Here is a 57,671-nt window from a genome sequence, read left to right as displayed (position 1 = left end):
TCATTGCCCGCTCGGGGCTCCACCAGAAACCGTTGTAGATCAGCTCGGCATATTTGGGCATCAGGCTGTCTTTCAGGTGGGCAACTTCACGGTCCAGGCAGATGGACTCGATGGCGCGGTGGCCCTTGAGCATGATGGTGCCGCCGGGAGTCTCATAGCAGCCACGGGACTTCATGCCGACAAAGCGGTTTTCGACGATGTCCAGACGGCCGATGCCGTTCTCGCCACCAATGCGGTTGAGCTCGGCCAATACGGTGGCCGGAGACATTTCCTTGCCGTCGATCGCGCTGATGTCGCCGTTGCGATAGGTCAGCTCGATATAGGTGGGCGTGTCCGGCGCATTCTCGGGGGACTTGGTCCAGCGCCACATCTCCTCTTCGTGCTCGGTCCAGGTGTCTTCCAGCACGCCGCCTTCGTAGGAAATGTGCAGCAGGTTGGCGTCCATCGAATAAGGCGACTTCTTCTTGCCGTGGCGTTCGATCGGAATGTCGTGCTTGGCCGCGTAATCCATCAGCTTTTCGCGCGACAGCAGGTCCCATTCGCGCCAGGGAGCAATCACCTTGACGCCAGGCTTGAGCGCATAGGCGCCCAGTTCGAAACGCACCTGGTCGTTACCCTTGCCAGTCGCCCCGTGGGAAATCGCGTCGGCGCCGGTCTCATTGGCAATTTCGATCAGACGCTTGGCGATCAGCGGGCGGGCGATGGAAGTGCCCAGCAGATATTCACCTTCGTAGACGGTATTGGCGCGGAACATCGGAAACACGAAATCACGCACAAATTCTTCGCGCAGATCGTCGATGTAGATCTCCTTCACGCCCATAGCCTTGGCCTTGGCACGCGCCGGCTCGACCTCTTCGCCCTGCCCCAGGTCAGCGGTGAAGGTCACGACTTCACAGTCATGGGTATCTTGCAGCCACTTCAGAATCACTGAGGTATCCAGACCACCGGAGTAGGCCAGGACGACTTTTTTCACATCAGACATTACGCGCTCCCTTGAAAATTGATCAACGCCACGCACGGGGCGACGGGCAAAGTCGCTATTCTAGCGCCCAGCCGGGAGGAATCACAGGGGAGATGGTTCAGCTCTTTTCCAGCTTCAGGGTCACACGGCGGTTCTTGGCTCGCCCTGCTTCGCTGCGGTTGCTCGCAACCGGATAGCGATCGCCGTGAAAACGCATGTTGAACATCTCCTCCTCGACACCGCGCTCCATCAGATAATTGCGCACTGTCAGGGCGCGCTGGCGTGCCAGCTCGCGGTTGTCCAACCGGTTACCAACGTTATCGGAATGTCCTTCAAGCACAATTTCGCTGATATCGTCATCCGCCTCGATGTATTCCAGCGCGGTGTCGAGCAGCTGTTTTGCGTCACCCGTGAGCCGGGTGCCGCCACTGGCAAAACTGACGACACTGTTGGAAACCTGGTCGAAGTTCATCGGCAGCAGTCCCGCGCTGCACTTCTGAAAATCCGCCCAGGCCTGACGGTAACCAATACTGGAGACCACCACCCGCACCGGTTCGACGGCGTTGGCCCACGCAGCGCGCTGGATCGTCGGATGCAGGCCGTCCGCGAGCCCGGCGAGCATCTGACCTGCCTGCTGCTGCGGAACTCGAATAACCACCTGATCATCAGAAACGGCGGTGTAGCCCAGCAAACGGGCCCGGGCATTGGGTTGCCACATGGGCGCATCGTTGTAGAGCTGCGCCTGGCCAGGCCGCATGAGATTGTTCCATGCCTTGAGCTCGAACACCGGACGCTCGCCGGCGCGACGCACGAAAACGGCATCCCCATAGCCGCTGACCGGCTGGGTGAGACGACATTCAAACTTGTCACCCTCCACCGACCATTCCACTTCTTCCATACGCGTCTGGAACGTTAGCGCATGGGCAGGCAGGGCCAGGGTCAGCAGCAATGCAATACAGGCTCGAGCCACAGGATTCTCCGCAGAATAAGACTTTCTCCAAGGTCTACATCGGCGCCTGCCGAGAAAACTTTACCCTGCCGGGTGTGTAAAAAACGGGGCACTTCCGGTAGCATTAAGCCATTCAAACTCTCTGGAAAACCCGCTGATGACCGACCGCATCACCCTGATCAGGCCGGACGACTGGCACATACATCTGCGTGACAATGACGTCTTGCCAAATACAGTAGCCGACGCTTCGCGCACTTTCGCCCGGGCGATCGTGATGCCAAATCTGGTCCCGCCGGTGCGTGACGGCCGGCAGGCCGACGAGTACAAGAAGCGCATCCTGGCGGCTCGGCCAGATGGCTCCGATTTCAACCCGCTGATGGTGCTTTATCTCACTGACCAGACCAGCCCACGGATCATTCGCGATGCATGGAATGCCGGTCAGGCTGTGGCTGCCAAGCTTTATCCGGCCGGGGCGACGACCAATTCCGATTCGGGTGTGACCGCGCTGGAGAATATTTTCCCGGCGTTAGAGGCCATGGCCGACGTCGGTATGCCCCTGCTGGTGCATGGTGAGGTGACGCACGCGGAGGTCGATATCTTCGACCGCGAGAAGGTCTTCATCGATCAGCAACTGGTAGTCGTGGTCGATCGCTTTCCGACTCTCAAGGTGGTCTTCGAGCACATTACCACGGCCGATGCGGTGGACTTTGTACGCAGCGCGCCGGACCGGGTTGCCGCCACCATCACTGCGCATCATCTGCAATACAACCGCAACCATATGCTGGTCGGCGGTATTCGCCCGCACTTTTTCTGCCTGCCGATACTCAAGCGCCAGCGTCATCAGCAGGCCCTGTGCGATGCAGTCGCCTCAGGCTCAAGCAAGTTTTTCCTAGGCACCGATTCTGCGCCGCATGCCCGCCATGCCAAGGAAGCAGCGTGCGGCTGCGCGGGCTGCTATACCGCCTACGCCGCAATCGAGATGTACGCCGAAACCTTCGACAACCTGGGCGTTCTCGACAAGCTTGAGGGTTTTGCCAGTCTGCACGGCCCGGACTTTTACGGCATGCCGCGCAATACCGATCACATCACACTGGTACGCGAGTCCTGGACCGCACCTGCTACGCTGCCACTGGGCGATCAGTTGATCGTGCCGCTGCGCGCCGGCGAGACATTGCAATGGCGCGTCGCCTGACCGCCAGCCAACACTAAGGATCGCCCGTGAGCGAGTTTGAGTTCGACACCGAAGACCAGCAACCCGCCAGCAAAGGCCCCAAGCCACCAATGGCGTACCGCTTTCGCGGCTTTCTGCCAGTAGTAATAGATGTTGAAACCGGTGGCTTCAACTGCGCTACCGACGCATTGCTGGAAATCGCTGCAACCATCATCGAGATGGATGAAGAAGGCATGATCTACCCCGCAGAGACGCATTTCTTTCGCGTCGAGCCCTTTGTCGGTGCCAACGTGGAGGCTGCTGCCCTGGAGTTCACCGGAATCAAGCTCGATCATCCGCTACGGATGGCCGTAACCGAGGAGCATGCGCTGCTCGAGATCTTCAAGCACGTGCGCAAGGCCGTCAAATCCGCCGGTTGCAATCGCGCTGTTCTGGTCGGGCACAACGCCTTCTTCGATCTGGGCTTTCTCAACGCCGCGGTCGAGCGCATCCAGATCAAACGTAACCCCTTCCATCCGTTCTCCTGCTTCGATACCGCCACCCTCGGCGGCCTGGCATTTGGCCAGACAGTGCTGGCCAAGGCATGCGCCGCTGCCGACATCGAATTTGACGGCCGCGAGGCACACTCTGCGCGCTACGACACCGAGAAAACTGCCGACCTGTTCTGCAGCATCGTCAACCGCTGGCGTGAGATGGGTGGCTGGCCACTCGAGTGATTCACAACTCCATACATCTATCCGAATCAATAGCTTGCTCGCCGTCGGTGTGAGCGCTATTTTCAGATGAATGCGCAGCAGTCCGCTACACTTCAGACACTGACCCCGGATCACGCTTTTGGCCTGGCTATCTGGCCAGACAGCCATGTGACATCGGCAACGTGACATTGGCAACGCGTTTGGCGGCTGCCAACGGTAAAATCTAAAGAAGGAGCTACCCTCTTATGAAGCGTCAATCACTCACTCTATTATTTTCAGCGGCCCTGAGTCTGGCTGCCGTGTCAGCCACTCCGGCGTTCGCCCAGGAAAAATTCCTCACTATCGGCACCGGCGGCCAGACCGGCGTGTATTACGTCGTCGGCCAGTCCGTTTGTCGCCTGATCAACCGTAATGCCAATGAACACGGCATACGCTGCAATGCACCGTCGAGCGGCGGCTCGGTTGCCAACGTCAACGCCATACGCAATGACGACATCCAGATGGGCGTGGTGCAGTCGGACATCCAGTACAAGGCCTATAACGGAGTCCAGAACTTCGAGGACGCCGGGAAGTTCGAGGACATGCGCGCGATGTTTGCGCTCCACGGCGAGCCCCTCACCGTGGTTGCCCGCAAAGATGCGAACATCGAGAATATCAAGGATCTGAAAGGCAAGCGGGTCAACCTGGGTAATCCCGGATCCGGCCAGCGCGATACCATGGAAGTCGTCATGGAAGCGCTGGACTGGACCCGTGATGATTTTGCCCTGGTATCGGAGCTGGATGCAGCCGAGCAGGCTGCCGCGCTGGGCGACAACAATATCGATGCAATGGTGTATGTAGCAGGCCATCCCAACGGTTCGATTCAGGAAGCAACCACCACGGTCGATTCGGTAATAGTGTCGGTGACTGGCGCGGAAATCGACGAGCTGATCAAAGATCGTCCCTACTATGCCAAGGCTACCATTCCCGGCGGTATCTACCGCGGCAACGAAGAAGACGTGCAGACCTTCGGCGTGCGCGCCACCCTGGTGACCTCAAGCGATGTGGCGGATGACGTGGTCTATCACACCGTCAAGGCGGTATTCGAGAACTTTGATCGCTTCAAGCGCCTGCACCCTGCCTTCGCCACCCTGAAGGAGGAGGAAATGATCAAGGAAGGCCTGTCGGTTCCGCTGCATGACGGAGCCGTCCGTTACTATAAGGAACGCGGCTGGATGTAATGATGCGCTGACCGCCGGGTATCACCCCGGCGGTTAGGCCTGTTCCTTTGACAAGAAATAAAACGAACAGCAGGGACGATCATGAGCGAGAAAACAACCAAGCGCGACAACCTCAGCACCGAGCTGGAGGAACTCGTCGCTACAAGTGATACCGGCGCACGCAAGCCGGAGGGGTTTCCCGGCAAACTGATTGTCTCAGTAGCCGCAGCCTGGTCCCTTTTCCAACTCTGGATTGCCTCACCATTGCCATTCATGGTCGGCTTCGGCGTATTCAACAGTACAGAGGCCCGGTCGATTCACCTGGCCTTTGCCGTATTCCTCGGATTTCTCTCGTTCCCGGCGCTTAAGCGTTCGCCCCGGGATCGCGTGCCGGTTCCCGACTGGGTACTGGCCTTCGCCGCCTCCTTCTGCGCGGCCTACATCTATATTTTCTATACCCAGCTCTCCTCCCGACCGGGTAATCCCAACACAATTGACGTGATAGTGGCGATCACCGGCCTGATATTGCTGCTGGAAGCCACCCGACGGGCACTCGGTCCGCCGCTGATGATCGTGGCGCTGGTATTCATCGTCTACTCGGTTGGCGGCCCCTACATGCCGGGCATTCTCGCCCATCGCGGTGTCAGCATCGACGCGCTGGCCAACCATCAGTGGCTGACCACCCAGGGCGTGTTCGGTATTGCTCTGGGGGTGTCGACCAGCTTCGTCTTCCTTTTTGTGCTGTTCGGCGCGCTCCTGGACAAGGCCGGTGCCGGTAACTATTTCATCAAGGTAGCCTTCTCGCTGCTTGGGCACTATAAGGGCGGGCCGGCCAAGGCAGCGGTAGTAGCGTCGGCAATGACCGGCTTGATCTCCGGATCGTCGATTGCCAATGTGGTTACCACCGGCACCTTTACCATCCCGATGATGAAACGCGTCGGGTTTTCCTCGGAAAAGGCCGGCGCGGTTGAAGTCGCCTCCTCGGTCAATGGCCAGATAATGCCGCCAGTGATGGGCGCGGCCGCTTTCCTGATGGTCGAATACGTCGGCATTTCCTATGTCGAGGTCATCAAGCATGCGTTCCTGCCGGCACTTATCTCCTATATTGCGCTGGTCTATATCGTCCATCTGGAAGCCATGAAAGCCGGCATGCAGGGTCTGCAGAGCAGTAATCCGCCACGTCCACTGGTGCGCAAGATGATCGGCTTCCTGACCGGGCTTATCCTGCTCATGGCCCTTTCCTTTGCGGTCTATTACGGGCTCGGCTGGCTCAAACCGCTGCTGGGTGAAAGTGCCGGGTGGGTCATAGGTGCCGCGCTGCTGGCGGTATACGTCGGCCTATTGAAAGTGGGCGCGCAATACCCGGAACTCGAGCTGGACGATCCCAACTCCCCCGTCGTTACCCTGCCTCAGACCAAGCCCACGGTCATGTCCGGCCTGCACTTCATCCTCCCGGTAATCGTGCTGGTCTGGTGCCTGATGGTCGAACGCCTGTCTCCCGGGCTGTCGGCCTTCTGGGCAACGGTACTGATGATTGTGATCATCCTGACCCAGCGACCGCTGATCGCTGTGTTCCGCGGTCAGAGCAAGCTGGCCAACGATCTCCATCAGGGCCTGGACGACCTCTGGCAGGGCCTGGTATCCGGCGCACGCAATATGATCGGTATCGGTATTGCCACTGCCACGGCGGGCATCATTGTCGGCGCTGTGGCGCAGACCGGCGTCGGCCTGGTGCTGGCGGACCTGGTCGAGATAATGTCGATGGGTAACCTGATGCTCATGCTGTTGCTCACTGCGGTGCTCAGCCTGATCCTCGGCATGGGCCTGCCGACCACAGCCAACTACATCGTGGTGTCCGCCCTGCTGGCACCGGTAATCGTCACCCTCGGCCAGCAGAATGGTCTGATCGTGCCGCTGATTGCAGTCCACCTGTTCGTGTTCTATTTCGGCATAATGGCCGACGTCACCCCACCGGTCGGGCTGGCATCGTTTGCCGCAGCAGCGGTATCCAACGGCGACCCGATCCGCACCGGCTTCCAGGCGTTCTATTACAGTCTGCGTACAGCAGCCCTGCCCTTCCTGTTCATCTTCAATACCGACCTGTTGCTGATTGACGTCGGCTTCTTGAAGGGCTTGCTGATTTTCGTAGTGGCCACCGTGGCAATGCTGATTTTCGCGGCGGGCACCCAGGGTTTCATGATCGTACGCAACCGTTGGTACGAGAATATCCTGTTGCTGCTGGTGGCCTTTACTCTGTTCCGCCCGGGCTTCTGGATGGACATCGTGCATGATCCCTACCAGTCAATCCCCCCTGCGGAGATTGTCCAGGCTCTGGACCGGGTCGATGAGGGAAGCAATCTGCGCATGCAGATCGAAGGTCTGGACGATATTGGCACGCCCCGTCAGTTCTATCTGCTGGTGCCGGTACCCGACGGGGAAACCGGCCAGGAGCGGCTCGACGAACTGGGTCTGACCCTGATGCAGGAAGACGGCCGCACGCTGGTCGACATGGTCACCTATGGCAGTCTCGCTGCGGATCTGGGATTCGATTTCGACCAGGAAATTATCGAAATCCTGGCGCCCGTCGACCGTATGTCCAAGGAATGGATGTGGATCCCTGGATTGTTATTGTTCCTGCTGGTCGCCGGGCTGCAATGGCGCCGCCGGCAACCTGATCAACCGGCCAGTGCCTGAGGAGACGAGTCATGTACAAGAAGATTCTGTTGCCGATCGACCTCAATCATGAGGCTTCATGGACAAAGGCGCTGCCCACTGCGCTGCAGCTGTGCCGTGACTACGGCGCTTCGTTGCATATCGTGACGGTCATACCGGACTTTGGTCTCCCGCTGGTCAGCGGGTTCTTTCCGCCTGAATACACCGAGAAAGCCAAGGAGGCGGTGACCCAGCGGCTCAAGGATTTTGTCCTGGAGAACGTACCCGAAGAGATCCCGGTACAGCGGATCGTTACCGACGGCAAAGCCTACGAGGCAATCTTGCGGGTCGCCAAGCAACTCAAGGTGGACCTGATAGTCATGGCGTCGCACAAGCGGAAACGCGCCGAGGACTATATTCTCGGCACCAATGCGATGCGCGTGGTCCAGCAGTGCAAACGCTCGGTCATGGTGGTGCGTTAGAACACAGCCTCTGGCACAAACCTTGCTCCAGTTCTGCTTGACGGTGACCCCTGCCGGTTACCTGCAAGCGACAACGGCGTCGTGAAACCTGATCAGATCCACCGATCCGGGTTCACGGCGTTTTTGTTTGTCCCGGGTTTGCTCTGGAGAACCGCAATGCAAAATGACAACAGTCCGCGCAGCGACGCCCTGGCATGGGTGGCCGGCAGCGATGGGCCGGAAAAGAGCCTGCTCAATATCGGCTATCTTCCGCTGACCGATTCGGCTTCGCTGATCGTCGCCGCCACCCAGGGCTTTGCCCAGCCATACGGTCTGACACTGACGTTGCGCCGACAAGCGTCCTGGTCAGTATTGCGCGACCGGCTGCTTAGCGGCGAGCTGGATGCCGCGCAGGGGTTGTATGGGTTGATATACGGTATTCATCTGGGTCTGGGCTCCCAGCGCACGCCGATGGCAGTACTGATGGGTTTGAGTCAGAACGGTCAGAGCATCAATCTGTCTGCAGATATGCAACAGGCAGGCGTGACCGATGCCGGAGCACTCCTGACGCGAGCGCACCAGAACAGTGCGAAACTGCGTTTGGCCCAGACGTTTCCCACCGGCACCCACGCGATGTGGCTGTACTACTGGCTGGCAGCCAAGGGCATTCATCCGCTGCGCGATGTCGATTCGGTCGTCGTTCCCCCATCCCTGATGGTGCAACATCTGCAGGCTGGCCGTATCGACGGCTTTTGCGCCGGCGAACCCTGGGGTGCCTGCGCTATCGAGCAAGACCAGGGATTCATGCTTGCCAGCAGCCAGTCGATCTGGCCAGACCATCCGGAAAAGGTGCTGAGTACTACTGCTGCCTTCGTTGAAGAATACCCGAACACGGCGCGCGCGCTGATCATGGCGGTTCTGGACGCAAGCCGCTTCATTGATCAGAGCGATGAAAACAGGCGCAGCACGGCACAACTGATCAGCAGCCCGGATTATGTCGATACACCGGTGGGCACACTGCTGCCAAGGATGCTCGGCGAATATGATGACGGCAATGGGCGGGTCTGGCACGATAGCCACCCGCTGCGCTTCCACGGAGAAGGCGCGGTCAACATGCCGTATCTTTCGGATGGCATGTGGTTCATGACTCAGTTCCGCCGCTGGGGCCTGCTGCGCGACGACCCGGATTATCTGGCGCTGGCATCCCAGATCCAGCAACTGGATATCTACCGCGACGCTGCCAGTGCGCTGGGCATCGAAGTGCCAGGCCCGATGCGTTCCAGCGTGCTTACCGACGGCGTGACCTGGAACGGTTCCGACCCAGCAAGCTACGCCTCGAGTTTCGCGCTGAACGCGTATGATCCGTCGAGCTTGAACAGGAAAGCATGATGCGTATTCTGCTTATCGACGATACCGCCAGAAAACTTGGCCGGCTGCGCGACTCGCTTCGCGAATCCGGTTTCGAGGTGCTTGATGAATCCGGCCTGTCGGTTGATCTGCCCGCACGGGTCCAGGACTGCAAACCCGATGTGGTATTGATCGACAGCGACTCACCCAGCCGCGATGTGATGGAGCAGGTATGCCTGGTTACCCGCGACCTTCCCCGCCCCATCGTCATGTTCACTGACGAGCACGACCCCGGCATCATGCGCAAGGCGATTCAGTCTGGCGTCAGCGCCTATATCGTCGAGGGTATCCAGAGCGGCCGTATGCAGGCCATCCTCGACGTGGCGATGGCCCGCTTCGAAACGGACCAGAAGCTGCGGGCAGAGCTGCAGGAGCGTGAACAGCAGCTCAATGAACGCAAGCGGATCGAAAAGGCCAAGGGCCTACTGATGAAAATGAAAAACTGCGACGAGGCCGAAGCGCATACGCTGATGCGGCGCCAGGCCATGAGCCGCCAGCAGAAACTCAGTCAGGTCGCTGAGCAGATTATTTCCATGAGCGAAATGCTCGGCGACTGACTTCCGTCACCCTGGCATGCATCCTGCTTTGTTTACGGCAGGTAGCCAACGGCGGTTGCTGAAAAGACAACGACGTCATCTCCGGTCAGGACCCAGGTCCTGCCACGGGGATGGCGTTTTTTTTTGCGTTGCATATCACAGGCAAACGCCCGAATAAGCACTCATAGAGGGATATCCGATGAACAAGAGTTTCTGGAAAGCTGGCCACACACCCACGTTGTTCGCCGCCTTTCTCTACTTCGACCTGAGCTTCATGGTCTGGTATCTGCTTGGCCCCCTCGCGGTGCAGATTGCCACCGACCTGAGCCTGACTGCACAGGAAAGGGGCATGATGGTTGCAACGCCCATTCTCGCCGGTGCGCTGCTGCGCCTGCTGATGGGCTTTCTCGCCGACCGGATATCGCCCAAGGGTGCAGGCATTATCGGGCAGGTGGTGGTCATCACAAGTCTCAGCGCAGCTTGGCTGATCGGTGTCGACAGTTACAACGACACCCTGCTGCTCGGCCTTGGGCTGGGTTTCGCCGGCGCCGCGTTCGCCGTGGCGTTGCCACTCGCCTCCCAGTGGTATCCGCCGGAGCACCAGGGCAAGGCGATGGGCATCGCCGGCGCCGGCAATTCCGGTACCGTGCTCGCTGCGCTCTTCGCTCCGGGTCTGGCGTATCTCTTTGGCTGGCAGAACGTATTCGGCCTGGCGCTGATACCACTGGTGGCCACCCTGATCATCTTTACTCTGGTGGCAAAAAACTCGCCCAACCGTCCCAAGCCGAAGGCCGCAAGGGACTACCTGATCGCCCTGAACGACAAGGACAGCTGGTGGTTCATGTTTTTCTATAGCGTTACCTTTGGCGGCTTCATCGGTCTGGCCAGCGCCTTGCCCGGGTATTTCAGTGACCAATACGGCCTCAACCCGGTGGTTGCCGGCTATTACACTGCCGCCTGCGTGATGGCGGGCAGCCTGATGCGCCCGCTGGGCGGTGCGCTGGCAGACCGGATAGGCGGTATCCGCTCACTGTTGTGCATGTATGGCTCGGCTTCGCTGTGTATCGCGCTGGTCGGTTTCAACCTGTCGAGCTCGATTGCCGCGCTTGCGCTGTTCGTCGCCGCAATGCTCGGCCTGGGTGCGGGCAACGGCGCGGTATTTCAGTTGGTGCCACAACGGTTCCATCGCGAGATTGGCGTTATGACCGGTCTTATCGGCATGGCCGGCGGCGTTGGTGGCTTCGTGTTGGCCGCGGGCCTGGGTACGATCAAACAATATACCGGCGACTATCAGTTGGGGTTGTGGATGTTTGCCGCACTGGGGTTACTGGCCCTCCTTGGTCTGGTCGGCGTGAAGCGTCGCTGGCGCACCACATGGGGATCCTCGGCGATGACCACGGCAAGGGTGTAAGCGATGACCCTGCGATTGCGCGTCGCCGAATCCAGCGTAACCGGCCCCCGCGCGGAGAATCAGGATGCGATCCGCGTGGTCACCCCGGCGCCACGCCTTGCTGCCAGCAAGGGTCATCTGATGGCCGTTGCCGACGGCGTAAGCCAGTGCCACGACGGTGGCCTGGCTGCACGCGCCACGTTGCAGGCGCTGGCTCTGGATTACTATTCCACACCGGAAACCTGGTCGGTAACCCAGGCACTGGAGCGACTGCTCAGTGCGCATAATCGCTGGTTGCGGGCCAACGGTGGTGGTCAGCCGCTGCTCACTACGCTGACAGCCCTGGTGCTGCGCGGCCAGCGGTACACCATCGCGCACATCGGCGATTGTCGGGCCTATCTGCTGCGTGATGGGCAATTACGCCGCCTGACCAGCGAGCACGTATGGGAGCAGCCGGGCATGCAGCACGTGCTCAAGCGGGCGCTTGGCCTGGACGAGCACCTGGTCATGGATTACCTCGAAGGCGAGTTGCACACCGGTGACCGTCTGCTGGTTGTCAGCGATGGCGTCTGGACGACGGCTGATGATGAAAGCATCGGACGATGCCTCAAGACTATCGAAGAACCCGCCGAAGCCTGTGCCCAGTTGACGCAAAAGGCGCATCAGGCCGGCAGCCAGGACAACGCGAGCGCGCTGCTGGTATGTATTGACGCACTGCCGCAAACCAGTTTGAGCGATGCTCTGGTTCCTCTGGATGAGCGGGCCCTGCCACCCCGCTTGAAATCCTCTCAGCAGTTCGAAGGCTGGCATATAGAAGGTGTGCTGGCCGAGTCACGCCAGTCGCTGCTGTACCGGGTAAAGGATCCGCAACAGCAAAGCTGGCTGCTGAAAACCCTGCCACCGCAATATCAGGATGATCGCACAGCCCTGCAGAACCTGGTTCTGGAGGAATGGTTCATGCGCCGCAGCGCCGGCCAGCAGGTGCCGGAGCTCCATCCGTTGCCCGCTCGCCGTCACCTGTACTATGTGATGCGCGATTACCCTGGCACCACACTGGAACAGCGCAAGCGCGAACAGGGTCTGCTGAGTCTGGCACGGATCCAGACACTGGCGCCGGAATTGATCCGCGCCGTGGGTTTGATGCACCGGCGCAATCTTCTGCACCTGGACATCAAGCCGGAGAATCTGCACCTGGGCGAAGACGGTGTGCTGCGCGTGCTGGATTTTGGTATGGCGTACTGCCCAGGGCTCTCCGTCTGGGAACCCGGACACCGGCCGGCAGGGACACCCAGCTATATCGCGCCAGAATCATTCGCCGGGGCCGAGCCGAGTCCGCAGCAGGATATCTACGCCACGGGTGTCACGCTGTATTACCTGATCACTGGACACTACCCCTACGGCGAGATCGAAGCCTTCCAGCACCCGCGTTTCAACCGGCCGGTTTCACCGAGTCGCTATCGACCGGATCTGCCGGCGTGGCTCGACGCCTGTCTGCTCAAGGCGCTCGAACCCGACCCGCACAAACGCTATGAAACCGCGGAAGAATGGCTGCTGGCACTGGAACAGGGCGACCGCCGGAGTCTGCAGACAGAACACCGCCCCTTGCTGGAACGCGAACCCCTGGCCGTCTGGCAGGCAATCGCCTTGAGTGCCCTGCTGATGAATCTGGCGCTCCTGGCAGTGATTCTGTACTGAGGCGCACCAGGCCGGTGCGCAGCGCCACAATCAGGTGCGCAAAAAGCTGCGAAAAAACCTTTGAAAGCAGCGCAAGCTTTTGATTTTACAATACACAGCAGCTGGCACAGCCTGTGCATAATTGGATATAGAGTTGCCTGTCCAGTACAGGCACACATCACATACGGCAGCTGTCAACGGCGACAGCCTGCTACCCGACTCATCGGGAACCGGACAAAGGCGTCCTACCGCATAGCGCGGTGGGATGCCTTTTTTATTTTGCGCTCACGAAAGGGAGCAGATGATGCCCAAGCTCAAACTGGTAATGGTAGGTAACGGCATGGCCGGAGTGCGTACCCTCGAGGAACTACTCAAGCTGGCACCAGACATGTATGAAATAACCGTCTTTGGTGCCGAGCCGCATCCGAACTACAACCGCATCATGCTCTCCCCCGTTCTGGCCGGTGAACAGACTTTCGAGGACATCATTCTCAATGACCTGGCCTGGTACCGCGACAACGGAGTAACCCTGCATACCGGAAAACGGGTGGTAAGCATCGATCGACGTCATTGCCGGGTCACGGCCGATGATGGCACGCAGGCCGAATACGACCGCCTGCTGCTCGCCACCGGGTCCAATCCGTTCGTTCTACCGATACCCGGTAACGATCTGCAAGGGGTGATTGGCTACCGCGACATCGCCGACACCGAGCTGATGATGGAAACCGCCAGAACCCATTCCCATGCCGTTGTCATCGGCGGCGGCCTGCTCGGCTTGGAAGCGGCCAATGGTCTGAAGAGCCGGGGCATGGACGTGACAGTGGTTCATATCGGCAAGGGCCTGCTGGACCGACAGCTGGATTCGACTGCCGCGCAGCTACTGCAGAACAACCTGGAAGCTCGTGGCATCCGGTTTCTGCTACCGCAATTCACCAGCGAACTGCTTGGCGACAGCGATGGAAAAGTCCAGGCTGTGCGCTTTAAGGATGGCAGTGAGATACCTGCCGACCTGGTGGTAATGGCCGCGGGGGTGCGGCCGCGTACCGAGCTTGCGGAGAGCGCCGGCCTGGCGTGCGAACGCGGGATTCTGGTCAGCGATACCCTGCAGACCTACGACCCGAAGATCTATGCCATTGGCGAATGCGCCAACCATCGCGGCATCGCCTATGGCCTGGTTGCCCCGCTTTTCGAACAGGCCAGGGTATGTGCCAACCACCTTGCAATGCTCGGTTATGGACGCTATGTGGGTTCAATAACCTCCACCAAACTCAAAGTCACGGGTATCGATCTGTTTTCCGCCGGCGATTTCAAGGGCGATGACGACAGCGAGATTATCACCCTGTCCGACCCGGTGACCGGCATTTACAAGAAACTGGTCATTCGCGATGACCTGCTGGTTGGAGCCTGCCTGTACGGTGATACCGCTAACGGCGCCTGGTACATGCGCCTGCTTGGCGACAGCCAGAACATCAGCGCAATACGCAACCACCTGATGTTCGGTCAGGCCGTCTGCGCCAGCGAATCTGCTGCAACTGACAAAGCGACAATCGCCGTAGAGGAAGCCGCCTGATGCTGCACACCACAGCGTCCACCTGCTGTTATTGTGGCGTCGGTTGCGGCGTGCTTATCGAACATGATGGCCAGACCATTCAGGGCGTCAGCGGCGATCCTGCGCACCCAGCCAACTACGGACGGCTATGCAGCAAGGGTTCCACCCTGCACAAGACAGGGGATCCCGCCGCGCGGGCGATGTATCCGGAATTGCGGCTGGGCAAGGGCATGGCCCGAAGCCGTACCGACTGGGATACGGCGATGCAGCACGCGGCCCAGGTTTTCGGCCAGACGATAGCCGAGCATGGCCCCGACAGCGTTGCCTTCTATATCTCCGGGCAGTTGCTCACCGAGGACTACTACGCGTTCAACAAGCTGGCCCGCGGGCTGATAGGCACAAACAATATCGACAGCAATTCACGCCTGTGCATGTCCAGCGCAGTAGTGGGCTACAAACGCAGCCTGGGCGCCGACTCCCCACCCTGCTCCTACGAAGATATTGAACAGAGCGATTGCCTGCTGATCATCGGCAGCAACATGGCCTACGCCCATCCTGTTCTGTTCCGCCGTCTGGAACAGGCGAAGGCCGAGCACCCGGAAAAACGCATCATTGTCGTCGATCCCCGACGCACCGCCACCTGCGAAATCGCCGATATGCATCTCGCCGTGCAACCGGGGACAGACGTCGCCCTGCTGCATGGCATCATGCATATTCTTATGTGGGAAGGCTGGACAGATCAGACGTTCATCGCAGCGCATACCTCAGGTATCGAGGACTTACAGACGCTGGTGCGCGATTACACACCGGAATTCGTCGCACGCACCTGTGGCATCAGTCAGGCCGACTTGCAGACCGTTGCCCGGATGATCGGCAGCACGCCCAGCTTCCTTTCCCTGTGGTGCATGGGCATGAACCAGTCCAGCGCCGGTAGCGCGAAGAACAGCGCGCTGATCAATCTGCACCTGGCTACCGGTCAGATTGGCAAGCCAGGCAGCGGGCCGTTTTCTCTCACCGGCCAGCCCAATGCCATGGGCGGGCGCGAGACCGGCAGCCTGTCCAACCTGTTACCCGGCCACCGCGACGCCGCCAATGCCTTACACCGCGGCGAAGTTGCCGACTACTGGGGGATCGATGCTCTGCCGGACGCTCCCGGCCTGAGCGCAGTCGAGCTGTTCGAGGCAGTGCGCCAGGGCAGAATCAAGGCACTGTGGATCGCCTGTACCAATCCTGCGCAATCGATGCCCGATCAGACGCTGGTGCGCCAGGCACTCAGCGCGTGCCCCTTCGTGGTGGTGCAGGAAGCCTTTGCCACCACTGAAACCTGCCAGTTTGCCGACCTTCTTCTGCCCGCAGCCAGTTGGGGCGAGAAATCCGGCAGCGTAACCAACTCCGAGCGGCGCATAAGCCGCGTACGTCCGGCAATTGCGGCGCCGGGCGAAGCACGTGCGGACTGGGCCATCGTTTGCGATCTGGCCCGCCGACTGGAAGAGCAGTTAAGGCCAGCCCAGCCCAGCCTGTTCAACTTCGCCAATCCCCAAGCCCTGTTCGATGAATTCCGCGTCCTGACCCGGGGCCGGGACCTGGACTACAGCGGCCTAAGCTATGAGCTCATCGACTCCCTGGGACCGCAGCAATGGCCTTTCCCGGATGGTGCAGCAGAAGGTACCGCACGGCTGTATCGCGACGGCAGATTCCCCACCAGCGATGGCCATGCCCGTTTCGTCGCCGACGCCTATGTTGCGGCGAAGGAACAGGCGCAGATGGATTTTCCGCTGATACTCAATACCGGCCGGCTGCGCGATCAATGGCACGGCATGAGCCGCACAGGCACCGCCGCACAGCTATTCGGTCATGTCGACCAGGCCCAGATCAGTGTGCATCCAGAGCAGCTGCGCCGCCATGCACTGACCGATGGCCAACTGGTGCGGGTCACCAGCCGCCGTGGCGAACTGGTGCTACCGGTGCTTGCGGATGATCAGTTACAGCCTGGCCAAGCCTGGATCCCGATGCATTGGGGCGATCGGTTTCTGCTCGGCGGCGGGGTCAATGTACTGACCCAGCCCGCCTTCGACCCATTGTCCCGACAGCCCGAACTCAAGCAGGCCGCGATCAGGATCGAGCCTGCAACACTACCATGGGACGTGTTCATTCTGGTGGAGGGCGATATCCAGCGCCGCTTCAGCGCCTTGCGGACCCTGTGCGAACATTTGTCGTATGCAAGTTTCAGCTTGCGTGGTCGAGAACGGGCGGCACTGCTGGTCCGTGCCGCCCATCATCAGCCAGCTGATGCTGCCTGGCTGGCACAGGTGGATGCGGTGCTCGGTCTGGATCAGGACTCGCTGCTGGCCTATGACGATCCGTGCAGGGCAATCAGCAAGCGGATCGCACTCGAAGGCGATCACATCAGGACAGTGCGACTGTGTGGTGAAACCAATGCCCGTGACTGGCTGATCAGTCTGTGGGAGGGCGGGCCGACGCCGGTGCACCTGCGGCCCTGGCTGCTGGCACCCCTGAGCGCACCGCCAGGCGAGGCCACCGGCAAGGTGGAAAAAATTATCTGCAACTGCATGAACGTCAGTCAGAGCCGGATTCAGACCGGCATTAACGAAGGCCTGGACCTGGACGGTCTAAAGAGCGCTCTTGGCTGCGGCACGGAATGTGGCTCCTGCCTGCCGGAGATCCGCCGGCTGATACATCGATCCAGCGAACTCGCATGAGGCGGGCGAACCCTTTTTCAGATCATCTGTTTTCCGAGGAAATAGCACCGTGACTACTCAAATGCACTGCGCAAGCCCGCTAGTCCACCTGGTAGGCGCAGGCCCCGGCGATCCGGAGCTGCTGACGCTAAAAGCAGCCAGGGTGTTGTCGCAGGCCGAGGTCGTGATGGTCGATGACCTGGTCAATCCGGCGATACTCGAACATTGTCCTCAGGCCAGAATAATCCGCGTCGGCAAGCGTGGCGGCTGCCGCTCGACACCGCAGGAATTCATCAACCGACTGATGCTGCGCTATGCGCGTCAGGGCAGACGGCTGGTGCGGCTCAAAGGAGGTGACCCGTGTGTTTTCGGACGGGCTGGTGAAGAAGCGCAATGGCTGGCAGCGCGTGGTATCGCATCGGAGACGGTCAACGGCATTACCGCGGGCCTGGCCGGCGCCACCCAGTGTGGCATCCCGCTGACACTGCGTGGCCTGAGCCGTGGTGTGACGCTTGTGACTGCGCATACCCGGGACGACAGTGAGCTTAACTGGCAGGGTCTGGCGCAGGGCGGCACGACCCTGGTGGTCTATATGGGCGTGGCCCGGCTGGAGCAGATTCAGCAGGGATTGCTCGCCGGTGGCATGCCGGCCTCCACTCCGGTGGCGATGATCGAGCGGGCCAGCCTGCCGGATCAGCGCCATCACGCCTGCACACTGGCCCAGCTGTGTGTCGAGGCCGGTCACTTCGAGCTGGAAAGTCCGGCAGTTCTGGTGATTGGTGAGGTGGTTGCTGCATCGGCAATGCTCGCCGGGATTGCACCGCTATCCTCGGCTGTTGTTTCCACGGCTACGCCAATGCAACCAGCGAGCATCTGAAACGCCGCCGGCGCTTCAGCCGATGCGCCGGGCGCTTGCGCGGGAAAAGGCGCTAAGCCTGACCCCGCGGTCTCATGTCCCACTGATCGATCCAGTCAATCAGTTCAGCGTAGGGCATTGGCCGGGCAAACAGGTAACCCTGTATCTGATCGCACTCGTGCTGCGCGAGGAAAATCCGCTGCTCGTCAGTCTCGACCCCCTCCGCAACTACCGTAAGCTGCAGGTTATGCGCAAGCGTGATGATGGACTGGACGATCGCCGCATCCCGACCGTCATCGTTGAGATCGTCGATGAACGCCTTGTCTATCTTCACCTTGTCGATTGGCAAGCGCTTGAGATAGTTGAGACTGGAGAAGCCGGTACCGAAATCGTCAATCGCGATCTTGATACCCTTGTCCTTCAGCTCCTGCAGGGTGCCAATGGCCTCCTCAATGTTATTCAACAGAAGGCCTTCAGTCACTTCCAGCTCCAGACACCGGGGATCCAGTCCACTGTCATCGAGCATACGCTGGATAAAAGCTACGAAGCTGCTGCGCTGGAAGTGTAGGGGCGAGACGTTGATCGCCACGGCCGCATCCCTGGAGAGTTTGTGGCATAACAGCACAGCGTCCTGGCAGGCACGCTGCGCCACCCACTCGCTCAGCGGGACGATCTGGCCCGTTGCCTCGGCCATGGGAATAAACACGTCCGGCGGAATCATGCCGCGCTCGGGATGCTTCCAGCGCAACAACGCCTCGCATCCGCATACACGTCCATCCTTTACCGCGATCTGCGGCTGGTAGTACAGCTCGAACTGGCCAAGCTCTATCGCCTGCTGCAAATCGGCGCGCAGGGTCAGACGCTCGTGCACCCGCTGCGTCAGATCGTCGGTATACCACTGATAATCATTGCGGCCATGCTGCTTGGCCTTGTACATCGCCAGGTCTGCCTGCTGGATAAGCTGCAGCGGGTCGCCTTTGCCATGCTCGTCAGATAAGGTTATGCCGATACTGCAGGTTAATTGCAGGGAGACGCCCTCAACATCGAACTGCCTGGCGATCTGATCCATGATGCGATCGGCAACGATGATCACGTCCTCCTCATGGGCAAGATCAGGTAGCAGAACAATGAACTCGTCACCGCCCATGCGCGCGACGGTGTCTCCTGGTCGCACCGCCGCCTCTAGGCGCCGTGCCACTTGAATCAGCACCTGGTCACCCATGCTATGGCCAAGCGAATCGTTTATCGGCTTGAAGCTATCCAGGTCGACGAACAACACTGCCATTCTGCGATTGTAGCGCTGACCTATTTCTCCTCCCTGGCGCAGCCGGTCTTCCAGGATCTGCCGACTGACCAGCCCGGTCAGACGGTCATGACTGGCGCTATGCGCCAACTCATCTTCGTATTTCTTTTGTTCCGTAAGGTCGTTCTGCACCCCTATGAAGTGCGTGACAATACCCTCCTCATTGGGCACTGGCGCTACGTAGAGCTCATTCCAGAACATGCTGCCGTCCTTGCGATAGTTACGCAGTACAATCTGGACATCACGTTGCGCAGCGATGGCCGAACGCAATTCGTTAATCGCAGGCTGCTCGCGATCCTCGCCCTGCAGGAAACGGCAATTGCGTCCGAGGATCTCTGCCTCCGAATAGCCGGTCAACTTGCTGAAAGCAGTGTTGGCATACATGATCGGCATGTCATCCTGCATCGCATCGACGATAATCACACCATCGATGCTTGCTTCCAGCCCCCGCTGTAGCAGGCGCAACTGGGCATCCTGTAGCTTGCGCCGGGTAATGTCCCGCAACGACAACAACTCCATCGCCTGCCCGTCCCACTCGGTGGATGAGCGTTGCACTTCCAGCTCTATCCTTTCACCATTCTCGATGGTCAGATGACTGTCGAAGCGCGCGGGCCCGCTACCCTCCGGCAGGGTTACCGGTGAACGTCCGGGGCGTCCGTGGAACAGTTCCTCGGCAGACTTGTTGGCGTAATGCACAACCCCATCGGTATCCACCACCAGCAAGGCATCGCGCGAGTCCTCAAGGAGCTGATGGAACGCCAGTTGTTTCTGTTCCAGCGCGGTCTCAGCGCGATGTTTGGCCGAAATATCCAGTACCAATGCCAGATAGGCTGACTGACCCATGTATTCAAATGGGTGTGCATGCACTTCGGCGTGAAGCAGGGAGCCATCCTTACGCAGATAGCTCCAGACCCCCATTCGACCAGACAGTTCACCATCACGCAGCCGTGGGTAAAGCTCGGTAAAACGGGCCTGCTCTTCCTCAGATCGCAGATCCAATGTAGACATGCCGATCAGCTCGGCTCGGCTGTAACCGAGCATTTTCACCGTTGCCTCGTTGACCGTGAGAATCCGCTGCTCGTCCCCGCTGAACACCCACATCGGCTCCGGATTGGACTCAAACAACACCCGATAGCGCGCTTCACTGTCGACCAGCTTGTTATTGATCTGCGCCCGATCACGCGCATAGCGGATACTGCGTGCAAGCATGGGTCCAGTGAACTCGCCCTTGACCAGATAGTCCGAAGCACCCAGCTCTATCGCACGGGTATCCAGCTCGCTGTCGGCAAGACCGGTGAGCAATATCATCGGCACCTGAAGGTCCTGCGCATTCAGTTCGCTGATCAACGTCAGGCCGGAATCGGCGCCCAGCCGATAGTCCACCAGTAACACGTCGTGCTGGTGCATCAGCGCATGCTCGCGCCCGGCATCATAGGTGGAGACCCACTCCAGTCGGAACTGCTGTTCCGGAACATCCTCAAGGAGTTCGCGGAGGATCACAAAGTCGTCCTCGTCGTCCTCGATCAGCAACAATCGAAGGGTCTCGCCCTGGTGCATCAAACCTCCCTAACCGGCGGCGGCAGCGAAACAAGCTCCAGCCAGTAATCGCCGAGCATTCTAACCAGCCGGCAGAGCTCACTGAAGCTGGACGGCTTGGTGATGAACGAGTTGGCCCCGTCATCATAACTCTGCGCCACATCTTCACATGCCGACGAAGTTGTCAGAACGATAACCGGCAGACGCCTGAGCTGTGAGTGACACTTGATCGCACATAGCGCCTCGCGCCCATCCATACGCGGCATATTCAGATCCAGCAGGATCAGGTCAGGCATCGGATAGCGCACCCTGTCCTCGTACGGCGTTTTGCGCAGCAGATAATCCATTAACTGCTCACCGTCGTGCACGAAACCGAGAGTGCTTTCCGGCCTGCTTTCTGCGAATGCTTCGCGTACCAGCATGCAATCATCCTCATCGTCGTCGACAACGAGAATGTGCCGCAGCGCTCCAGCTGAATTTCTCGTGCTCATGCGATTGGCAAGCCCCATGATTCATTGAACTTTGTTTTAGTGTAGCTGGTCATAAGCCTCTTCCGTACTTCCGGCTTTGATCGCTGCGTTGCAAATGTCATAAGGGTGTACCCGAGCCAGTTGAGCTGTTTGTGCTTGCTCGCACTACTGTTGTCTCGCGGAAGGTCACACTGAAAACGCTGCCTACCCCGGGTTCACTACGCGCGCTCAACCCGGCCTGATGGCGCTCGGCAATCTTGCGCACGATGGCCAGGCCGATACCGGTACCAGTGAACTGCTGGCGCTCATGCAGACGCTGGAATGGATTGAAGATACGGTCCAAATATTTCTCGTCGAAACCGATGCCGTTGTCGGCAACACTCAGGGTCCAGTTGCCGTCTTCACCGTTTTCACCGTACACCCGGATAACCGGAGATTCATCCTGACGATGAAATTTCAGTGCGTTGCTAAGCAGATTCTGCAACAGCTGGCCGAGTTGACGGACGTCTCCCTGGACGTTCGCCAATGGTTGCCTCTGGATTGTACCGCCGGCGTTTTCGATGGTCGTTTCCATGTCTGCCAGGACTCCGTCTAGAACCCGATCCAGAGACACGACCTCCAGCGCTCCCCCGCGCGTGGTCACCCGCGAATAGCTCAGCAAATCCTGAATCAGATTCTGCATTCGCCCCGACGCCTGGCGCATGCGATTGAGATAGTCCCGGCCTGTCTCGTCGAGCTGGTCCGCGCGCCTCTCCAGCCGTTCGCCAAATGCCTGCACCTTGCGCAGCGGTTCCTGCAGATCATGGGAAGCAATGAAGGCAAAATCCTGCAGCTCACGATTACTGCGCTCAAGTTCTGCCATGGCCATATGCAGTCTCTGCTCACTTTCCTTGCGCTCACTGATGTCGCGAAAGTACACGGACAGACCGTCCTCGAAGGGGTAGGCGCTGATATCAAGCCAGCGCTGCAGGCCCTGGTAATAGACTTCAAAATGCTGGCTCTGCCCCGAAGCCATCGCCTGGTAATAGCGCGGGTAAATCTCGCTAGAGCGCGCCTCGGGAAACATCTCCCACAAATTATGCCCGAGCAGCTCAGCGGCTTCACGCTCAAGCAGATCCTCGGCGCGCTGGTTGATGTAGGTGAAGTGCCAGCCGGCGTCCACCGAGAAAAACGCATCAGTAATGCTGTCGAGGGTATTTTGCATGCGTGATGCCATCCGCTGCAGCTCATTCTCGGTGCGCACCACATCGCTGATGTCCTGCACTGCGCCCTGAATACCGGTAATCTCGCCATCATCGGCGCGCAATGCCTTGCCCATAAGATGCACCCATATCCGCTCGCCAGCCGCATTGAGCGCCTGGCATCGTAGCTCGTAGGGCTCACCATGCGCCATGCAGGATTTCAGTTTCGAGCGCAGTTCCCGGTGGCACTCTGGCACGTAGAGGTCTACTACACGCTCCATCTCGATAACACTACCCGGAGGTATTTGATGAATCGCACAGACTTCATCCGAGAGTATGACCTTGTTGTTTTGCAGGTCGATAATCCAGCCACCGATACGCGCGATGCTACCCGCAATCTCAAACAGGGTCCGATGTTGCTCGAAGACTTTCTCCATATCCCGTTGCGCGGTCACCTCCCGGGCAACCACGTATATGATCCGGTCGTCCCCCAGGGCCGAGTTGAGTTCAAGGGTCTTGACCACGCCGGCAGCACTGCGCACCCGCAGATCAAGACGCTCGACGATCTGACCTCGCGCAAGCTGGTTCATCGCCGCCTCGGCTTTCGGGCGGTCGGCCGCCACGAGGAAGTTGAGATAGGGCTGACCTATCAGCTCTCCAGGCCCGTAACCCAGAGCCTCGATCATTGCGGGGTTTAGCTGTACGAACAAGCCCTTGAGACTGATCATGCAGAACAGGTCCCGAGACAAGCTGAAAAACTGGTCGCGCTCGGCCAGCGCACGCCCCGCCTCTACTTCGGCAGTACGGTCACGCAGGGTGATCAGCCATCCGTCGCCGTTCCCAACAACATGTAAAGGTGCGACGCGATAGGCAATGTGCCGGATTTCCTTCCCCTCTTTCCGGCCTAGCTCGAACTCGCCGGACAGGCCGGTATCTGGAAGATTCAGCCACTCGGCCGGATCTAGCGGCGCCCATTGGCCAAGGTACGACTCGGCATGGGTAATCCGCTGTCCTAGCATCTCACTGGCAGCCGGATTGGCGAAGCCGATCATTCCCTGGGCATTAATGGCAACCAACCCCTCCTGCAGACTGTCAGTGACTGCCTGGGTAAACTCCAGCTGACGCTCCAGATCCCGCTTGGCAGCCTTTATTGCGCGCAGATCCTTGGCAATACCGAATATGCCAACGACCTCGCCATCGATCACCACCGGCAAATTGGAAACGTCCAATTCCAGCAGCGTCCCATCGGCATCCCGGATACTGGTCTCGTAGCGCAGCGGCTCGCCAGCCATGCTGCGATCGAAATTCTCAAGGGTCGCGGTTAACTTTGCAGGATCGACGATCGCCGCGAAATGAGTACCCAATAGGCTTTCCGGAGTCATGCCGGTCAGCGCGTAACCCGATGCATTCATGCTGGTGAACGCGCCGGTGCGGTCGAAGGAAAACACCGCATCGGGGTTGTGCGTGAAAAGCGAGCGGTAGCGCTGTTCGCTGGCAGAGAGCTGTGCCTGGTCTTCCGCACGCTCGAAGGCCAGTGCGGCCATCTGTGTGCAAGTCAGCATCACCTGAGCATCGATACCCGGCAGGCCTTTTTCTGCACAATAGAGTGAGAGCGTGCCCAGGACCGCATTGTTCTTGCTCATCATCGGCATGCACCAGCAGGACAGAAGCTTTGCAGCCAGAGCGACCTCACGATAGTTGGCCCACAGGTCAGACTCGGCAACGTCATCGACCCTGATGGCCTCTCCCCGGTACGCCGCCGTGGCGCAACAACTGGCCCCCTCGGCAAGCACGAGGCCATCGACGATAGCGCAGTATTCAGCAGGCAGGATCGGCGCACTGAGCACTTTGAGCGTGCCGGAGTCCGAGTCAACCATGGTAATGGAAGCGCGGCTACCGGGCAGACGCCGCTCGACCATCGCGCAAATGTTATCCAGTATCTCCGGCAAGGGTTGCATCGCCGAGATCATGCCAAGCACATCTTTCTGGTCCCGTGCAAAACGCTCATCGACCACCAGTATGCTGATATTCCGTCCGACGCAGAAGAGCATGTCGGATTCCGGATCCCAAGCGGCAGACCACATCATATCTACCTGATGGCCGTCGCGATGCCAGTACCTGTTGCGAAAATCACGGATCACCTCGCCACGATGCAGCCCGCTGATCATTTTCATGGTCGCATCGCCGTCGTCGGCAACAATAAATTCCAGAACAGACCTGCCCTGCATGTCCTCCGGCAGATAGCCGAAGATGCTGAGTGACGACTGGCTTACACGCAGGACCCTGCCTTCGGAATCGAGGGCACAAAGAAGGTCCAGCGAATGACGCATGATCTGCTCATTGAACGAATGCAATTCCGCCTGGCGCTGCATATTACTTCGCAATGTGCCGGTCAACCGGCGCAATAAACGGTTGCGGTATATTGCCAGGCTGGTCATGCGTTGAGTAATCATCATCAGCATACCGACCAGCAACAGGAAACCGAACTCGCTCGCAGCCAGGCCACCCCCCCCTCCCGGTGCGTACTCGCGGGCTACCAGCGTCTGTAACTTCCAGGGCTCGCCGTGTTCGAGTTCGAAGCTGCGGGTTTGCACAGGCAGAAATGCGGCTTCGACGGGCAACTCGTTAATTGCCTGACCAGCGTGCTCCACCCGCAGCACCAAAGCCTGCGCCGGGCTGCTCGGGGCATCTGCCAATAGCCCGCGCAGATCCACGCCAGCGGTCAGCAACCAAAACTGACCCTGGAGTCGCAGCGGCATAGCGAGCAGTCCGTAATGGTCCACTCGGCCCTCGAGAAACACCCGGCCCTGCTCTGCACTGATGTGTGACTGGTGCCACAACGTCGCTGGTTCGGTCCTGGCAAGCAATTGTCCGACCGTTGGCGTAACCATCCCTGCCGTCTCCCTGAGAAGCGCCGGATGCAGCTCCGTGTCCAGCATGGCGACAAAGCGCAAATCGTCGTAATCGCGAAGGTAACTGCCAGACTCCTGAAGCCATACGCTGTCTGCGGGCAGCTTATCAACTGTCTCCCAGCGCTCCCCCATGCGTTGCAACAGCCGTTTGCGCGCGTCCAGCTCCCGCACGATATACTGCTCGGCGGTATCGAGCAGAAGGTCGCTGCTTGCTTGCAGGTGACGGATATTGCTTTGCGACAACTGGTGCCAGGTCAGTGCCGCAGCGAAAGCGGTGGCAATACCGAGCACCAGACTGGTACGTGAAAGCCCGAGGGAGCTGGAGGATGGCAAAAAACTCCACGCGAGCATGGCGACACCGGTCAGCCCGGTTACCAGTGCAGCCATGAGGTTAGCGGAAAACTTGAAGCCCAGCCAGAAAGGCAGCGTTAGTATGCCTAGCATGGCCAGGGCCTGGAGCAGACACACCGCCAGCAGCACCACTGCAGCCAGTCGCGCTGCCAGACGGCCGCTCGTACCGCTTGCAAGCAGCGCAAGGGCGGGCAATAGCATCACCGCTGCCAGGCCATCGCGAATACGAAGAAAGCCGCTGAGCAGCGAAACACCCTGGTCGTGACCGCCTGCCAACCATGAATGCACCAGGCTGTAAATGCACAACCCGACAACGCAGATCGCCGGCAGCAGGCGCCACCAGGCAGACCTGCTCAGACAGCCCAAAAGCATCGCGCCCAATAGCATGGCCAGCAACGCGCTGTCCGGCAGCAACATCACGGTGGCTAGAGCGGGCTCGTGCTGCAGCAGAAAGTCACCGCCGGCAAAGAGGCCAAACATCACCAACCCGCAGCCGAGCATGAATAGATAGGTCTGAATCATGATGACGCGCGTGATCACAGAACTTTCCGGACGAGCATGACTCGATGGCCAGGTACGTGGCGGAACAAGGGCTGCAGAGCCCGGGCGGAAGATGTTCTCATTCTTGGACTCCGCGGTCTTGATTGCATGGATCGATGGCACAACACGAACACATGACTAGATTATGACGCCATGTTTCCGTCAATATAGCAAATTGCTATCAGCTCGCGCCATGACTGATTTAGAGTCCAGCCACTAAATGGGCAACAACAGGCTGCCTGCGACATCAGCACCCTGCCTTGAACGCCTCAAGCATCTTTCCCATAGCAGCATGTATCGCGTTGACGGCCTTGAGCGGCCTGACCATGACCTTGAAATCAATTATCTGGCCGGCGTCATTCCACTCGATCATATCTACACCGTTGATCGTAACGCCGTCAATTTCAGTCTGAAACTCCAGCACTGCATGCCTGCCCTGGACGACTTCGCGCAGGTACACGAAATGCCCTGGCTCGTTAAGCACCTTCATCGCTGCCATCAGGTACAGGCGAGTGATCTTTTTCCCGGTCTGGGGCGTGTGCACCACCGGCGAATGAAATACCACGTCATCGGCAAGCAGACTATCCAGCCCCGCCGCGTCCTGATTGCGTACAATCTCGTGCCACTGCTCAATCACCTTGCTCATGGTTCTCTCCTGCTGAAATATTGCTAAAGGCCACCCACTCTCAGAGTCCGGCCGTGTTGTTGTCGGCCGATTCACGCTGCTGGTCAGCCCAGAGCCGGGCGTAGGCTCCCTGCGCCGCCAGCAACTCGGCATGACTCCCCTGTTCCACTACCTGCCCCTGATCGAGCACCAGTATGCGCTCGGCATGCACGATGGTAGAAAGCCGGTGGGCAATTGCCAGCGTGGTGCGCTTGCGCGAAACCAGATTGAGGGCATCAAGAATCAGCCGTTCTGCGTGGGTGTCCAGGGACGACGTCGCCTCGTCCAGTACCAGAATGGGCGGGTCTTTCAACAGCACCCGTGCAATCGCAATCCGCTGCTTTTCTCCACCGGAAAGCTTCAGGCCACGCTCCCCTACCTGGGTGTTGAGCCCATCGGGCAGGCGCCGCACAAAATCTTCAAGCTGCGCCATTTTCAACGCCTGCCAGATCTCCTCCGCGCTTGCACCGGGCCGACCGTAGGCAATGTTGTAGCCAATGGTGTCGTTGAACAGCACCGTATCCTGCGGCACCACCCCGATAGCCTGCCGCAGGCTGTGCTGGGTGACATCACGAATATCCTGGCCATCAATGCGGATGGCACCGCCAGATACGTCGTAAAAGCGGAACAATAATCGCGCCAGCGTGGATTTTCCGGCGCCGCTGGGACCGACGATGGCCAGGGTGTGACCGGCAGGCACCTGGAGACTGACGCCGCGCAGAATCGGCCGCTCGGCGTGATAGGCATGCTCGACGGCGTCGAATTCGACCGCGCCGCCCGTTACCCTCAGCTCCCGCGCGTCTGGCGCATCAGCCACTTTCACCGGGGCTTCCAGCAAACCGAACAAGCGCTCGATATTGGTCAATGCCTCGCGAATCTCTCGGTAGATAAAACCCAGAAAGCCCAGCGGAATAAACAACTGGAGCATATAGGCGTTGATCATCACCAGTTCCCCCAGCGTCATGTCTCCGGCTGCCACCTGATTGGCCGCCATTACCATCATCAGCGTCACTGAGCCGGCAATGATCAGTGCCTGCCCCGAATTCAGCGCAGCCAGCGATAAGCGATTCTTCATCCGCGCGGCTTCCCAGCCCTCCAGATGATGGTCGTATTCCTGGGCCTCGAAACGTTCATTGCCAAAATATTTGACCGTTTCGTAGTTCAGCAGGCTGTCCACCGCTCGCGTATTGGAACTATTGTCCAGTTTGTTGCTCTCGCGCACGAAGCGGTTGCGCCATTCCGTGCACCAGATCGAGAAAGCCCCATAGAACAATACCGAACCGAGCACGGTCAGCGCATACATCGGACTGAAATTGAGCAACAGGATGACCGCGATCAACCCGATTTCAAGCAGGGTGGGGAGAATATTGAACACCATGAAGCGCAGCAAAAAGCTGATACCACTTGTCCCCCGCTCGATATCGCGCGCCAGGCCGCCGGTGCGGCGTGACAGGTGAAAGCCAAGATCCAGCCGGTGCAGGTGCTCGAACACGCGAAGCGATACCCGGCGCATTGCCCGCTCTGCCACACGGGCAAATACCGCATCACGCAGTTCGGAAAAGAACACCGAACCAAAGCGCAGCAAGCCGTAGGCCGCCAGCAGGGCTACAGGCACAAGCACCAGGGCGTCGGAGGTGTCTTCGAAATGCTCGACAATCAGTTTGAGCGCCCATGGCACTGCGACACCAGCCAGCTTGGCCAGCAGCAGAAACCCCATCGCCAGGGCAACCCGACCGCGAAACTCAGTGAGATAGGGAATCAGACTGGTAATGATGCGCCAGTTGACCGGGCCACCGGCATATTGACTGTCTGAATTGGGGCGCACAGGGTTTCCTTGGAAAAAGCGGCTAGCGGCCTTAGTGTGATGCCGCCCTTGGGGATATCAAGGTGACCTGAGCCAGGTCACCCCAAAACCTCCCGTACCTCGAGGTTCAGGCTTGTAGACTGCCGCCTGCAAATGGCTGCTTTCCACTTGCCTCCAGGCAGGCTCTCCGAGCCTTCAGTCCTCGTGCGGAATCGGATCACGGTTGACGTCCCAGCCGACCAGCAGAATGGTGGCCAACACGCCGAACAGCAGACCTATCCAGGGTTCGAAGAACGCCAGTGCGGCGCCAATCAGCACCACGGTGCCGCGGGAAGTGTTGTTCTGCGGAATGGCCATGGCCACATAGGCACAGGCAAAACCGGTCAGCACCAGCGTCAGGGAGAGGGCGATGCCCAGCAGCGGTTGCAGTCCGGTCAGCAAGGGCAACAAAAAGAACATGATCGGCAGGCCCATCAGATAATAGGACGCCAGCCCGCTGTGCAGACTGTTCATGTTCTCCTTGCCCAGCTTCCAGCGCTGGACGATGATCACCTGTACACCTGTCCACATGGCACCCTGCGTGGGAAAGAAAGGTGCGGTCACACCCATCACCGCGTTGCGGATTGCTACCGAAAGGTGGGTGCGGGTCGGGTTGATGTCGACATGCTCATCATGCCTTGCAGTCAGGCCATCGCGAATCACTTCGTTACCGGTAACCATGTCGCCGAACAGAATGACATAAGTGATGATCGCCAGCGGCATGCCCTCCAGGAACATCTGCAGACTCGGCCAGCCAATCGCAAACGGCGACATCTGGGCCCAGGCATCTGCCACCGGCGGAAGCAGTATGCCCCACTGGATATCGTAGGAGACCTCACCGACCATCGGACCGACAATAGCCGCGATCAGAAAGCCCGGCAGTAGGCCCAGCGCCCCAATAATCGCAAACAACTTGTATTTGGCCTTGAGCTTCTGCATCGGTAGCGAGAAGGCAAAGATCAGGCACACGGCACAGGCCAGCGTGATCGCAATCGGCTGCTGCAGTAGAAAACGTTCGGCATCATCAATGAAAACCCGCTTGAGGGCGGCGATTGCGGCGCCAAGAATGATGCCGGCCTTCAGAGTATCCGGTAACCAGAGAACGAACTTCTTGCCCAGGCCGGACACCCCGAGAATGAACAGCAGGCCGGCAAAGTTGAGCGACAGCGCAGTCATCGCCTGCCAGCGCGACGCCGGATCATCGTAGCCACCCAGCACATAGGCCAGCACCAATGGCAATGCCGGAGTGATCCAGCCAGGTGCATAGGGTTCACCGAACACGATAATGGCCGACGCAATGATCGCAGAATGAATCATCGAGACCGCTACTGCTTCCTCAAATCCGAGACCGAAAAACTCCATCATCAAAGGCACCAGAGCCAGACCCGTTGCAGCGGCTACAAAGAGCCCCTGCATGGCTTCCTGCCAATAGAACCGGGTGTGATAGAAAGGGACGCGGAAGGTAAACGGACCCCAGTGCCAACCTGGCTGTTCGGGTTTTGACATTACAGACTCCATGCGTTCGGAATTTCTTGTTGTAAAACAGCCCCAAAAGGAGTGGGCCGTCGGTGTGCGGACCATTATGCCGCTACAGCCTGCAAATGGGCATAGCTGCTACATTCGGCAACAAACGCGACTAGTTGCGACCGAGCGTGGAAAAGCAGGTTACAGCAACGTCGGCAACGCCCGTTCCACGGCGGCTACAGCGTAGCCGCGCGCTCGCAAAGCGAGGCGAAAGCTCTGCGCTAGAGCCTGTTCAGCCATCATCACGGACATGAATAATCGCTATTAATGCTCAGGCATTGCCGCATTTGCTATTCGCCTCCGACTCTTCCTTTTCCAGCCTTTGACGTACCGCGTCCGGCGAGCTGGTACCGCGGGCAAGCAAACTGTATAGCAAAGGAATCACGAACAGGGTCAGTACAGTCGAGACGCTTACCCCCGACACAACAACAATACCGATAACCGAGCGCGTTTCCGCTCCCGCTCCAAACGCGATCACCAGGGGCACCGCACCGGCCACAGTCGTAGCGCCGGTCATCAGGATAGGACGCAAACGCAACGTGCTCGCTTCCAACAGCGCATCATCGAAAGATTTGCCGGCATCACGCAACTGATTGGCAAACTCGACGATCAGGATGCCATTTTTCGCGGCGAGACCAATCAGCATGACCAGGCCTATCTGGCTGTACAGGTTGAGACTGTTCTCGGTAATCCACAGGCCGAACAGTGCACCACCGATCGCTACCGGCACACCCAACATGATGATCAGTGGATGCACGAAGCTTTCGAACTGCGCCGCCAGCACCAGAAACACCACCAGTAGCCCGAGCATGAAGACGAACAGCAGCGAACCGCCGGCCTTGCGCAGATCCAGCGACTGTCCCTTGTAGTCGATCACCAGTGTTTCCGGCAGGTATTCGCGGGCCAGTTGCTCGACATGGTCCAGCGCGTCGCCAAGCGCGACACCATCCTCCAGCGAAGCCTCGATTGTGATGGCCCTGTTGCGGTTGTAGCGATTGAGGGTGGTCGAGCCCGCGTACTCCTTGATACTGACCAGATTGGACAGGGGTATCAGCTCACCGGTGGTATCCGATCTTACGTAGATATTGCGTAGCGAGCTGACGCTGCGCTGCTCCGACCGTTCACCCTCCAGGATCACATCGTATTCTTCGCCATCATCGATGTAGGTGGTGACCCGACGTGAACCGAGCATGGTCTCCAGGGTACGACCAATATTGCTGATATTGACGCCCATATCGGCGGCGCTGTCGTAATCGATGGCAATTTCCAGCTGCGGCTGCGTTTCCTTGTAGTCGGAATCGATATTTACCAGTCCCGGGTTGTCCTCCTTGACCTTGTCCAGCACCGTGTCACGCCATTCGGCTAGCTGCTGGTAATCGCCGGCACCGCCAATCACCAGCTGGAAAGGTTGCGACTGGCCCCCGGCAAAACCCTGACGCATGACCGGGAAAGCACGAACGCCGGTCAGGTCGGCCAGATCCTTTTGTACATTGCCCATGATCTCCCAGCCGCCCCGGCGTTCGGCCCAGTCCTCAAGCACGACAATCACGATCCCGGTATTAAATGTGGTTACCGTTCCGAAAGAGCGTGGCGCACGCACCAGCAAACGGGTCACCTCGCCCTTCTCGACGTACTTCATCATCCGCGACTCTATTTCGTCCATGTAGTCGGTCATGTACTCGTAGGTCGAACCTTCGGGGCCGTTGACGATTATGAAAAACGCGCCGCGATCCTCTCGCGGGGTGTACTCCGAGGGCAACTGGGTGAAGAGCCAGCCGCTGAAGCCGAACAGCGCAACCACGGCAAGAAGCGAGACCCATTTCCAGCGCAGCACGACGATCAGCATGCGCGCATAGATACGTCTACTGGTTACCAGCGTGTTGTCGACCCAGCGGCTCAGGCGATTCTCATCGCCGCGGGATTTGAGCAGCTTCGATGCCAGCATAGGTGACAGCGTCAGGGCCACGAAACTGGAAAAGGCAACCGCAGCCGCCATGGTCAATGCGAACTCCGAAAACAGCCGGCCGATATCGCCCTGCAGAAACGCGATGGGCACAAAGACGGCGATCAATACCAGCGTGGTGGATACCACCGCAAAGGCTACCTGGCGGGAACCCCGGTAGGAGGCTACCAGCGGTGTCTCGCCCTCCTCGTCAATACGTCGCCGGACGTTTTCCAGCACGATGATCGCATCATCCACCACCAGCCCGATGGCGAGCACCAGTGCCAGCAATGTCAGCAGATTCACCGTGAAACCGAACAGCAGCAAGGCGATGAAGGTCGCCGTCATTGATACGGGAACGGTGACCGCCGGAATAAGGATCGCCCGCGGGCTGCCGAGAAACAGGAAGATCGCCAGCACCACCAGCACCAGTGCGATACCCAGTGTGGTGTAGACCTCCTTCACCGCACCCTCGATAAATACCGAGCTGTCAAAACTGGGCAGGATCTGCATACCTTCAGGCAGGGTCGTGTTCAGGTCCGCTACCAGCGCCGAGGACACACGGGATACTTCGAGCGTATTGGCTGTCGACTGGCGCTCCAGCCCGATACCGACCATGGGTACAGTGTTACCGCGGAACAGGTTGCGATCTTCTTCGGTACCGCGCTCCACCCGAGCCACATCGCCCAGGCGCACTAGATAGTTATCCGGACCGCGGGCGATTACCAACCGGGCAAAATCATCCGCGGTCTCGAACGAGCGGGCCACCCGTGCGGTGAACTGGCGGGTGCGCGATTCGATCGAGCCGGCGGGCAATTCGACGTTCCCGGCGCGCAACGCGGCTTCCACATCCGCAGCAGTCAGGTCGCGCGCGGCCAGAGCCTGCCGGTCGAGCCATACCCGCATCGCATAGCGCTGCGAGCCACCAACCCGCACACGCGCGACGCCATCCAGCGTTGAAAAGCGGTCCACCAGGTAGCGTTCCGCATAGTCCGTGAGCTCCGGCAAGGTGAGCCGCTCACTGGTCAGGTTCCACCAGATGATGACTTCCTGATTGGCATCGAGCTTCTGTACTTCCGGCGGATCGGCTTCGGCGGGCAAGTCGTCGAGAATGCCTGACACCCGGTCACGAATGTCGTTTGCTGCTTCATTGACGTCCTTGCTGATCGCAAACCGCACTGTTATCTGCGAACGCCCATCCTGGCTCTGGGACTCGATGTACTCGACACCCTCCACGCCAGCGATACGCTCCTCGACGATCTGGGTGATCTGCGAGTCCACCACGCTGGCCGCAGCGCCGCGGTAGTTTGTTTCCACGGTGACTACAGGCGGGTCGATATCGGGATATTCGCGCAGCGGCAGCATGCTGAATGCCACCAGCCCGAAGATCACCAACAGCAGGGCCAGAACACTGGCGAATACTGGCCTTTTGACCGACGTATCGGAAAGAATCATTTCGATTGCTCCGGGGGGATCAGGGAGTGGCCGAAATCACGGCCCGGGGAGACTCACCGGGCTCGAGCTCGGCCTTGATGCTGATCACCTGACCGGGTTGCAGGCGGAAGTTGCCGTGGGTAACAACGCGCTCTCCGGCTTCCAGGCCTTCGGTTACCTCGACCAGTCCGGGCTCGCGCAGGCCGGTCTGCACCTGCTGCCGGCGGGCCAGATAACCCTCACCCTGCGGTTCGACAACCATTACGAACTGATCACGCCCCAGCGGCAGTAGTGCCTCCTCGGGAATCACCACTGCCTGGCGCGCGTCACTACGCAGATCGACTGTCATCAGCATACCCGGCTTGAGCCGCGCATCGGCATTATCGATCAGGGCACGCACGCGGATGGAGCGGGTAATCGGATCCACTTCGTTATCCAGACTGGCGATTTCTCCCTTGAACAATTCATCGCCGTAGGCACGACTGGTTGCGACCAGCTCCTGACCAGGGGTGATCTGCGCCATCAGGGTTTCGGGAATACTGAAGTCGAGTTTCATCACAGAGTCGTCGTGCAGTGTCGCAACCGGCATTCCAGGCACGACCAGCGTTCCAACGCTAACCTGGCGCAGGCCGACCACACTATCAAATGGAGCACGTATCAACCTGTCCGCAAGACGCGCCTGGACCGCCTGCAACTGGGCGCGCGCTATGTCCACCGCGCGAACACGGTCATCCAGCTCCTGGCGCGACAGTACACGGCTCTCGACCAGTTGCCTGGCCCTGGCCAGCTGGCGCTCGGCATCGGCCAGGCTGACCTCGGCCTCCCGCAACTGGGCGAGCTGTTCGCGGTTGGTGAGTTCGACCAGCACATCCCCCTGCTTGACCCGCTGGCCGTCGTCGAAGCGGATGCGTGAGATGGTTGCGGTGATGTTGGCGCTCAACACCGCAGTCTCGTTTGCGTTGAGCGTACCCAGCGCCTCGATGGGGTTGGCTATCTGCCGGCTCTCGGCCGCGACGGCAATCACCGGCAATGGCGGCTGTTGGGCAAACACTGCCAGGGACCAGACGCTGGTGAGGGTTGCCAGCACCGCCTGTCTGAAATTCAACATCCTCTGTTTCCTGTCTCTGTTGGTTTGCCAAAAAAATTACCCGGCCGGACTACCCGACCCCACCAGTCTACTCGGCCATGCTGTCAGCAAGAAAACTATGCATCGCAGCAAAGGCGCGCTCGGCAACGACCGGATTATACTCGGCCTTGCCGGGCATATTCGCGGTCGGATCGGTAAAGGAATGCACCGCGCCGCCATAGGTGTTCAACTGCCAGTCAACATCGGCGCTGCGCATTTCTGCCTTGAATGCCTGCACCTGCTCCTCGGGCACGTAGGGATCGTCGGCACCGTGCAGCACCAGTACCGGCGTACGAATCTGCTCGGCATCTGCGAGGTTGGGTGTGTCCAGATTGCCGTGGAATGACACCACGCCCTGCAACTGGGTGCCGGAGCGCGCCAGCTCCAGCACTGTACCGCCACCAAAACAGAAACCGATCGCTGCGATATGGTCGACATCCAGCGCAACCTCGCCGGCCTGGGCCTTGAACACATCCAGCGCGGCATTGACCCGCTTGCGCATTATTGTCCGGTCACTGCGCACAGCACTGGCAGCCTTGCCGGCTTCCTCGGCGTTCTGCGGCCGGATGTCTTTCCCATACATGTCGGCAACAAAAACCACATACTCGCTGCCGGCGACCCGCTGAGCCTTTTTCGCCGCGTTTTCGGTCACGCCCATCCAGTTGGGCACCATCAGGAGCCCTGGCCGCTTGTCCTTGACCGAGTCGTCATAGACCAGCATTCCCTCGTAGGCCTGGCCTTCGATCTCGTAGGCAACCGCAGTAGCGATCATTTCGGCCTGGGCAATACCCGCCATGCTGGCGGCGGTGGCCATCATCAGGGTGGAAAGTGTCTTTTTCATCTGTCAGATCCTTGGACATACCGTTTCGGTGGAAAGAGGATAGCCTCTGGGGCGCCGCGCAGGGGCGTTTTCACATATTGTCGAAAACTATTCCGTCGATACGCAGCAAAAAGCCCCGCTTGACGTGGTCAGGCGGGGCTTTTCTCGAGCTTGCGGATTTACTTGCTCAATTCAACCAGCAAGGCATTCAGACGACGCACATAGGCGCCGGGGTCCTGCAGGCTTTCGCCGGCCGCCAGGGCTGCCTGGTCAAACAGGATGTGGCTGAGATCACCAAAGCGTCCCTCGTCCTGCTCCTGATCCAGCTTCTCCAGCAGTGGGTGAGCAGGATTGATCTCCATGATCGGCTTGCTCTCCGGCGCCTTCTGACCGGTCGCCTCGAGGATCTTGCGCATCTGCAGACCCATGCCATCTTCGGTGACTACCAGCACTGCGGGAGAGTCGGTCAGGCGATGCGAGACCTTGACGTCATCGACGCTGTCGGCGAGCACATCCTTGATGCGCTGTACCAGATCAGCCTTGGCCTTGGCCGCCTCTTCCTGTGCCTGCTTGTCTTCCTCGGCATCCAGCTTGCCCAGATCCAGATCGCCGCGGGCAATGTCGACAAACTCCTTGCCCTTGTACTCGTTGAGATGGCTCATCAGCCACTCGTCGATACGGTCGGTCAGCAGCAGTACTTCAATGCCTTTTTTGCGGAAGATTTCCAGGTGCGGACTGTTCTTCACCTGATTGTAGCGCTCACCGGTCAGGTAATAGATCTTGTCCTGACCTTCCTGCATGCGCCCGATGTACTCATCCAGGCTGACCACTTCCGAATCATCGTTCTGCTGGGTAGAGGCGAAGCGCAATAAGCCAGCGATCTTCTCGCGATTGGCATAATCTTCAGCCGGGCCTTCCTTCATTACGCTGCCAAAATTCTTCCAGAAGGTTGCGTATTTCTCCGGTTCCTTCTTCGCCAGCTTCTCCAGCATGTCGAGTACGCGCTTGGTCAGCGCCGACTTCATGCTGTCGATCGCCGGATCCTTCTGCAGGATTTCACGCGAAACGTTCAGCGACAGGTCGTTGGAGTCGACCACACCCTTGATGAAACGCAGATACAGCGGCAGGAACTGCTCGGCTTCATCCATGATGAACACGCGCTGCACGTAAAGCTTCAGTCCGCGGGGTGCCTCGCGCTGGTACAGATCGAAAGGTGCGCGTCCGGGGGCGTACAGCAGGCTGGTGTACTCCAGCTTGCCTTCAACCTTGTTGTGACTCCAGCTCAGCGGGTTCTCGAAGTCATGCGACACATGCTTGTAGAACTCCTGGTACTCCTCGTCGCTGATCTCGCTGCGCGGACGGGTCCAGAGGGCGCTGGCACGGTTGACGGTCTCCCACTCGAGTTCGCCGGGCTGCTCTTCATCGCCCTGCTTCTGCTTGGGTAATTCGATCGGTAATGAGATGTGGTCGGAATATTTCTTGACCACATTACGCAGCCGCCAGCCATCGGCGAACTCGGACTCGGCCGCTTTCAGGTGCAGCACGATGCGGGTGCCGCGCTCAGCCTTTTCCACAGTCTCGATGGTGAATTCGCCCTCACCTGCCGATTCCCAGCGCACGCCCTGGGTCTTGTCCGTACCGGCACGACGGGTGAAGACTTCCACCTTGTCAGCGACGATGAAGGCGCTGTAGAAACCCACACCAAACTGACCGATCAGACTGGCGTCCTTCTTCTGGTCGCCGCTAAGCTGCTGCATGAACGCTGCGGTACCTGACTTGGCAATGGTGCCCAGGTTCTCGATAACCTCATCACGGGACATGCCGATACCGTTGTCTTCGATCGTCAGGGTATTGGCTGTTTCATCGGAACTGATGCGAATAACGGTATCAGGCTGATCCTCAAGCAGCTCCGGCCTGGCAATCGCTTCGAAGCGTAGCTTGTCGGATGCATCGGATGCGTTGGAAATCAGCTCGCGGAGAAATATCTCCTTGTTCGAGTACATCGAGTGAATCATCAGATGCAGTAGCTGCTTGACCTCGGTCTGAAATCCGAGCGTTTCCTTCTGGGCTTCCACGGTCATCTTCGGTTGTCTCCCTATGGTTCGGTTAGAAGCATCGTTTAAAAGGCTTCAGGCAAAAGGCGCGGTAGCACAGCCGCGCTGATGTGCCTTTAATGGGGACAACGGGAAGAATTTCAAGGCTGCGCGATGACCGCGATTATCTATAGAGCACCTGCAGCTTGAGCACATCGGCGGGGCGAAAATGATAATCCACCTGGTTAGCGCCACTGCTCTGTGCCAACACGATCCGGCGATCCGCGCTGATGGTTTTCAGGCGCCCTTCATAGGTCCGCCCCGCGTGGGTGGTCAGACGTACCTGTTGGCCAGTAAAGAACTGCGACTCATCAAGCACCGCAAGGATACTCACATCCTGCCATTGGGACCTGGCAGGTACCTCGGACGACTGTTTGTTGGCAGGCGGCTTTATCACTGGTGCTGCAGGAGTCGCAACCGACTCCTGCAGCCCGACCAGCCAGGCGGGACTGCTTGCCAGTGTGGCTTCACCGCTGAGCAGCGTGGCTGGGGTGGTCGGCAGATGCAGGCGCAGCTGCACGCGGGTCGACTGGCCCGGCAGCGGGACAAAATCCAGACTCAGGGTGTAATCATCCGTCACTCGCAGAAGACCCGGCTCGCTCAACGCCCCGGTATGCCACTGCAGCAGTAACTCTGGCCAGGGCCCGGTATCACCTGGCAACCGCTCGATAGTGCGTGAGACGAGCAGCTCATTCGCCGCGGCAAAGCGTATGGCCAGGGCGCGGCGTATGCGCTCAGGTGGACCTTCCTCGAACACCAGTTCGTTGCTGCGCCAGAGCACGCGGTCTGGCCTGAAGGGCTGGCCCATCAACACTCCGTCGATGCCAATACCGCTATTGGCAGGCGTAGCCCACTCACCAGCCAGCAGCTGGTGGAACCGGTCCGGCTGCTCGCGCTGCAGCAGCGCAACACCTGCCAGGATCAGTATCAGTCCCACCAGGATCAGCAGACGCGGCAGCCGGGCATAACCGCGCCGCCGCACGATCAATGTGACAGGGGCTGCAAGCAGAGCCAGGAGAAAACGTGCAATAGGCAGCTTACGGGCAGCCAAAGCCACCCACAGCCAACCGAGCACTAGCAGAAAAAAACCGCAGACAATCAACAAGGCAGGCATGAATAAATGATGCTCCGGACCAGATATACGAGGACCAGCAACCTGCTCAACCCAGCTTGAAATGCGCCCTTGCAGTCGCTATGGGCTCACTTGAACGGGTTTGCCAGGCAGTTATAGCCACATTACCCACTCGCCGCCCCTGACGCCATACCTGACAAGTGGCGTAGGTGTCCTTGTATAGGCCAGCGCGCAGGTAATCGATAGAGAAATCGATGATCTTGGGAAAGTCAGAGCTGTCCATTGCAATCATCAGGTGCAACATTGCCGACTGCTCCATGAATCCGGCAATGACCCCACCATGCAGGGCGGGCAAAACCGGATTGCCGATATTGTCCTTGCTGATGGGTAGATGGAATATCACTTCCTCACCCAGGTGCTTGAGTTCCAGGCCGATCATCCGCGCGTAGGGAATGGCTTCAATCAATGGCGCATAGTCGCGGGAGTCGTGCCCCTGGCGCATCAATTGCTCGATGTGAGTAGGCTGCTCGCTCATGCCTCACCTCCATGAATACTGTGCGCAAGGGTGCCATCCGATGCAGGCTTGCCCATCCGCATGAAGGTGCCCACCACGTGAGCGATCGGTTCGTTGCGGTCGTCCTGATAGGCAATCCCGCGGGTGAAGATCACCGTCGGGCTGAGCCGGTAACACTCGGCAAAACCGAAGATGTCCTTACCCGGCTCCGCCGGATGCATGTAATCGATGCGCAGATCTAGCGTCGGACAGATCTCGAACTCGGGCAGGAAGCAAACTGTCGAGATTCCGCAGCAGGTATCCATCAGGGTAGTGATAGCACCGCCATGAACCACGCCGGAGACAGGGTTGCCAATTATCGCCTCGCTATAAGGCAGCTTGAGCACCAGACCCTTTTCATCGGCATGCTCGACACTCATGCCCAGCACTTGGCAGTGCCGCAGCACCGACAGGAAATTACGACAACGCTTCTCGATATCACTCATCCGGATTCTCAATCAGTGCACAGGGAATGGGCGGCATAGTACCCATAACGCCGGACAGACTCCAGCGACATACGGTACCCGCGCCAGCCTGACTCTAAACGGGAACTAAGATCGATTTAGTCTGACCAAAATAGAGGACCAACCGGGAGATTGAGATGATAAGAGCATTTTTTACCCTGACCCTGATCACCAGTCTTGGCATGCTGGCCGCCTGCGGCCAGGACAATGAAGTACCCAAACCCGAGGAGCGCCCGCCAGCCACCACAAGCGGCACGGGGGCAGCAACCGGAACCGGTACCGCAACTGCCACCACCGGCGGCACCGGCACAGCAACAAGCCAGGCGGCAGGCACCGGATACCAAACCGCCACTGGCGCCGGCGTGGAGGCCGACGCCAGCGCCGAATAATCAAACAGGAGGCCAGAATGACCATTTGGCAAAGAATACTTGGCGCCGCCGCTCTGGTAGCAGGGTTGACCTTGCTTGTCGGCTGCGGTGAAGAAGCAGTGGATGACCTGGATCGCATCGACGCAGCACCTTCCGAGGGAGTGTCGCCTGATGCTATCGAACCAGCGGAGGACGAGCGCGTAATGCCGGCTGAAACGGTCGATGAAACAGAGCCTGATCAGCAGTACTGAGCGTTTATCCATATGAGCCTGGCCAGCCCATTCTCACCATTGTGCTGGCGTGGCAATGCATGCTATTTATGATCAGCATTTAAACCAAGGAGGATAGAATGAACAAAATCGGCGCAATGGCAGTTCTGTTGGCGAGCATGGGTCTACTGGCTGCCTGTGAGAAAGAACCAGAAAACAATATGGATTCGGTTGCAGAAACGATTGAGGAGGCAGCTGAAGACTCCGGCGAAGCGATTGAGGAAAAGGCACGCGAAATCACCGGCAACGAGCGCACTACTGGCGAAAAAATGGCGGATGGTATGGAGTCAGCGGGCGAATCTATAGGCGAAGCCTATGATGACAGCGCTGATTACGTGAAGGAAAAAGCGAGTCAGGCTGGTGATGCCATGGATCCAGACGAATAAAGCATGAACAATTAATACCCCATTGCTAAAAGAGACATGCCCCAGAGGGCATGTCTTTGAGTTCGAAATCGTTTCACTCCACCTTATCCTGCTGTACCACCCCGCCTGTCGGGCTGTACATCATTGCTGCCAGTACTCGAGAATGAAATTCCCGCTTGTATAGCACCCAGACAACCCCAGCGCTAGTCAGCATGAACAACAACGGATTGATAAACCAGGTAAGCGCCGCCAGTGCAAAGTAGTAAGCGCGCAATCCCAGGTTGAATTCATTACCGGCCATGGATAGCACCGTCGCGGCCCTTGCAGCGTAAGCCTTGCGCTCGATCTCCGATACCTGCTTTTCGCCAACCAGCGGTGCAGACCCGAGCAGCACAGAAGCAAAGTTGTACTGACGCATTCCCCACGAAAAGGTGAAGAAGGCATAAACGAAAATGCCCAACATGACCAGCAGCTTCATCTCTGACATCTGACGGCTGACTTCGGCAACAAAGGGCATATCCTGAAGCAGGTTTTGCGCCCGGTCCGTCGCACCTATCACTGTGATGATACCCGCAAGAATCAGCAGCGTACTCGAGGCAAAGAACGCCGTGTTGCGCTCAAGGTTACCGATCACGCTTGCATCTGCAATGCGTTGCTCGCGCATGAGCAGCCGCGACATCCAGTCCTGCCGGTAAAGGTGCAGCACACTGGCCAGACACGCCGTGTCCCGTGCGCGGTGACGCGCATAATGGGTGTAACCGACCCAGCACAAAAGAAACCAGAGAAACGCGAGCAGGTTAAGCCAGGTCGAGCCGGCATCGGGCAGGTAAAGTTGCGAGAGCATTCAAACACCTTGTCAGAACCAGGTTAGCAACGCCGGACAACGCATATGCCGGCAGTGATCTTGATTATAGTCAGCATCGCTGCCAAAGATCAGACAAAAAAAACCCCGCCGAAGCGGGGTTCCTTCTCATCTCGATAACGAGATGTTACTTCAATGGCCAGCCAGTCAGTTCAGCCAGAGCCGAACCGATGTCTGCCAGCGAACGCACGGTTTTCACGCCTGCGTCTTCCAGCGCAGCGAACTTTTCGTCTGCAGTACCCTTGCCACCGGAAATGATCGCACCGGCGTGGCCCATCCGCTTGCCCGCAGGCGCGGTCACGCCAGCGATGTAAGACACAACCGGTTTGGTCACGTTGGCCTTGATGAAGGCGGCTGCCTCCTCTTCGGCGCTACCACCGATTTCGCCGATCATCACGATCGCTTCAGTCTTCGGATCATCCTGGAACATCTGCAGGATGTCGATGAAGTTGGAGCCTGGAATCGGATCGCCACCGATGCCGACACAGGTAGACTGGCCAAAGCCGGCGTCTGTGGTCTGCTTGACGGCTTCATAGGTCAGGGTGCCCGAACGCGACACGATACCAACCTTGCCTGGCAGGTGAATATGACCCGGCATGATGCCGATCTTGCACTCGCCGGGGGTGATGACGCCTGGGCAGTTAGGCCCGATCAGACGCACGCCCAGCTGGTCACAGACGACTTTACAGTCGAGCATGTCCAGGGTCGGGATGCCTTCGGTGATGCAGACAATCAGCTTGATGCCGCTGTTGGCCGCTTCCAGGATCGAGTCCTTGCAAAACGGAGCCGGAACATAGATTACACTGGCTTCGGCGCCAGTCTGCTCAACCGCTTCGCGCATGGTATTGAACACCGGAAGACCCAGGTGAGTAGTGCCACCCTTGCCTGGTGTTACACCACCGACCATCTTGGTGCCGTACTCAATGGCTTGCTCAGAGTGGAAAGTACCCTGTGCGCCAGTAAAGCCTTGGCAGATAACTTTGGTGTCTTTATTGATCAGGATGCTCATTATTTACCCTCCGCGGCCTTGACGACTTGCTGGGCAGCGTCGGTCAGACTGGTTGCTGCGATGATGTTAAGACCACTTTCCTTCAGTACCTTGGCGCCCAGTTCGGCATTATTGCCTTCCAGACGAACGACAACCGGTACCTTCACGCCGACTTCCTTCACTGCACCGATGATGCCTTCGGCAATCATGTCGCAACGAACGATGCCACCAAAGATGTTGACCAGAACAGCCTTCACATTAGTGTCGGAGAGGATGATCTTGAACGCTTCGGTAACGCGCTCTTTGGTCGCGCCGCCGCCCACATCCAGGAAGTTGGCGGGCTTGCCGCCATGGTGGTTAACGATGTCCATGGTACCCATGGCCAGACCGGCGCCATTGACCATACAGCCGATATTACCTTCCAGCGCGACATAGTTCAGTTCGAACTTGGCAGCGTGGGCTTCGCGCGGATCATCCTGCGACGGATCATGCATCGCGCGCAGCTTGGGCTGACGATACATGGCGTTGCCATCGATGCCGATCTTGGCATCCAGGCAATGCAGGTTGCCGTCTTCCTTGATCACCAGCGGGTTAATTTCCAGCAGTGCCAGATCGTAGTCGGCAAACAGCTTGCCCAGGCCGACAAAGATATGGGTGAACTGCTTGATCTGGTCGCCTTTCAGGCCCAGCTGGAATGCCAGGTCACGGCCCTGGTAGGGCTGCGGACCGACCAGCGGATCGATAACGGCCTTGATGATTTTCTCGGGAGTTTCTTCGGCGACCTTCTCGATTTCCACGCCGCCCTCAGTGGACGCCATGAACACGATGCGGCGACTGGAACGGTCGACGACCGCACCCAGGTACAGTTCCTGAGCGATATCGGTGCATGATTCGACCAGAATCTTGGTAACCGGCTGGCCACTGGCATCAGTCTGATAGGTAACCAAGCGCTCGCCCAGCCATTTTTCGGCGAAGGCCTTGGCCTCTTCCTTGCTTTTGATCAGCTTGACGCCACCAGCCTTACCGCGGCCGCCAGCGTGGACCTGGGCCTTGACGACCCACATGTCGCCGCCAATCTTGTCACAGGCTTCTGCCGCTTCTTCGGGGGTGTCTACTGCAAAACCTTTCGAGACGGGAAGGCCGTACTCAGCGAACAGCTGCTTCCCCTGATATTCGTGAAGATTCATGCTTATCTACCGTTTTGATCGTGTAGGAACTGCGTTTCATAACCACGGACTCAGCGGACCGCCGTTACCCTTTATCACCCTTGGGGGTGACCGCACCGATTGCTCGGCGGGATTTGCCGCTTCGTGATAAGGCTGCCCGTATCGACCGACTCGCGAACGACCGGTCAGTCACGGGCGCCATATGTTACCGCTTCTTGCGGTTGGCGACATGAATTGCGTGACCATTTACCGCCAGCGCTGCCTCATGCAATGCCTCGGAAACGGTCGGATGCGAGAACACCATCATGCCCAGATCTTCGGCACTGGTGCCGAACTCCATGCCGATCGCGCCTTGCTGAACCAGTTCGGCTGCGCCGGGACCGATAACGTGAACACCCAGGACGCGATCGTTTTTGGCGTCAGCGATTACCTTGACCATGCCGCCTGTCTCGTTGGCAGCCACCGCGCGGCCGTTGGCTGCAAACGGGAAGACACCGACGTTGACTTCAACGCCTTCAGCCTTGAGCTGCTGCTCGTTCTTGCCGACCCATGCGATCTCCGGGTGGGTATAGACAACTGCTGGTACCAGATCATAATTCATTGCAGTCTTGTGACCTGCGATGCGCTCGGCCACCATCACGCCCTCTTCCGAGGCCTTGTGTGCCAGCATCGACCCACGGACCACGTCGCCAACGGCGTAGACGCCGGGCACACTGGTGGTGCAGTAGTCATCAACAAAGATCACACCGCGCTCATCCATGTCGACGCCGGTATCGGCAGCCAGCAGATTTTCGGTATAGGCACGACGGCCCACGGCGACGATCAGTTTGTCGAAGGTCAGTTGCTGCTCACCCTCGGCATCAGTAAAGGAAACAGTGACCTGCTTTCGCTTGATGTCGGTCCCGGTGACCCGGGCGCCCAGACGGACCTGCAAACCCTGCTTGGTAAAGACCTTGAAAGCTTCCTTGGCGATCTGGTCATCGGCGGCGACCATGAACTTGTCCAGGGCTTCGAATATCACTACCTCGGCACCCAGGCGACGCCATACCGAACCCAGCTCCATACCAATGATGCCAGCACCGATAACGCCGAGCTTCTTGGGCACGCTGGTAAATTCCAGCGCACCGGTAGAATCGACAATGATGTCGTCGGTCAGCGGTGCCGGCGGAATCTCGATTGGGCGCGAACCTGAAGCGAGAATCACATTCTCTGCTTCGTAAACAGTGGCTTTGCCGTCGGCGTCAGTCACTTCGACCTTCTTGCCAGCAAGCAGCTTGCCGTGGCCTTCGATGCTGGTCACACCGTTGGCTTTGAACAGCGCACTGACGCCACCGGTAAACTGTTTGACGATCTTGTCCTTGCGCTCAAGCATCGCCTTGATGTCGATACTCAGGCCCTTGGTCTCGATACCGTGAACCTGGAAACCTTCCTTCGCCTCGTAAAACTTCCAGGAACTGTCCAGCAAAGCCTTCGACGGTATGCAACCAACGTTCAAGCAGGTTCCACCCAATGCCTGCTTGCCATCCTTACCCACATACTTTTCTACACAGGCAGTTTTCAGACCCAGCTGAGCGGCGCGGATAGCAGCCACATAGCCGCCGGGGCCGGCACCGATGACGATTACATCGTATTTATCACTCATAACCCAATTCCTCTGTTTGCAGCTGTAAGGGTGACGCTGCCCCGACGCTTGTGGCATTCAGGGGCAGCTCGCCGCGTGCCATGTGAAGCTTGCAGCTGTTAAATCAGATATCCAGCAACAGCCGGGCCGGATCTTCCAGCAGTTCCTTGATTGCCACGAGGAAGCTGACTGCTTCCTTGCCATCGATCAGACGGTGATCGTAGGACAGCGCCAGGTACATCATCGGCAGGATAACTACCTGGCCTTTCTCGGCCATCGGGCGCTCCTGGATCTTGTGCATCCCCAGAATAGCCGCCTGCGGAGGATTGACGATGGGTGAGGACAGCAACGAGCCGAATACCCCTCCGTTGGAAATCGTGAAAGTACCGCCGGTCATGTCTTCCATCGATAACTTGCCGTCTTTTGCCTTGCGGCCGAAATCGGCAATGGTACCCTCGATAGTGGCCAGACTCATGAACTCGGTATTGCGCAGAATCGGCACTACCAGTCCCCGATCACTGGATACAGCAACACCTATGTCCTGGTAGCCGTGGTAAACGACATCGCTGCCATCGATCGACGCGTTGACTGCCGGATAGCGCTTGAGCGCCTCGGTCGCGGCCTTGACGAAGAACGACATGAAGCCCAGGCGGACGCCGTTGTGCTTCTTCTCGAACAGTTCCTTGTACTTGCTGCGCAGATCCATGATCGGCTTCATGTTGACCTCGTTGAAGGTCGTCAGCATGGCCATGCTCGACTGGGCATCAACCAGGCGCTCGGCGATGCGGGCACGTAGGCGGGTCATCGGCACGCGCTTCTCAACGCGATCACCCTCGGCCAGCGCGGCATTATCCACCGCGGCCGCCTTGGCAGCAGGCTTGGCCGCATCGGCCGGGGCTTTGGCGGGAGCCGATTTCTTCGCTTCCACCGCATTCATTACGTCTTCCTTGGTGACTCGACCGCCCTTGCCGGTGCCCTCGATGTCTGCCGGGGCCAGGCCATTTTCTTCAGCCATCTTGCGTGCAGCAGGAGACAACATGGGCTCTTCGCCGCTTGCCTTGGGTCCTTCGGACACCTGGTCTTCAACTTCTGCCGGCTGGCTGGCGGCCTGGGGTGCTTCCTTGTCCTTGGCGGCTGCCTTCGGAGCGGCGGCGCCACCCTTTTCCAACGTACCGAGCAACTCACCGCTGAGCACGGTTTCGCCCTCACCCTTTACGATATCTCCGAGCACGCCATCGGCTTCGGCCAGAACTTCCATTACGACTTTGTCGGTCTCGATGTCGACGATCAACTCATCACGCTTGACCGCGTCGCCGGGTTGCTTGTGCCATGTCGCTACGGTGCCATCTGCAACCGATTCGGGAAAAGTGGGGGCCTTGATTTCAATAGCCATTATCGATCCTTAAATTAATTCTCTGTTGTCTGCCAGATGCTCAAGCGGTAAGCGCGTCTTGCAATAGTTTTTCCTGCTGTTCGGCGTGCAGGGACGGGTAACCACAAGCAGGTGATGCAGAGGCTTCACGTCCAGCGTAGTCCAGATACAGATCCTTGACCTTATGCTGGAGGATGACCCGACGCATGTGATGTTGACTGCAGTACCAGGCGCCCTGGTTCATCGGCTCTTCCTGACACCAGACGACCTTCTTCAACGACTTGTACGGGGCCAGAATCTCGGCGAGATCCTCCTCCGGGAACGGATACAGCTGCTCTATGCGGACGATCGCAGCATTTTCGATACCATCGTTGCGGCGCTTCTCGAGCAGATCGTAATAGACCTTGCCACTGCACATGATCACGCGCTCAACCTTCTTCGGATCCAGTGTGTCGTACTCCGGAAGCACGGTATGGAACGAACCGTCGGCAAGATCTTCCAGGCTGGAGACAGCCAGCTTGTGGCGCAGCAGTGACTTGGGGGTGAGCGCGATCAGCGGCTTGCGCAGGGGACGGATAACCTGACGCCGCAGCATGTGGTAAACCTGCGCCGGGGTGGATGGAACGCATACCTGGATATTGTGCTCTGCGCTGAGTTGCAGGAAGCGCTCGAGACGGGCCGAAGAATGCTCCGGGCCCTGCCCTTCATAACCGTGCGGCAGCAGCATGGTCAGGCCACACAGCCGTCCCCACTTGTGTTCGCCGCTGGTGATGAACTGGTCAATTACCACCTGTGCGCCGTTGGCGAAGTCACCGAACTGGGCCTCCCACAATACCAGTGCATTGGGTGTGGTGGTCGCATAACCGTACTCGAAGGCCAGCACCGCCTCTTCCGACAACAGGGTGTCGTAGATATCCAGTCGCGGCTGGTTTTCGGCCAGGTTGGCCAGCGGGATGTAGGTGGAACCATCCTTCTGATTGTGCAGAACCGCATGACGGTGGGAGAAGGTACCTCGACCCACGTCCTGACCGGTAATGCGTACCGGGTGTCCCTCGTGCAGCAAGGTGGCATAAGCCATTGTCTCGGCGAAGCCCCAGTTCAGCGGCAGCGCGCCAGCGGCCATCTTGCGACGGTCCTCGACTATCTTGCCGACCTGGCGCTGGATAACCAGGCCATCGGGCAGATCATTCAGACGGCCGGCCAGATCCTGCAGGGTCTTCAGTTCGATCCGAGTGTCGTGCCGTGCCGTCCAGGTATGACCCAGATAGGGCGCCCAATCGACGAAGGAACTGGTATCGGGCTGCTTGACCAGGCTCTTGACCACGTGGTCGCCATTGTCCAGCGCTGTACGGTATTCCTCGACCTGACCCTGTACCTCGTCAGCATCCAGCGTTCCGTCCTTGACCAGGCGTTCGGCGTAGATTTCGCGAGTAGTCGGGTGCTTGCTGATCTTGTCGTACATCAGCGGCTGGGTGCCGGAAGGTTCATCGGCTTCGTTATGGCCGCGGCGGCGGTAGCACACCAGGTCGATCACCACGTCACGCTTGTACTGCATGCGGTAATCAACGGCCAACTGGGTAACGAACAGTACAGCCTCGGGATCGTCGCCGTTGACGTGGATAATCGGCGCCTGGATCATCTTTGCGACGTCGGTGCAGTACTCAGTGGAACGTGCATCATCCTGGCGGCTGGTAGTAAAGCCCACCTGGTTGTTGATGATAATATGGATGGTGCCGCCGGTCTTGAACGCGCGGGTCTGGGACATCTGGAATGTCTCCATGACGACGCCCTGGCCAGCGAAGGCAGCGTCGCCATGAATACTGATCGGTAGTACGCGGTCGCCCGAATTATCCCTACGGCGATCCTGGCGCGCACGCACCGAGCCCTCGACCACAGGCGATACTATCTCCAGGTGCGACGGGTTGAACGCCAAAGCCAGGTGTGTTTCGCCGCCGGACGTCATTACGTTGGACGAAAAGCCCTGGTGGTATTTGACGTCACCGGAACTGAGATCAATCTTCTTCTTGCCTTCGAACTCATCAAACAGCTCACGCGGGTTCTTGCCGAGAATATTCACCAGCACGTTGAGACGGCCACGGTGGGCCATGCCCAGAACTAATTCCTGTGTGCCGTAGGAACCGGAACGCTGAATGATCTCGTCGAGCATTGGAATCAGGCTTTCGCCACCCTCGACACCGAAACGCTTGGTACCCGGGAACTTGGTACCCAGGTACTTTTCCAGACCTTCTGCAGCGGTCAGGCGCTCAAGCAGGTGACGCTTGGTTGTGGCTGAATGCTGGGGCTTGCCCCGCACGCTTTCCAGACGCTGCTGAAACCAGCGGCGCTGGTCGGAGTCGACGATATGCATGTATTCAGCGCCAAAGGTCGAGCAGTAGGTCGCCTTCAGGGCATCGAGAATTTCGCGAAGGGGAGCCTCTTCCTTGCCAATATGCAGTTCACCGGTGCGAAAGGGGGTATCCAGATCAGCATCCGTCAGACCGTAATCGGTCAGGGTCAGATCGGCTATTTCGGCACGTTTCCACAAACCCAGCGGATCAAGATCGGAGCCCTGATGGCCACGCATGCGGAAAGCCTGGATCAGACGCAGAACATCAACCTGTTTCTTTTCGTGGGCGCTACTGGTCTGACCGCCAACCGCTGCGACAGGACGCCGCTGGTGCTTGGCTAGTAGCTGGAAGTGTTCGCGAATCGTGGAATGGGAAACGTCCGACCCCGCATTACCGTTGGCTTGCGGCAGCTTCTGGAAATAGCTTCGCCACTCGTCGCCGATACTGTTCGGATCGTGCAGATAGAGCTCATAAAGCTCCTCAACATAGGAAGCATTCCCGCCTGACAAATGGGAAGTACTCCACAGCTGCTGCATTTCGCTGTCTGGCATGCTTGGTCACCCTCTATAAGGGGATACCACCTGGCGCAAAGACCATTAACTGGCAAAAACACTGCCATCCGTGCAAAACATGCGAAGAGCCCCAGCGTGATCCCTGCCGATTGACCCGTAATGCCATGTCATGCGAAACCGGAATATTGCCGGCCCCGACAGATAGTTCGGGTGTTACCCGATTGCCCCTGTTGGTTTAGGTACGCAAACCACGGCTTTGTGAGCTGCGGTTCGATTAAAATCTGGCCGATCTCCTGTAGCAGAGACCGGCCTAGGCCCAACGTTATGCAGATTCCGACCGATCAGACACCGCTCTGCAGCAGCATGTTGCGAATATGGCCGATAGCACGGGTCGGATTCAGACCCTTGGGGCACACATTGACGCAGTTCATGATGCCGCGGCAGCGGAATACGCTGAAGGGATCATCCATGGCAGCCAGACGCTCTTCGGTATGGGTGTCACGGCTGTCCGCCAGAAAGCGGTAGGCCTGCAACAAGCCGGCTGGACCGATGAACTTGTCCGGATTCCACCAGAATGAAGGGCAGGAAGTGGAGCAGCAGGCACAGAGTATGCACTCGTACAGGCCATCCAGCTTCTCGCGCTCTTCGGGCGACTGCAAGCGCTCGATAGCCGGCGCCGGCGTGTCGTTCTGCAAAAACGGCTGAATCTTTTCGTATTGCTTGTAGAAGATGCTCATATCCACGACCAGGTCACGTATGACCGGCAAACCAGGCAATGGACGCAGCACCAGCTTGTTGTTTTTGACGACGTCGGAAAGCGGCGTAATGCAGGCCAGGCCATTCTTCCCGTTGATGTTCATGCCGTCAGAGCCACATACGCCCTCTCGGCAGGAACGACGGTAGGCCATGCCTACGTCCCTTTCCTTGACCAGTGCCAGCACGTCAAGAACCATGATGTCCTTGCCGCCGGTATCGATCTCGAAGTCTTCCATGTAGGGAGCGTTGTCGCTCTCTGGGTTATAACGGTAGACGCTTACTTGCAGCATATCGGTCACCCTTAATAAGTCCGGACCTTCGGTTCAAATGTAGGAACTGTCTTCGGTGTGAAGTTGACGGCCCGCTTCTTCAATTCCTTGGTAGCAGGCATGTAGAGGCTGTGGCACAGCCAGTTCTCATCGTCACGATCCTCGTAATCTTCACGGGCATGCGCACCACGGCTTTCTGTGCGCAGGTTCGCAGCGACGGCTGTCGCCTCGGCCACTTCCAGAAGATTCTGCAGTTCCAGTGCTTCGATACGCGCAGTATTGAACGCCTGGCTCTTGTCATCGATCTTGACGTTAGCGATTCGCTCACGCAGATCGGCCAGTTGTTTGATGCCCTTCTCCATGAACTCCCCGGTGCGGAACACACCGAAATAGTTCTGCATGCAGTTTTGCAGCTCCTTGCGCAACGGTGCGACCTCTTCGCCGGTCTCGCGACCGTTGAGGGCATTGAGTCGCGCCATAGCGGCCTCGATATCCGCTTCGGAAGCGGAGCGGTGCTCAATGCCTTCCTTCAAAGCGCTTTCCAGGTGCAGGCCAGCGGCACGACCGAAGACCACCAGATCCAGGAGTGAGTTACCGCCCAGACGGTTAGCGCCGTGTACCGATACACAGGCCACTTCGCCCACAGCGAACAGACCATCAATGATGTGGTCCTTACCGTTCTCGTCCTGGGTAATAGCCTGGCCATGAATGTTGGTGGCAACGCCGCCCATCATGTAATGGCAGGTCGGCACTACCGGAATCGGCGCAGTCACCGGATCGACGTGGGCGAAGGTCTTGGACAGCTCACAGATACCCGGCAGGCGACTATGCAGTACTTCCTCACCGAGGTGATCGAGCTTGAGCATCACGTGATCGCCATCAGGCCCACACCCGTTACCGGCGATGATTTCCTTGACCATGGAACGGGCGACCACGTCGCGGCCAGCCAGATCCTTGGAGTTCGGTGCGTAACGCTCCATGAAGCGCTCGCCGTGCTTGTTGATCAGGTAGCCACCTTCACCCCGGCAACCCTCGGTCACCAGCGTACCGGCGCCGGCAATGCCGGTGGGGTGGAACTGCCACATCTCGATGTCCTGCACCGGGACACCGGCGCGCAGCGCCATGCCGATACCGTCACCAGTATTGATCAGCGCGTTGGTGGTGGATGCATAGATACGGCCCGCACCACCGGTAGCCAGCACGGTTGCCTTGGCCTTGATGTAAGCAGTCTCGCCGGTCTCGATGCAGATCGCGACCACACCAACGATAACGCCGTCTTCGTTTTTAACCAGATCGACCGCATACCATTCGTTGAGGAAGGTAGTGTTGTGCTTGACGTTGTTCTGATAGAGCGTGTGCAGCAAGGCGTGGCCGGTACGGTCAGCCGCAGCACAGGTACGTGCCGCCTGGGTCGGATTGTCAGGACCCTTGGACTGGCCGCCGAATGGGCGCTGGTAAATACGGCCCTGCTCGGTACGGGAAAACGGCAGGCCCATGTGCTCAAGCTCGAATACCGCTTCCGGACCGACCGAGCACATGTACTCGATAGCGTCCTGGTCGCCGATATAGTCGGAACCCTTGACGGTATCGTACATGTGCCAGCGCCAGTCATCGTTCGGATCGGCAGAGGCGATCGCACAGGTAATACCGCCCTGGGCGGAAACGGTGTGCGAGCGGGTCGGGAATACCTTGGTAACCACGGCAGTCTTGTGACCACCCTGGGCCAGCTGCAGTGCGGCACGCATGCCCGCGCCACCGCCACCGATAATGATGGCGTCAAAAGTCAGTGTACGAATGTTAGCCATTTAGATACCCCAAAGAATCTGTATGCCCCAGACGAAAAATACAAACATCGCAAGCCCGCATACCGCCTGAAACAGGAAGCGTACGGTCGTTGCCCATTTGCCCATTGCCATGGGAGTCAGGTAGTCAGTTGAAATGGTCCACATTCCGACCCAGGCATGAGCGCTGAGGGCCACCAGTGTGAGCAGGCTGAAAATGCGCATCCAGTTCTGGCTGAACAGGCCACGCCATTCTTCGAAGCCAAGACCCGGATTGAATATGAAGTAACCCAGCAGAAACAGCGTGTAGAGCGCGAGCACTACCGCCGAAACGCGCTGCGCCATCCAGTCATAGAGACCACTACGCGACAGGTTGGTGACATTGGTTACCATATCCAGACCCCCAGAAAAACAATCACGATGACTGACAGCACGATCACGATTTGCGATCCACGCTTGCCACTTTCCAGGCCTTCACCCACGCCCGCATCCATCACCAGATGACGTACACCGGCAATAAGATGGTAAAGCAGCGCAGACAGCACGCCCCAGGTCACCAGTTTGGCGAAGGGATGCTGAAGAATGGACTGGGCTTGCTCAAATCCGCTTTCGGAATCCAGTGACATATCCAGTAGCCAGAGCATAAAAGCAATGGCGACGAACAGTATGATTCCGGAAATACGATGAGCAATCGACGTCCAGGCGGTGACAGGCAGTTTGATTGTCCTGAGATCCAGGTTTACAGGTCTTTTGCTATTCACGGCTATATTCACACTCATGGCCCTTTTTAGTTTCAGGGCTGGATTATAGGAAGGTGCACTATTATGGGTACCCCAATGGCCTGTTACATGGTTCCTGTGGGGAGCCAATAAGCCACTTTGCCGGTAACGGAGTATAGAGACTTGACCCCTTGATTACAACGCAACTCCGCCTTCGGAAGGCCCTTGTTACAACACCCGCGGACCTTTACTGCACGCTAAGTGGGCGCAAATAAAACCTGTTTATCTGCCTGATAACCATTCACTATCTGTAGAATTGACAAACCGATTTATCACCTTATAGTGATGCGGGCCCTGCGTAGGGGGCGCATCCTTTCGATACCAGCAAACAGGAGGCCGACAATGGCTGACAAGAAGGCGCAGTTGATGATCGAGGGCAATGCCCCTATCGACCTGCCAATGTATTCAGGCACGCTCGGGCCCGATGTTGTTGATGTGCGCGGACTCACCGCCGAAGGGTTCTTCACTTTTGACCCCGGCTTCATGGCTACTTCGTCCTGCGAATCCAAGATTACCTACATCGATGGTGAAAAAGGTGTGCTGCTGCACCGCGGCTATCCCATCGAACAGCTGGCTGAAAACGCTGACTTCCTGGAAACCTGTTTTCTGTTGCTAAAGGGTGAACTGCCCGATGATGCAGAGAAAGAAAAATTCGTCAGCACCATCAAGAATCACACCATGGTGCACGAGCAGCTCAAGACATTCTTCAACGGCTTCCGTCGTGACGCCCACCCGATGGCCATCATGTGCGGTGTAGTCGGCGCCCTGTCTGCCTTCTACCACGATTCGCTGGACATCAACGATGCGCATCACCGCGAAATTTCCGCGATCCGCCTGATCGCCAAGATGCCGACGCTGGCTGCAATGGTCTACAAGTACTCCATGGGTCAGCCCATGCTGTACCCGCGCAACGACCTCTCGTACTCCGAAAACTTCCTGCACATGATGTTCAATACACCCTGTGACGAGAAGAAGGTCAATCCGATTCTGGCCAAGGCCATGGATCGGATTTTCGTGCTGCACGCCGACCACGAACAGAATGCATCGACCTCCACAGTACGCCTGGCCGGCTCCTCAGGCGCGAATCCTTTTGCCTGCATCGCCGCCGGCATTGCTGCGCTCTGGGGCCCCGCCCACGGCGGCGCCAACGAAGCCGTCCTGCGTATGCTGGATGAAATTGGTGATGTATCGAATATCGAAAAATTCATTGCCAAGGCCAAGGACAAGGACGACCCCTTCAAGCTGATGGGCTTCGGCCACCGGGTCTACAAGAACTTCGACCCGCGCGCCAAGGTAATGAAGGAAACCTGTGATGAAGTGCTGGCCGAGCTGGGCATCAATGATCCGCAGCTGGAACTGGCCATGAAGCTGGAAGAGATCGCCCGCAGCGACCCCTACTTCGTTGAGCGCAACCTCTACCCGAACGTCGATTTCTACTCGGGCATCATCCTCAAGGCCATCGGCATCCCGGCCTCGATGTTCACCGTGATCTTTGCTACCGGCCGCACGCCTGGCTGGATCGCTCACTGGAACGAGATGATCAGCAGCCCTTACAAGATTGGCCGTCCACGCCAGCTGTACACCGGCGCCACCCAGCGCGATTATCCGAAGAAGTAATTCTGATAATGCAGTCGCTAAAAAACCCGCTTCGGCGGGTTTTTTTATGTCGAATTACTGTGACCCTTTGCCCTAAAGACGATCCGTCAGCCTACTGCGCCAAAGTCAAAATGGATTCCCGCCTGCGCGGGAATGACGGAGTGGTAGACGCGAGCGGACCCAGCAAACCTGAATGCGCATCACCAGAGAACGTCATCCTCGCGAACGCGGGGATCCATTCTCGTTTTGTTAAGACGGCAATATCCCCTTCAGGCCAGGAGTCTGCCCCAGTATTACCCCGTCTGCGCCTCCCACCAGCCGATCATCCGCAACGCATCGGCCTGCGAATCACCACACACTTCTTCGTCAGCCTTGAATCCCGCACATACCGCTGGCCGGTCGGGGTGACCAAAGATGCGGCAGCGGTATTCAGCATCCAGATTGATGCAGACTACACCCGCCGGCTTCCCGCCAGGCATGCCGGGTATCGGCGAGGTAATCGAGGGCGCAATGCAGCAGGCGCCACAGCCGGAGCGGCAGTTCATCGCCACGGGATCACTCGCTGCGATCGAGACGGGCGATCAGGCTTGACGTATCCCAACGTCCGCCACCCATCGCCTGCACATCGGCATAAAACTGATCAACCAGCGCAGTTACCGGCAGACGGGCACCGTTCTGACGGGATTCATCGAGCACAATGGACAGATCCTTGCGCATCCAGTCCACCGCAAAACCGAAATCGAATTCGCCGGCCAACATGGTTTTGTGGCGATTTTCCAGCTGCCAGGACTGCGCCGCGCCCTTGCTGATCACTTCCATCGCTGCCTCGCCATCGAGACCCGCGCACTGGGCAAAATGCAGCGCCTCGGACAACCCCTGAACCAGGCCGGCAATGCATATCTGATTGACCATCTTGGTCAGTTGCCCCGAGCCAATCGGCCCCATACGCTTGAGCATCTTCGCGTAACTGTTGATCACCGGACGGGCGAAATCGAAAACCGACTCCTCGCCGCCGACCATCACCGTCAGCTTGCCGTTTTCGGCGCCTGCCTGACCGCCGGAAACCGGCGCATCGAGAAACCCCACGCCGCGCTCCTGGGCAAGCTGGCCCATCTCCACTGCCACATTGGCGGAGGCGGTGGTGTGGTCGATGATCACCGTACCGCTGCGCGCACCCTGCAAAACGCCCTGCTCGCCCGTCATTACTTCACGCAGATCGTTATCGTTGCCCACGCAGAGCATCACGAAATCCTGCTCGGTAGCCGCCTCTGCCGGAGTCCGGCAGGCCCTGCCGCCGTGCTCGGCTACCCAGGCGTCGGCCTTGGATGCCGTGCGGTTGTAGACGCAGACCTCATGGCCCGCCCGCTTGAGGTGCCCGGCCATGGGATAACCCATGACGCCCAGGCCGATGAATGCAATATTGGCCATCACGCCTCCAGAAGTGACCGCAGGTGCATGCCGGGAGGTATTCCACGGCTGCCGTAGCGGCAAATGTATCGCAGGTCCGATCATAGCAGGCAGCGACGTCCCTTTTTGCACTTTACGCCCCGCGGCAAGCAAAGGGTATCGGCAGATCGACTGCGGATAAACCTCTCTGCAGGGCTCTGCCATACGCATGAATGCGTTGCAGGCAGCCCGCAGGCATCTGCATACTATGCGCCCTATCCACTCTCCGGAGGAGCTCCCAGATGTTCAGCGTCAATCAGTATTTTGAAGGCAAGGTCGCGTCAATCGGCTTCAATCAACCCGAAGGCGCCGCAACCGTCGGTGTAATGGCGCCCGGCGAATATGAATTCGGCACCAGTCAGCTGGAGATCATGCACGTGATCACTGGTCAGTTGACCGTAAAGCTGCCCGGTAGCGAGCAGTGGGAAGATTTTCCCGGCGGCAGTCAGTTTACCGTGCCGGCCAACAGCAGGTTCAACCTCAAGGTCGAGCAGGATACCGCGTATCTGTGCGAGTACCGCTGAATCCGCTAGTCATCCGGAGCGGCCAGGATCAGTTGGCCGCTTCGTCCACCAGGGCCCTGCCGTAATTCTCGAGAAATATCGGCGGCATCCGCCGCGGTTTTCCTGTCGACAGCTCGATGCAGGCGAACGTCGTTCTGGCGCGCAACAGCGTAACCCCATCAGACTTGCGGCAAAGCTGGAAATGCCGCGTCATGCGCAGCTTGCGATCCCAGTGGATGATCCAGGTGGCCATAACCAGCTCATCTCCCAGATAGCCAGCGGCCAGATAATCGATCTCGTGGCGCACTACTGCCATCGCCCGATCCAGCTCCCGGTATTCGTCCAGCCCCAGGCCCAATGACATCGAATGCCGCCATGCGCAGCCCTCCAGCCAGCGCACGTAAACCGTGTTGTTCGCATGACCCAGCGCGTCGATATCGTCAGCCTGAACGGTAATATCCAGGGTATAGGGGTTTTCCAGATCCCATTTCACAGTCAGCCACTCCAGCTGGTTATTGCACAAAGGTGCGCAGCATAGCATTTCTGCCCCGCTACGCCGCCTTGCGGCTTTGCCATCCAGGGCCGACACTGTGGGCAATCTCCAACGGAAGCCCTCTATGTTCAAACACCTGCATTTTCCGAT

At 58.6% G+C, this 57,671-nt stretch carries 44 protein-coding genes and 1 pseudogene (1 of these 45 running past the window's edge); 17 read left to right on the top strand and 28 right to left on the bottom strand.

Annotated features, from left to right (window positions below; all coding sequences use genetic code 11):
• Nucleotides 1-982 carry the 5' portion of an argininosuccinate synthase gene (locus ABYA88_RS01280; protein ID WP_373184724.1) on the bottom strand. It extends 236 nt beyond the left edge of the window, so 982 of the gene's 1,218 nt are visible here — the first part of the coding sequence; its start codon is at nucleotides 980-982; the stop codon falls past the left edge of the window.
• Between the two features lie 97 nt (nucleotides 983-1,079).
• Entirely contained in the window at nucleotides 1,080-1,931 is an 852-nt protein-coding gene (locus ABYA88_RS01275) for an OmpA family protein (RefSeq protein ID WP_373184722.1), read from the bottom strand.
• Nucleotides 1,932-2,067: 136 nt separating this feature from the next.
• Here ABYA88_RS01275 and pyrC point away from each other — a divergent pair, with 136 nt between their 5' ends.
• The 12 genes and pseudogenes from pyrC (at nucleotide 2,068) to cobA (ending at nucleotide 18,220) form a co-directional block, all read left to right on the top strand.
• Nucleotides 2,068-3,102, top strand: coding sequence for a dihydroorotase (gene pyrC / locus ABYA88_RS01270; protein ID WP_373184720.1), 1,035 nt, complete (start codon nucleotides 2,068-2,070; stop codon nucleotides 3,100-3,102).
• A gap of 26 nt (nucleotides 3,103-3,128) precedes the next feature.
• Nucleotides 3,129-3,797 carry a ribonuclease T gene (rnt, locus tag ABYA88_RS01265; RefSeq protein WP_373184718.1) on the top strand — a complete coding sequence of 223 codons (669 nt, stop codon included), beginning with the start codon at nucleotides 3,129-3,131 and terminating at the stop codon, nucleotides 3,795-3,797.
• A gap of 224 nt (nucleotides 3,798-4,021) precedes the next feature.
• On the top strand, nucleotides 4,022-4,996 hold the full coding sequence (locus ABYA88_RS01260; RefSeq protein ID WP_373184716.1) for a TAXI family TRAP transporter solute-binding subunit: 975 nt from the start codon (nucleotides 4,022-4,024) through the stop codon (nucleotides 4,994-4,996).
• Between the two features lie 81 nt (nucleotides 4,997-5,077).
• A complete protein-coding gene (locus ABYA88_RS01255; RefSeq protein WP_373184714.1) occupies nucleotides 5,078-7,669 on the top strand; it encodes a TRAP transporter permease in 2,592 nt (863 codons plus the stop codon).
• Nucleotides 7,670-7,680: 11 nt separating this feature from the next.
• Nucleotides 7,681-8,109, top strand: a complete 429-nt coding sequence (locus ABYA88_RS01250; protein WP_373184713.1) for a universal stress protein — start codon at nucleotides 7,681-7,683, stop codon at nucleotides 8,107-8,109.
• A gap of 156 nt (nucleotides 8,110-8,265) precedes the next feature.
• On the top strand, nucleotides 8,266-9,477 hold the full coding sequence (locus ABYA88_RS01245; protein ID WP_373184710.1) for a CmpA/NrtA family ABC transporter substrate-binding protein: 1,212 nt from the start codon (nucleotides 8,266-8,268) through the stop codon (nucleotides 9,475-9,477).
• Nucleotides 9,474-10,052: an ANTAR domain-containing response regulator gene (locus tag ABYA88_RS01240; RefSeq protein ID WP_373184708.1), complete on the top strand. Its 579-nt coding sequence runs from the start codon at nucleotides 9,474-9,476 to the stop codon at nucleotides 10,050-10,052. Before ABYA88_RS01245 ends, ABYA88_RS01240 begins: the two co-directional genes overlap by 4 nt.
• A 178-nt stretch (nucleotides 10,053-10,230) precedes the next feature.
• Nucleotides 10,231-11,442: a nitrate/nitrite transporter gene (locus ABYA88_RS01235; RefSeq protein ID WP_373184706.1), complete on the top strand. Its 1,212-nt coding sequence runs from the start codon at nucleotides 10,231-10,233 to the stop codon at nucleotides 11,440-11,442.
• A 3-nt stretch (nucleotides 11,443-11,445) separates the two neighbouring features.
• Nucleotides 11,446-13,116, top strand: coding sequence for a protein phosphatase 2C domain-containing protein (locus ABYA88_RS01230; RefSeq protein WP_373184704.1), 1,671 nt, complete (start codon nucleotides 11,446-11,448; stop codon nucleotides 13,114-13,116).
• 283 nt (nucleotides 13,117-13,399) lie between these two features.
• Nucleotides 13,400-14,599: pseudogene (locus ABYA88_RS01225) on the top strand (NAD(P)/FAD-dependent oxidoreductase); the annotation flags it as partial.
• A gap of 65 nt (nucleotides 14,600-14,664) precedes the next feature.
• Nucleotides 14,665-17,364 carry a molybdopterin-dependent oxidoreductase gene (locus ABYA88_RS01220; RefSeq protein WP_373184702.1) on the top strand — a complete coding sequence of 900 codons (2,700 nt, stop codon included), beginning with the start codon at nucleotides 14,665-14,667 and terminating at the stop codon, nucleotides 17,362-17,364.
• 61 nt (nucleotides 17,365-17,425) lie between these two features.
• The gene (gene cobA, locus ABYA88_RS01215; RefSeq protein WP_373184802.1) at nucleotides 17,426-18,220 is read left to right on the top strand and encodes a uroporphyrinogen-III C-methyltransferase; all 795 of its coding nucleotides are present in this window, start codon (nucleotides 17,426-17,428) and stop codon (nucleotides 18,218-18,220) included.
• Between the two features lie 52 nt (nucleotides 18,221-18,272).
• Here cobA and ABYA88_RS01210 read toward each other — a convergent pair whose 3' ends face one another.
• The 13 genes from ABYA88_RS01210 to ABYA88_RS01150 all read right to left on the bottom strand — a co-directional run bounded on the left by ABYA88_RS01210 (nucleotide 18,273) and on the right by ABYA88_RS01150 (nucleotide 40,009).
• On the bottom strand, nucleotides 18,273-21,059 hold the full coding sequence (locus ABYA88_RS01210) for an EAL domain-containing protein (RefSeq protein ID WP_373184700.1): 2,787 nt from the start codon (nucleotides 21,057-21,059) through the stop codon (nucleotides 18,273-18,275).
• The gene (locus ABYA88_RS01205) at nucleotides 21,059-21,529 is read right to left on the bottom strand and encodes a response regulator (RefSeq protein WP_373184698.1); all 471 of its coding nucleotides are present in this window, start codon (nucleotides 21,527-21,529) and stop codon (nucleotides 21,059-21,061) included. The genes ABYA88_RS01210 and ABYA88_RS01205 overlap by 1 nt, the downstream gene beginning before the upstream one ends.
• Before the next feature lie 97 nt (nucleotides 21,530-21,626).
• Nucleotides 21,627-26,492 carry a PAS domain S-box protein gene (locus tag ABYA88_RS01200; RefSeq protein WP_373184696.1) on the bottom strand — a complete coding sequence of 1,622 codons (4,866 nt, stop codon included), beginning with the start codon at nucleotides 26,490-26,492 and terminating at the stop codon, nucleotides 21,627-21,629.
• A 247-nt stretch (nucleotides 26,493-26,739) separates the two neighbouring features.
• Complete coding sequence (locus ABYA88_RS01195; RefSeq protein ID WP_373184694.1) at nucleotides 26,740-27,138, bottom strand: nuclear transport factor 2 family protein; 399 nt, start codon at nucleotides 27,136-27,138, stop codon at nucleotides 26,740-26,742.
• A 40-nt stretch (nucleotides 27,139-27,178) separates the two neighbouring features.
• A complete protein-coding gene (locus tag ABYA88_RS01190) occupies nucleotides 27,179-28,981 on the bottom strand; it encodes an ABC transporter ATP-binding protein/permease (protein WP_373184692.1) in 1,803 nt (600 codons plus the stop codon).
• 174 nt (nucleotides 28,982-29,155) lie between these two features.
• Nucleotides 29,156-30,505, bottom strand: a complete 1,350-nt coding sequence (locus ABYA88_RS01185) for a hypothetical protein (protein ID WP_373184690.1) — start codon at nucleotides 30,503-30,505, stop codon at nucleotides 29,156-29,158.
• Between the two features lie 289 nt (nucleotides 30,506-30,794).
• On the bottom strand, nucleotides 30,795-33,920 hold the full coding sequence (locus ABYA88_RS01180) for an efflux RND transporter permease subunit (protein ID WP_373184688.1): 3,126 nt from the start codon (nucleotides 33,918-33,920) through the stop codon (nucleotides 30,795-30,797).
• Nucleotides 33,921-33,939: 19 nt separating this feature from the next.
• Nucleotides 33,940-35,007 carry an efflux RND transporter periplasmic adaptor subunit gene (locus tag ABYA88_RS01175; RefSeq protein WP_373184686.1) on the bottom strand — a complete coding sequence of 356 codons (1,068 nt, stop codon included), beginning with the start codon at nucleotides 35,005-35,007 and terminating at the stop codon, nucleotides 33,940-33,942.
• Between the two features lie 67 nt (nucleotides 35,008-35,074).
• The gene (locus ABYA88_RS01170; protein ID WP_373184684.1) at nucleotides 35,075-35,866 is read right to left on the bottom strand and encodes a dienelactone hydrolase family protein; all 792 of its coding nucleotides are present in this window, start codon (nucleotides 35,864-35,866) and stop codon (nucleotides 35,075-35,077) included.
• Nucleotides 35,867-36,024: 158 nt separating this feature from the next.
• Entirely contained in the window at nucleotides 36,025-37,926 is a 1,902-nt protein-coding gene (htpG, locus tag ABYA88_RS01165; protein ID WP_373184682.1) for a molecular chaperone HtpG, read from the bottom strand.
• 136 nt (nucleotides 37,927-38,062) lie between these two features.
• On the bottom strand, nucleotides 38,063-39,052 hold the full coding sequence (locus ABYA88_RS01160; protein WP_373184680.1) for a hypothetical protein: 990 nt from the start codon (nucleotides 39,050-39,052) through the stop codon (nucleotides 38,063-38,065).
• 46 nt (nucleotides 39,053-39,098) lie between these two features.
• Complete coding sequence (locus tag ABYA88_RS01155; RefSeq protein ID WP_373184679.1) at nucleotides 39,099-39,545, bottom strand: PaaI family thioesterase; 447 nt, start codon at nucleotides 39,543-39,545, stop codon at nucleotides 39,099-39,101.
• Nucleotides 39,542-40,009 carry a PaaI family thioesterase gene (locus tag ABYA88_RS01150; protein ID WP_373184677.1) on the bottom strand — a complete coding sequence of 156 codons (468 nt, stop codon included), beginning with the start codon at nucleotides 40,007-40,009 and terminating at the stop codon, nucleotides 39,542-39,544. Before ABYA88_RS01150 ends, ABYA88_RS01155 begins: the two co-directional genes overlap by 4 nt.
• 155 nt (nucleotides 40,010-40,164) lie before the next feature.
• Between ABYA88_RS01150 and ABYA88_RS01145 the strand changes: the two genes are divergently transcribed.
• The 3 genes from ABYA88_RS01145 (at nucleotide 40,165) to ABYA88_RS01135 (ending at nucleotide 41,050) form a co-directional block, all read left to right on the top strand.
• The gene (locus ABYA88_RS01145) at nucleotides 40,165-40,416 is read left to right on the top strand and encodes a hypothetical protein (protein WP_373184675.1); all 252 of its coding nucleotides are present in this window, start codon (nucleotides 40,165-40,167) and stop codon (nucleotides 40,414-40,416) included.
• Nucleotides 40,417-40,433: 17 nt separating this feature from the next.
• Nucleotides 40,434-40,646: a hypothetical protein gene (locus ABYA88_RS01140; protein ID WP_373184673.1), complete on the top strand. Its 213-nt coding sequence runs from the start codon at nucleotides 40,434-40,436 to the stop codon at nucleotides 40,644-40,646.
• 98 nt (nucleotides 40,647-40,744) lie between these two features.
• Nucleotides 40,745-41,050, top strand: a complete 306-nt coding sequence (locus ABYA88_RS01135; protein WP_373184671.1) for a hypothetical protein — start codon at nucleotides 40,745-40,747, stop codon at nucleotides 41,048-41,050.
• A gap of 73 nt (nucleotides 41,051-41,123) precedes the next feature.
• On the opposite strand, the gene ABYA88_RS01130 is transcribed toward ABYA88_RS01135, so the two are convergent.
• The 10 genes from ABYA88_RS01130 to sdhC form a co-directional block, all read right to left on the bottom strand.
• Nucleotides 41,124-41,873: a DUF599 domain-containing protein gene (locus ABYA88_RS01130; RefSeq protein WP_373184669.1), complete on the bottom strand. Its 750-nt coding sequence runs from the start codon at nucleotides 41,871-41,873 to the stop codon at nucleotides 41,124-41,126.
• A 145-nt stretch (nucleotides 41,874-42,018) separates the two neighbouring features.
• Nucleotides 42,019-42,900, bottom strand: coding sequence for a succinate--CoA ligase subunit alpha (gene sucD / locus ABYA88_RS01125; protein ID WP_373184667.1), 882 nt, complete (start codon nucleotides 42,898-42,900; stop codon nucleotides 42,019-42,021).
• A complete protein-coding gene (gene sucC / locus ABYA88_RS01120; protein ID WP_373184665.1) occupies nucleotides 42,900-44,066 on the bottom strand; it encodes an ADP-forming succinate--CoA ligase subunit beta in 1,167 nt (388 codons plus the stop codon). Before sucC ends, sucD begins: the two co-directional genes overlap by 1 nt.
• Before the next feature lie 184 nt (nucleotides 44,067-44,250).
• A complete protein-coding gene (gene lpdA / locus ABYA88_RS01115; protein WP_373184663.1) occupies nucleotides 44,251-45,687 on the bottom strand; it encodes a dihydrolipoyl dehydrogenase in 1,437 nt (478 codons plus the stop codon).
• A gap of 103 nt (nucleotides 45,688-45,790) precedes the next feature.
• Nucleotides 45,791-47,059, bottom strand: a complete 1,269-nt coding sequence (odhB, locus tag ABYA88_RS01110; protein WP_373184661.1) for a 2-oxoglutarate dehydrogenase complex dihydrolipoyllysine-residue succinyltransferase — start codon at nucleotides 47,057-47,059, stop codon at nucleotides 45,791-45,793.
• Between the two features lie 40 nt (nucleotides 47,060-47,099).
• Nucleotides 47,100-49,937, bottom strand: coding sequence for a 2-oxoglutarate dehydrogenase E1 component (locus ABYA88_RS01105; RefSeq protein WP_373184659.1), 2,838 nt, complete (start codon nucleotides 49,935-49,937; stop codon nucleotides 47,100-47,102).
• A 302-nt stretch (nucleotides 49,938-50,239) separates the two neighbouring features.
• Entirely contained in the window at nucleotides 50,240-50,944 is a 705-nt protein-coding gene (locus ABYA88_RS01100) for a succinate dehydrogenase iron-sulfur subunit (RefSeq protein ID WP_373184657.1), read from the bottom strand.
• Nucleotides 50,945-50,955: 11 nt separating this feature from the next.
• Nucleotides 50,956-52,728, bottom strand: coding sequence for a succinate dehydrogenase flavoprotein subunit (sdhA, locus tag ABYA88_RS01095; protein WP_373184655.1), 1,773 nt, complete (start codon nucleotides 52,726-52,728; stop codon nucleotides 50,956-50,958).
• Entirely contained in the window at nucleotides 52,729-53,097 is a 369-nt protein-coding gene (gene sdhD, locus ABYA88_RS01090; protein WP_373184653.1) for a succinate dehydrogenase, hydrophobic membrane anchor protein, read from the bottom strand. It lies immediately after the preceding gene.
• Nucleotides 53,091-53,465 (bottom strand): succinate dehydrogenase, cytochrome b556 subunit, encoded by a 375-nt coding sequence (sdhC, locus tag ABYA88_RS01085; RefSeq protein ID WP_373184801.1) that lies wholly within the window; start codon nucleotides 53,463-53,465, stop codon nucleotides 53,091-53,093. The genes sdhD and sdhC overlap by 7 nt, the downstream gene beginning before the upstream one ends.
• Before the next feature lie 360 nt (nucleotides 53,466-53,825).
• Between sdhC and gltA the strand changes: the two genes are divergently transcribed.
• On the top strand, nucleotides 53,826-55,100 hold the full coding sequence (gene gltA / locus ABYA88_RS01080) for a citrate synthase (protein WP_373184651.1): 1,275 nt from the start codon (nucleotides 53,826-53,828) through the stop codon (nucleotides 55,098-55,100).
• 272 nt (nucleotides 55,101-55,372) lie between these two features.
• On the opposite strand, the gene ABYA88_RS01075 is transcribed toward gltA, so the two are convergent.
• Complete coding sequence (locus ABYA88_RS01075) at nucleotides 55,373-55,624, bottom strand: YkgJ family cysteine cluster protein (RefSeq protein ID WP_373184799.1); 252 nt, start codon at nucleotides 55,622-55,624, stop codon at nucleotides 55,373-55,375.
• Nucleotides 55,625-55,634: 10 nt separating this feature from the next.
• Entirely contained in the window at nucleotides 55,635-56,507 is an 873-nt protein-coding gene (locus ABYA88_RS01070) for an NAD(P)-dependent oxidoreductase (protein ID WP_373184649.1), read from the bottom strand.
• Between the two features lie 260 nt (nucleotides 56,508-56,767).
• Between ABYA88_RS01070 and ABYA88_RS01065 the strand changes: the two genes are divergently transcribed.
• Nucleotides 56,768-57,049: a pyrimidine/purine nucleoside phosphorylase gene (locus ABYA88_RS01065; RefSeq protein ID WP_373184647.1), complete on the top strand. Its 282-nt coding sequence runs from the start codon at nucleotides 56,768-56,770 to the stop codon at nucleotides 57,047-57,049.
• Between the two features lie 28 nt (nucleotides 57,050-57,077).
• Here the strand turns inward: ABYA88_RS01065 and ABYA88_RS01060 are convergent, their stop codons facing one another.
• Nucleotides 57,078-57,521 carry an acyl-CoA thioesterase gene (locus ABYA88_RS01060; RefSeq protein ID WP_373184646.1) on the bottom strand — a complete coding sequence of 148 codons (444 nt, stop codon included), beginning with the start codon at nucleotides 57,519-57,521 and terminating at the stop codon, nucleotides 57,078-57,080.
• Nucleotides 57,522-57,671 lie beyond the last annotated feature (150 nt).

The organism is Halopseudomonas sp., assembly GCF_041579695.1.
Classification (GTDB): domain Bacteria; phylum Pseudomonadota; class Gammaproteobacteria; order Pseudomonadales; family Pseudomonadaceae; genus Halopseudomonas.
Note: the sequence above shows the minus strand (reverse complement) of the source record. Positions and strands in the feature narration are given on the sequence as shown.

Excerpts from the sequence above, each read along its gene's own strand:
- pyrC (WP_373184720.1), top strand. The coding sequence starts at position 2,068 with ATGACCGACCGCATCACCCTGATCAGGCCGGACGACTGGCACATACAT.
- ABYA88_RS01260 (WP_373184716.1), top strand. The coding sequence starts at position 4,022 with ATGAAGCGTCAATCACTCACTCTATTATTTTCAGCGGCCCTGAGTCTG.
- ABYA88_RS01255 (WP_373184714.1), top strand. The coding sequence starts at position 5,078 with ATGAGCGAGAAAACAACCAAGCGCGACAACCTCAGCACCGAGCTGGAG.
- ABYA88_RS01250 (WP_373184713.1), top strand. The coding sequence starts at position 7,681 with ATGTACAAGAAGATTCTGTTGCCGATCGACCTCAATCATGAGGCTTCA.
- ABYA88_RS01245 (WP_373184710.1), top strand. The coding sequence starts at position 8,266 with ATGCAAAATGACAACAGTCCGCGCAGCGACGCCCTGGCATGGGTGGCC.
- ABYA88_RS01240 (WP_373184708.1), top strand. The coding sequence starts at position 9,474 with ATGATGCGTATTCTGCTTATCGACGATACCGCCAGAAAACTTGGCCGG.
- ABYA88_RS01235 (WP_373184706.1), top strand. The coding sequence starts at position 10,231 with ATGAACAAGAGTTTCTGGAAAGCTGGCCACACACCCACGTTGTTCGCC.
- ABYA88_RS01230 (WP_373184704.1), top strand. The coding sequence starts at position 11,446 with ATGACCCTGCGATTGCGCGTCGCCGAATCCAGCGTAACCGGCCCCCGC.
- ABYA88_RS01220 (WP_373184702.1), top strand. The coding sequence starts at position 14,665 with ATGCTGCACACCACAGCGTCCACCTGCTGTTATTGTGGCGTCGGTTGC.
- cobA (WP_373184802.1), top strand. The coding sequence starts at position 17,426 with ATGCACTGCGCAAGCCCGCTAGTCCACCTGGTAGGCGCAGGCCCCGGC.
- ABYA88_RS01210 (WP_373184700.1), bottom strand. The coding sequence starts at position 21,059 with ATGCACCAGGGCGAGACCCTTCGATTGTTGCTGATCGAGGACGACGAG.
- ABYA88_RS01205 (WP_373184698.1), bottom strand. The coding sequence starts at position 21,529 with ATGAGCACGAGAAATTCAGCTGGAGCGCTGCGGCACATTCTCGTTGTC.
- ABYA88_RS01195 (WP_373184694.1), bottom strand. The coding sequence starts at position 27,138 with ATGAGCAAGGTGATTGAGCAGTGGCACGAGATTGTACGCAATCAGGAC.
- ABYA88_RS01185 (WP_373184690.1), bottom strand. The coding sequence starts at position 30,505 with ATGTCAAAACCCGAACAGCCAGGTTGGCACTGGGGTCCGTTTACCTTC.
- ABYA88_RS01180 (WP_373184688.1), bottom strand. The coding sequence starts at position 33,920 with ATGATTCTTTCCGATACGTCGGTCAAAAGGCCAGTATTCGCCAGTGTT.
- ABYA88_RS01175 (WP_373184686.1), bottom strand. The coding sequence starts at position 35,007 with ATGTTGAATTTCAGACAGGCGGTGCTGGCAACCCTCACCAGCGTCTGG.
- ABYA88_RS01170 (WP_373184684.1), bottom strand. The coding sequence starts at position 35,866 with ATGAAAAAGACACTTTCCACCCTGATGATGGCCACCGCCGCCAGCATG.
- htpG (WP_373184682.1), bottom strand. The coding sequence starts at position 37,926 with ATGACCGTGGAAGCCCAGAAGGAAACGCTCGGATTTCAGACCGAGGTC.
- ABYA88_RS01160 (WP_373184680.1), bottom strand. The coding sequence starts at position 39,052 with ATGCCTGCCTTGTTGATTGTCTGCGGTTTTTTTCTGCTAGTGCTCGGT.
- ABYA88_RS01155 (WP_373184679.1), bottom strand. The coding sequence starts at position 39,545 with ATGAGCGAGCAGCCTACTCACATCGAGCAATTGATGCGCCAGGGGCAC.
- ABYA88_RS01150 (WP_373184677.1), bottom strand. The coding sequence starts at position 40,009 with ATGAGTGATATCGAGAAGCGTTGTCGTAATTTCCTGTCGGTGCTGCGG.
- ABYA88_RS01145 (WP_373184675.1), top strand. The coding sequence starts at position 40,165 with ATGATAAGAGCATTTTTTACCCTGACCCTGATCACCAGTCTTGGCATG.
- ABYA88_RS01140 (WP_373184673.1), top strand. The coding sequence starts at position 40,434 with ATGACCATTTGGCAAAGAATACTTGGCGCCGCCGCTCTGGTAGCAGGG.
- ABYA88_RS01135 (WP_373184671.1), top strand. The coding sequence starts at position 40,745 with ATGAACAAAATCGGCGCAATGGCAGTTCTGTTGGCGAGCATGGGTCTA.
- ABYA88_RS01130 (WP_373184669.1), bottom strand. The coding sequence starts at position 41,873 with ATGCTCTCGCAACTTTACCTGCCCGATGCCGGCTCGACCTGGCTTAAC.
- sucD (WP_373184667.1), bottom strand. The coding sequence starts at position 42,900 with ATGAGCATCCTGATCAATAAAGACACCAAAGTTATCTGCCAAGGCTTT.
- sucC (WP_373184665.1), bottom strand. The coding sequence starts at position 44,066 with ATGAATCTTCACGAATATCAGGGGAAGCAGCTGTTCGCTGAGTACGGC.
- lpdA (WP_373184663.1), bottom strand. The coding sequence starts at position 45,687 with ATGAGTGATAAATACGATGTAATCGTCATCGGTGCCGGCCCCGGCGGC.
- odhB (WP_373184661.1), bottom strand. The coding sequence starts at position 47,059 with ATGGCTATTGAAATCAAGGCCCCCACTTTTCCCGAATCGGTTGCAGAT.
- ABYA88_RS01105 (WP_373184659.1), bottom strand. The coding sequence starts at position 49,937 with ATGCCAGACAGCGAAATGCAGCAGCTGTGGAGTACTTCCCATTTGTCA.
- ABYA88_RS01100 (WP_373184657.1), bottom strand. The coding sequence starts at position 50,944 with ATGCTGCAAGTAAGCGTCTACCGTTATAACCCAGAGAGCGACAACGCT.
- sdhA (WP_373184655.1), bottom strand. The coding sequence starts at position 52,728 with ATGGCTAACATTCGTACACTGACTTTTGACGCCATCATTATCGGTGGC.
- sdhD (WP_373184653.1), bottom strand. The coding sequence starts at position 53,097 with ATGGTAACCAATGTCACCAACCTGTCGCGTAGTGGTCTCTATGACTGG.
- gltA (WP_373184651.1), top strand. The coding sequence starts at position 53,826 with ATGGCTGACAAGAAGGCGCAGTTGATGATCGAGGGCAATGCCCCTATC.
- ABYA88_RS01075 (WP_373184799.1), bottom strand. The coding sequence starts at position 55,624 with ATGAACTGCCGCTCCGGCTGTGGCGCCTGCTGCATTGCGCCCTCGATT.
- ABYA88_RS01070 (WP_373184649.1), bottom strand. The coding sequence starts at position 56,507 with ATGGCCAATATTGCATTCATCGGCCTGGGCGTCATGGGTTATCCCATG.
- ABYA88_RS01065 (WP_373184647.1), top strand. The coding sequence starts at position 56,768 with ATGTTCAGCGTCAATCAGTATTTTGAAGGCAAGGTCGCGTCAATCGGC.